This window comes from Streptomyces sp. NPDC002104, from assembly GCF_053593795.1.
In genome coordinates this window covers 1-55,391 of record NZ_JBSFDF010000030.1, presented here as the reverse complement: position 1 = coordinate 55,391, position 55,391 = coordinate 1, and the positions used below count along the sequence as shown (strand labels likewise).

Genomic DNA, 55,391 nt, shown 5'->3' with positions numbered 1-55,391 from the left:
GCCGGCCGGTGAGCTGGCCGACGAACTGCCAGGAGCGCGGCAGGATGCAGCCGATCAGCGAGATGAACAGCAGCAGGTAGATCGCGGAGAACCACACCGAGCTGTAGACGTCGAAGAGCTGGAGCTTCTCGGCGACCGTCACCCAGGAGGGGTGGTCCTTCTTCCAGGCGGCGACCTTCATCAGGTCGACCTGGTTCTGCGGGATCAGCGAGCCCGGGATGGACGCCAGCGACAGCATGAAGAGCAGGATCAGCGCGACCCGCATCGAGGTGAGCTGCCGCCAGAACCAGCGGGCCCAGCCGAGCACCCCGATGCCCACGGGGCCGCCGGGGGCGTCCTCCAGGGGTGCGGTGGACAGCTGCGCGCCGGCGGCGGCCTCGGTGGAGGCCTCGGCTTCGGCCGCGGTGGCGGAGGCGGTGGTGGAGTCGTGCGGCGCCTCGGGGGACGCCTTGTCGGTCGTACTCATGTCCGTGTAGTCCTCAGATCCCCACCGTGAAGCCATTGGTCCAGCTCTGCATGTCACTGACGATGCTGCTCCACATTCCTGTGACGAGCAGCAGACCGGTCAGGATCAGCATGCCGCCGCCGATCCGCATCACCCACGCGTAGTGCTTCTTCACCCAGCCGAACGCGCCGAGCGCCTTGCGGAAGGCGAGTGCGGTGGCGATGAACGGCAGCCCCAGTCCCAGGCAGAACACCACGGTCAGCAGGGCGCCGCGGCCGGCCGTCGCCTGGTCGATGGACAGGGTGCCGACGGCGGCGAGGGTCGGTCCCATGCAGGGGGTCCAGCCGAGGCCGAAGAGGACGCCGAGCACGGGCGCGCCGATCAGGCCGACGGCCGGCTTCTTGTGGAAGCGGAACTCGCGCATCGTCAGACCGGGGATGGCGCCCATGAAGAACAGGCCGAGCAGGATCACCAGGCCGCCGAGGACCCGGGAGATGACGTCCTTGTTCGCGTCGAGGGTCTGCCCGAAGTAGCCGAACAGCGCGCCGGTCGAGACGAACACGGAGGTGAAGCCGAGGACGAACAGGCTCGCGCCGCCCAGCATCCGGCCGCGCCGGGCCTCGGCCAGGTCGGCTCCGCCGACGCCGGTCACGTAGGACAGGTAGCCGGGGACCAGGGGCAGGACGCAGGGCGAGAAGAAGGAGACCAGCCCGGCGAACAGGGCGATCGGCAGGGCGAGCAGCAGGGCGCCGTTGAGCACGGTCGTGTTCACGCCGGTCGATTCGGCGGCGAGCACGACGTCGGCGAAGCCGGCGGGAGCGGCGGGACCGCCGGGACCCGTGAGTGCGGAGAGTGCGGTGACCACGAGGTCACTTCTCCGCGAGGATCGGGTCGATCATCGAACGCAGCTTCTGCTCGTTGACCGCGGCCAGGGTGCGGGCGGCGATCTTCCCGTCCTTGTCGAGGATGAGCGTGGAGGGGATCGCGTTCGGGTTGAGCGTGCCCTTGGGGAACCGGAGCATCAGCTTGCCGTCCGGGTCGAAGAGGCTCGGGTAGGTGATCTTGAAGTTCTCCTCGAAGGAGACCGCGCTCTGCTTGGTGTTGTCGCGGGTGTTGATGCCGACGAAGGCCACGGGCTGCCCGGCCGCCTCCAGCTCCTTGGAGACCTTCGCGAAGTACTGGGCTTCGGCCCGGCACGGCGGGCACCAGGAGCCCCAGACGTTGAGGACGACGACCTTGCCCTTGAGGGTGGTGGTGTCCAGCGTCTTGCCGTCCACCGTCTCCCCGTCGAGCTTGGGGGCTTCGGTGCGGTCGGCCTTGGCGACGGTGGCGATGCCGCTGGAGCCCACGACGTAGTTGCCTCCGGCGGAACCGGAGGATTTGCTGCCGCCGTCCGCATCGCTGCACGCCGTGAGGGTGAGGGCGCCGGCGAGGGTCACCGCGGTCAGCAGGATGGCGCGGCCGCTGGTCGAGCGGCTGCGGCGGGGGGCGCGGCTAAGGCTCATGTGAAAAGTTTCGCATGTGCGGTTTGCGGATCTTCCGCGCCCCCCGGGGGGTCTGCTAAGCCGCTGGTCAGCTGCGGACCCGGAGCGGGTCAGACCGCCGAGACATACGTGCCCCAGCCACCGGTCGGCGCCTGGCCGGGACCCAGCGTGCGCAGCTTGGCCAGAACCTTCGGGTCCTGGACGTCCAGCCAGTCGGTGAACTGCCGGAAGGATACGAGGCGTACGTCCTTTTTGTCCGCCATGCCCTTGAGGGCCTCCTCGACGGCGTCCATGTAGATGCCGCCGTTCCACTCCTCGAAGTGATTGCCGATGAAGAGGGGCGCGCGGTTGGTCTCGTAGGCCCGCTTGAAGCCGCCCAGGTAGGCGGCGGTGGCCTGGGTGCGCCAGGCCGGGTAGCGGGAGGGGACGCCCTTGGTGGTGTTCTTGGACTGGTTCGCGAGGATGTTGTAGTCCATCGACAGCACCTCGAAGGAGTGCCCGGGGAAGGGCAGCGACTGCAGCGGCAGGTCCCACAGGCCGCCGCGCTTGACCGGCCACTGCTGCAGGCCGCCGGGCGAGCTGGAGTCGTAGCGCCAGCCCAGCTTGCGGGCCGTCGGCAGCAGGCCGTCCTGGCCGAGCAGGCAGGGGGTGCGGGCGCCGACCAGCTCCTTGCGGTAGTCGAAGGGCAGCGGTTCGAGGTCGGTCCAGCCGGTGTTGGTGCGCCAGTTGGTGACGAAGGACACGGCCTGGTCGATCTCGCTCTGCCAGTCCTCCGGGCTCCACCGGCCGACCGAGCCGGAGCCGCCGCAGAAGTGCCCGTTGAAGTGGGTCCCTATTTCGTGGCCGTCGAGCCAGGCCTCGCGCACGTACTTCAGGGTGTTGCGGACGTTCTCGTCCTTGAGGTACCCGATGTCGGAGGCGCCGACGGGGTTGTTCGGCGGCCGGTAGAGGTCCTTCTTCGACTCGGGCAGGAGGTAGAGCCCGGAGAGGAAGAAGGTCATGGCCGCGCCGTGGTCCTTGGCGAGCTTGAGGAAGCGGGGGAAGAGGCCGTTGCCGATCTCACCCGCGCCGTCCCAGCTGAAGACCACGAACTGGGGCGGGGTCTCGCCCGGCTGGAGGGGTACGGGGGCGGCCGGCTGGTGCGGCTGCGGCCCGGTGTCCGCGGTGGATCCGTCGCCGATGGGCCTGACCACCGGTCCGGACGGGCCGGTGGGACGCGGTGGGCCCGACGGGCCCTCAGGTCCGGCGTTGCCCGTGTCCGACGGGCCGCCGACGCTGCACCCGGCGATGCCGGCCGCGGCCGCGGCTCCAAGTCCGAGTCCGAGCACTCCCCTTCGACTGACGCCGCGCATGTTGCTCATGGAAAGTCATACAAACGGACTTTCCAGCGAAGTCCAGAGCCGACACGGCAACTTCGAGCCACTTGTATGAAATTAGGGTGAAACTTGAAGAAAGGGACACCCGGCTCACCGTGTGAGGCGGTCACGTCCGGGCAAACGGGACGCCTTCGGGGGCGCCCCCGAAGGGCCGCCCCCGAGAACCGGGCCGTACCGCGCGCGGTACGGCCCGCCGCGCGCTACGCCCCGAACGCCTTGGACTTGCCCTTCACCGGCTTCGCGCCCGCGAGCAGGTGCGCCGGGACCAGGTCCCGGGCCGGCTCGCTGTAGCCCACCGACACCAGCGCGTCGCCCTGGTAGGTGAACGAGGTCAGCGAGGCCAGCGTGCACTGGCGGCGGCGCGGGTCGTGCCACAGCCGCCGCTTCTCCGCGAAGCTCCGTACGATCCAGATCGGGAGCTGGTGGCTGACCGCCACCGCCTCGTGGCCGCGGGCCGCGTCACGGGCCGTCTCGATCGCGCTCATCATCCGCACGACCTGCTCGACGTACGGCTCGCCCCAGGACGGCTTGAACGGGTTGGTCAGGTGCTTCCAGTTCTCGGGCCTGCGCAGCGCGCCGTCGCCCACCCCGAAGGTCTTGCCCTCGAAGACGTTCCCGGCTTCCAGGAGGCGGGCGTCGGTCGCCAGGTCCAGGCCGTGCGCCTTCGCGATCGGCGCCGCCGTCTCCTGGGCCCGCTCCAGCGGGGAGGCCACGACGTAGGTCACGTCCCGGTTCTCCAGGTGCTCCGCGACCCGGTCCGCCATCTTGCGGCCCAGCTCGGAGAGGTGGTAGCCGGCGCGGCGCCCGTAGAGGACCCCGTCCGGGTTGTGCACCTCGCCGTGGCGCACCACGTGGACGACGGTGATCTCGCTGCCACCCGCTACGGCGCTCATGCGGTGGCCTCCGCGGCAGCCCGGGCGGCGGCCGGCAGGGCGGCCGCGATGCGCTCGATCGCCTTGTCGTCGTGGGAGGTGGACACGAACCACGACTCGAAGGCGGAGGGCGGCAGGTAGACGCCCTGCGACAGCATCGAGTGGAAGAAGCCGTTGAAGCGGAAGGCCTCCTGCTTCTTCGCGTCGTCGTAATTGCGGACCTCGTCCTCGGTGAAGAACACCGAGAACATGTTCGAGGCGGTCTGCAGCCGGTGCGCGACGCCCTCCTTGCTGAGCGCCTCGGTCACCAGCCCCTGGATCTGGAGCGACACCGCGTCGACCTTCTCGTACGCCGCCTCGTCCAGCAGCCGCAGCTGCGCCAGACCGGCGGCCGTCGCGATCGGGTTACCGGACAGCGTGCCCGCCTGGTAGACGGGACCGGCGGGCGCCAGGTGGCCCATGACGTCCGCCCGGCCGCCGAACGCCGCGGCCGGGAAGCCGCCGCCCATGACCTTGCCGAAGGTCATCAGGTCGGGCGTGACCCCGTCCACGCCGTACCAGCCGGCGCGCGAGGTACGGAAACCCGTCATGACCTCGTCGGAGATGTACAGGGCGCCGTTCGCCCGGCACAGGTCGGCGAGCCCCTGGTTGAAGCCCTCCCCCGGGGTCACGACGCCCATGTTGCCGGGCGCGGCCTCGGTGATCACACAGGCGATCTCGCCCGGGTGCGCGGCGAAGGCCGCCCGCACCGCTTCGAGGTCGTTGTAGGGGAGCACGATCGTGTCCCCGGCCTGCGCGCCCGTCACCCCGGGGGTGTCCGGCAGCGCGAAGGTCGCGAGACCGGAGCCGGCGGCGGCCAGCAGCGAGTCCACGTGCCCGTGGTAGCAGCCGGCGAACTTCACGATCTTGGCGCGGCCGGTGAACCCGCGGGCGAGGCGGATCGCGGACATCGTCGCCTCGGTGCCCGAGGACACCAGGCGGACCTGCTCCACGGGCGCGATGCGCGCGACGATCTCCTCGGCGAGCGCGACCTCGCCCTCACCGGGGGTACCGAAGGAGGTGCCGCGGACGACGGCGGCCTGGATGGCCTCCACCACGGCCGGGTGGGCGTGGCCGAGGATCATCGGCCCCCACGAGCAGACGAGGTCGACGTACTCGCGCCCGTCGGCATCGGTCAGGTACGGACCGGTACCGGACACCATGAACCTGGGCGTTCCGCCCACGGCGCGGAAGGCACGCACCGGAGAGTTCACGCCGCCAGGCGTCACGAGGGACGCGCGGTCAAAGAGAGTCTGCGAGACTTTGGCTTCATACGGGTACGGGTAGCTCACACCAGCCATGGTCTCATCAGGCCGCGACTGACTTGCGGACGGGCGTTTCACCGCGCCGCCCCGGGGGAGGTCACTGCCATGATGATCAGGCTGCGTGGCGGGGGTCACGGGGCCGGGGCAGGCAAGACACGTCGGGTGGAGATATGCAACGCGGTGGTGGACCGGGCGAGGGCACGGACGGCCTGGACCCGCAGCGCGCCCGGGAACGTCGCCGCGGCAAGCACCGCCGTCGTGCCACGGACGCGGCAGAACCCGTACCGGGGCCCACGCAGGATCCCGACGGCCTCCCCAGGGGCCGCGGCATGGGTGTGACGTACAAGTACTTCGGCGCCCCCGACGGGGCCACGGCCGCGCGCGTCCCGGTGACGATGCGGCCGGAGGAGCTCGGCGGCGACGAGCTCGGCATGGGCGGCATGTTCACCAAGATCAAGCCGGAGACCGTCGCCGCGATGGTCCTGACCGGCATCGAGGGCATACCCCTGCACAAGGTGCCCCCGCTGGAGCTGGTCGTCCTCCACCCCGACTACGCCGTCGTGAAACTCCCCATGACCGTCGTCGACCCGCTGCGCGGCATCGGCGAGGAATCGGTCGGCGCGGCCGCCTTCATCTGGTCCACGGTCCCCGACCGCGGCGGCCCCCGCGACGCCTTCAACGTCTACCAGCTGCTCCACGAATGGCAGGATTTCAGCCACCGGCTGCACGAGGCGGGGCACCAGCCGTACTGCCTGGTCTGGCCCTGACCCGGGCCGGGTCCGGCCCGGCACGGCCTTCCCCCAAGGAGGGGTCCCTGCCGTACAAGTCGGGTTCCCTGCCTTACGAATCGGGTTCCCTGCCGTACAAGTCGGTTTCCCTGCCGTGCAAGTAGGGGTCCCTGCCGTACAACCCGGCGGGGCGCTCGGATGTCTCCCTTGCGAGTAACAGCCTTTCGCCCCAGGGGGATCCATGCACCTGCCCATGTCCGCCCGTCCCGCGCGCGGCCCGCGCCGCCGCGGCCTGTCCGCGCTGGTCGTCGCCGCCGTCATCACCGGCACCGCCCCGGCGCTGGCCGGTACCGCCCACGCGGCGGACCAGCCGCCGTGGACCAGCTGGTCGACCGTCTCCAAGGTGCGGGTCGAGCCGTACACGCAGGGGCTCGTCCAGCGGGACGACGGCTCCGCGGTGGTGGTCTTCTACCAGGACGCCCTCATCTCCGGATCGTGGCGGCCCGTGCTCCAGGCCGCCGTGCGCCCGGCCGGCAAAGACACCTGGGAGACCCCGAAGCAGCTGTCCTCGTCGGCCGCGTGGAAGGGACAGGGCACCCTCACCCTCGTGGGCGGTGACGTGGTCGCCGCGTGGACCGAGTACCCGGACGACCCGGATCCCGCCCAGTGGGGCAAGGTGCCGCTCCGGCTCGTCACCTCCACCCTGAAGAACGGCACGTGGTCGGCGCCCACCACCCTCTTCGACCTGGACCAGAGGCTCGTCCCGACGGAACCCGACCTGGCCGCCGGCGCCGACGGCACCGTCGCCCTCACCTGGCAGCAGCGCAAGACGTACGGCACCGAGTCTTCCGTCTGGGCGGCCACCCGCACCCCCGACGGCACGTGGTCCGCCGCGGCCCAGGTGAGCAACGCCGCCGCGGACGACGACCCCGGGGCCGAACAGCCCGAGGCCACCGTCGACTCCGACGGCACACCTGTGGTCGCCTTCCGCCAGCTCAAGGAGAACGGCGGCTCCAGCATCCGTACGTCCGCCCGCCCGGCCGGCTCGGCCGGCTGGACGGCGCCCGCTCCGGTCGCGGACTCCGCCACCGTGCTCGGCGAGCCCCGGCTGGCCGGCGGCGCCGGCCGCGCTGTGGCCCTGACGTGGTCCGAGCAGCTCAAGGGCGAGAACGACCGGCTGCTCCACACTGCCGTCGTGCCCGACGCGAAGGCCGACTGGCGACGTGCGCCGGACCTCAGGGTCGGCACGAGCGGGTGGACGTCGACCTCCGAGCCGCTGATCGAGCCCGACGGCGACGTGACCCTGATCTGGACCGAGGGGGGCGACAGCGATCACCACGTGGCATCCGCCACGCTGAACCACACGGACGGCAAGTGGTCCCGCGTCACTCCCCTCTCGCCCTCGGTGGACCGTTCGGTCTTCCAGGACGCCGTCGTGGGCAAGGACGGCACCATCAGGGCCCTGTGGCTGGCCGAGAACGAGCTGTACCAGGCACGCCTCAAGGACGGCGCATGGTCGGGCGGCACCCTGCTGTGGGGCTCGCAGGGCGCCGACTACGTGGACGGCCGGATCGCAGCGGGGCCGGACGGCCAGGCGACCGCCACCTGGGACATGGGCGGCGAGAGCGAGATCTACGGCGTCCGCAGCGCCCACACCACGAACGCACCCCTGACGGTCCGTAGCAGCGCCGACGTCCCGTCGCAGAACGACCGCCGCTACGGCGACTGGCGCCCGTCGTGGCAGCTCAGCAGGCCCGTCTACTCCTACACCGTGACCCTCACCGACGCCACCGGGACCTTCCGGCGCACCCTCAAGGGCGGCACGACGCCGAACCCCTCGGTGGTCTGGGACGGCTACGGGGACGACGGGACCACCCTCACCCCCAGCGGCCCCCTGAAGTGGACCCTCAAGGCCACATCGATGGCCGGGGACACCAGCGAGCAGACCCTGGCCACGGGCACGGTCACCGTCTACAACGGCGCCTCCGCCCTCCGCGACATGGGCAGCGCCTCCGGCAAGCCCGACGGCATCGGCGACGCGCTCGTCATGACCACCAACGGCGGCATCCGCTCGATCTACGGGGACCGCGCCACCGGCGCCTTCAAGGGCACCGGCACCGGCTACGGCTGGCCCGCCGGCACCCTGCCCATCCCGGTCAAGGGACCGGCCCTCGACCTCACCAACGACCTGCTGGTCCGCAATTCCAAGGGCGAGCTCCGCCGTTACACCGTCAACCCGGGCAGTACCTTCACGCCCAAGACCCCCAAGACGCTCATCGGCGGCGGCTGGAACCAGTACGACGTACTGACCTCCCCCGGCGACGTCGCCGGCGGCGGCCCGGCCGAACTCGTCGCCCGCAACGCCTCGACCGGCGCCCTGTACCGGTACGCCCGCGCCAAGGGCGGCCTCTTGGCGCCGCGCGTGCAGATCCCCGGCTCGTACAAGGGCTACAAGAAGATCCTCGGCGCCGGCGACCTGAACGGCGACCGGTTCGGCGACCTGGTCCTCCAGGACAAGTCCAACCGGCTGTGGCGCATGAACGGCACCGCCACGGGCGCCTTCGCCGCGCCGGTGAAGATCGCCGACAGCTGGGGCTCGACGTACGACTCCGTGGTCGCCGCCGGCGACCTGAACGGCGACGGCCGGGCCGACCTGCTGGCCCGCGACACCTCCGGCACCGTCTGGCGCATCCCCGGCACCGGCAAGGGCACCTTCGGCAGCCGCGCGAAGATCGCCACGGGCTGGCAGGTCTACAAGGGCCTGTTCTAGTACGGCGCCCCCGGCCCGGCGCTGCGCGTGCTCCGCGAGCGCCGGGAGCACCGGTCCCGTATTCGTTCCCACATCTGGAGAGCCGTGAGCTTTGACATCTTCGTGATGCGGTTCGACGAGGGCGGGACGGCTCCGCTGGACATGGCCATCGCCCACGAGGTCCTCGACCCCTTCACGGTGGCGCGGGACCCACGGGCTGACGTCCTGTGGGTGAGGACGGCGGAGGGCGATGAGGCGGACGTCCACCTCCAGCCCCCCGACGGCATCACCTTCAACCGCTTCGGCGGCGGCGGGATCATGGACCTCCTCGCCGACCTGCTGCGACGCCTCGACGCCGTCCTCATCGTTCCGGGCGGGCCGGTCGTGCTGACGCGCGACGAGGCCCGCCACCACCTGCCGGAGGCCGTGGTGAACGACTGCCCGGTGGTCGTCGCCCGCACCGGCGCGGAGATCGACCGTGCGATCAGGACCGCCTGAACGGGCCGTCCGTCACGGCCGCGCGGCCGTCCCGCGCCCTCCCCCCTCCCCCTCCCGCACCGGATTCGGGCGCCTCAGGCCGTCAGGACGATGCGGCCGCGCGTGCCCGGGTCCGCGAGGTGGGCGTGGGCCTTGGGGGCCTCCGCCAGGGGGAAGGTGCGCGCCACCCTGAGCGTCAGCTCGCCCGCGTCGACCAGCGTCACCAGGCGGGCCAGGTGCGCGCCGTCCGCCGCGACCTCCTGTTCCACCACGCGCACGCCCCGCTCCGCCGCCGGGGCCCCGTGGGGGATCAGGCCGATGTAGGTGCCGCCGTCACGGACGAAGGCCAGGGCCTGCCCGCCGAGGACCGCCGTGTCCACGACACCGTCCACGGCCTCGGCCGGAGCCGAGCCGCGCGGGACGAAGTGGGCCGCGCCCAGGGACCGTACGAGTTCCTCGTCACCGGCTCCGGCCAGGGCCGTCACCACGTAACCGGCCCGCGCCGCGAGCTGGACGGCGAGCCCGCCGACCGCGCCCGCCGCGCCGGTGACCAGGACCGAGGATCCGGCCGGAAGCTCCAGCTGGCCCACCGCCCGGGCGGCCGTCAGACCGCTCAGCGGCAGCGCGGCCGCCGTCACCCGGTCGACCGCGACCGGGGCCGTGGCGAGCGCCGACGCGTCGAGCACCACGTACTCCGCGTGCGTACCGAGCGGCTTGACCGTCCCGTAGTGCAGGCCGACCACCCGGTCGCCGACCGCCCAGCCGCTCACGCCGGCGCCGAGCTCGTCGATGTCGCCCGCCACGTCCCAGCCGAAGCCCACCCGCTGCCCCTCGCCGCCGAAGACCCCGGCCCGTACCCCGCCGTCGACCGGGTTCAGGCCGGCCGCCCGGACCCGTACCCGGACCTGCCCGGCGGCCGGCCGCGGGATCGCCACCCGTACGACCTCCACCCGCTCGGGACCGCCGAAGCCCTCGGTCACTGCCGCCGCCATCGTCCCGCTGACCTCGCTCATCGCCATCGCCTCTTCCGTGGGCTCGTTCGTTCGCTCGTGCATTCGTTCGCCCGGTTTCGGTGTTCCCGGTGAGAACTAACCTAGGGAGAGTTACGCTCGAATCGTAAGTACGTACCTCGGAGTGCGTACCCGACCCGGAAGTGGGGCACCCATGGCCACCCGTACCGCCGAGGCCCGCCGCGAAGAGGCCCGCGAGGCCTACGACGCCTTCCTCAAGGAGTGCCCCACCGGCCAGCTCCTGGCCCGCATCAGCGACAAGTGGGTCGGCCTCATCGTCAGCGCGCTCGCCCAGGCCGAGGACCGGACCATGCGCTACAGCGAGCTCGGCCGCAAGATCCCCGGCGTCAGCCAGAAGATGCTCACCCAGACCCTGCGCTCCCTGGAGCGCGACGGCCTCGTCGCCCGCACCGTCACCCCCACCGTCCCCGTCCGCGTCGACTACCGGCTCACCGAACTCGGCGCCAGCCTCGGCTGCCTGCTCGGCTCCGTGAAGGCCTGGGCCGAGAACCACTTCGACCAGGTCAACGCCCATCGCGAGCTGCACGACGCGGCCACCGCGGACGCGTAGGACCGACGCACAGGGCGGACGCACAGGACAGCCGCGCCCCGGCCACCCCAACGCGTGTAAATCCCCCGCCGCGCCCCGCCCCGCGATGGCATGCTGACCCCGTGAACGGACCCGGAATTCAGCTCACCCTCGCCCCCGAACTGCACGTGTTCGCCGCCCCCGCGCGCCGCGGCACCCGCGTACCGACCACCACCGACGGCGTCTCCAGCCTCGGCCACGTCGTCGAATCGGCCGGCGTCCCGCTCACCGAAGTCGGCCGGATCCTCGTCGACGGCGCCGAGACCCCCCTCGCCCACGTGCCCCGGGCCGGCGAATCCGTGGAGGTCTTCGGCGTCGACCGCCCCCAGCACCTCCCCCGCGTGCCCGGAACCACCCCGCTGCGCTTCCTCCTCGACGTCCACCTCGGCACCCTCGCCCGCCGCCTGCGGCTGCTCGGCGTGGACGCCGCGTACGAGAACGAGGACATCGGCGACCCGGCCCTGGCCACCCGCTCCGCCGCCGAGCGGCGCGTCCTGCTCTCCCGCGACCGCGGACTGCTGCGCCGCCGCGAGCTGTTCGCCGGCGCGTACGTCTACAGCGACAACCCCGACGAGCAACTCCGCGACATCCTGGGCCGGTTCGCCCCGGCCCTCGCGCCGTGGACCCGCTGCACCGCATGCAACGGGACCCTGCGCGAGGCCGACAAGGACAGCGTCGGCGACCGGCTGGAGAGCGGCACGCAGCGCTCGTACGAGGTCTTCGCCCAGTGCGCCGACTGCGAGCGCGTCTACTGGCGCGGCGCGCACCACGCCCGGCTGGAACGGATCGTCGACGAGGCCATGGCCGAGTTCGGCGGCGTGGGCACGCCGTAGCGCACCCCTGCGGGCTCGCACGCGGGGCACGCACGCAGGACACGTACGTGCCGGAACACGTACGTGCCGGGACGCGTACGTGCCGGAGCGCCCACGCGCCGGAGCCCGCGGGGCCCACCCGTCAGAACGCGTACGTGTCCCCCGTGTCCAGCGCCAGGACCACGTGCTCGTTGTTGGCGTGGTTCCGGTCGGCCGCCCCGCCGTTCCACCAGGTGTCGACCCGCACCACCACCTCCGGCGCCGCCGCCTTCAGCCGCAGCACCAGCCCGATGTGCCGCCCGCGCCCGTGCAGCGGCAGCTCCCCGGTCTCGCACACCACCTCGCGCAGCCCGGCCCGCGCACAGCCCTGCGCCAGCTCCTGCCGGTCCGCGAGATCCTCCGACAGCCGCAGCCGTACGGTCGCGTTCGCCAGGGCGGACGGACCCTCGTTCTCCGGGACCAGCAGGATCCGCAGCCGAGCCCCGTCCAGGGCGACCCGCCCGTGATAGGCCACATCGGCCTCGGGCCCGGCCCCGGCGCGGGCGTTCCCGACACCGCTCCCCAGCCCTCCGAGCAGCACCAGCAGCCCGGCCATCACCACACTCCGTACGGCACCTCGGCGCACCGCGACCACCTCCACGCGCGGACGCTAGCCCTCCCGCCCGCCCGATGGTCGGACCATCACACGAACGAGGGCGAGCCCTCCTCCGCCACCCGGACCTTCGCTCCCCATAGGGTTTCGGCCATGCTCATCGCCCGCTCCGCCGCCCTCTTCGCCCTCGCCGCCCTCCTGGAGATCGGCGGTGCCTGGCTCGTCTGGCAAGGCGTACGCGAGCACAAGGGCTGGGCCTGGATCGGCGCCGGCGTCATCGCCCTCGGCCTCTACGGGTTCGTCGCCACCCTCCAGCCCGCCGGCGACTTCGCCCGCGTCCTCGCCGCCTACGGCGGGGTCTTCGTCGCCGGATCCCTCCTGTGGGGCGTCGTCGCCGACGGCTACCGGCCCGACCGGTGGGACGTCGCCGGCGCCCTCGTCTGCCTCGCCGGCATGGCCCTGATCATGTACGCCCCGCGCGGCCGGTGACCTGCGCGGCGACCGGCCTATGCTGGCCAGTACCCACCCGTACGAACACACGAGCACACGAACACGCGAACCCACGAGGAGCCCGCATGAGCACGGCCACCCGAACCGCCGTAGTCACCGGCGCGAGCAGCGGCATCGGCGCGGCCACCGCCCGGCAGCTCGCCGCGGCCGGCTACCACGTCGTCCTCACCGCCCGCCGCAAGGACCGCATCGAGGCCCTCGCCGCCGAGATCACGGCCGCCGGCCACGAGGCGACCGCCCACACCCTCGACGTCACCGACCGCGCCGCCGTCGACGCCCTCGCCGCCTCGCTCGAACGCTGCGACGTGCTCGTCAACAACGCCGGCGGCGCCATCGGAGCCGACCCCGTCGCCACCGGCGACCCCGCCGACTGGCGCACGATGTACGAGGTCAACGTCATCGGCACGCTCCACGTCACCCAGGCCCTGCTCCCGGCCCTGACCGCCTCCGGCGACGGCACGGTCGTCGTGCTCTCCTCCACCGCCGGCCACGCCACCTACGAGGGCGGCGCCGGCTACGTGGCCGCCAAGAACGGCGCCCGCGTCCTCGCCGAGACCCTCCGCCTGGAGATCGTCGGCCAGCCCGTGCGCGTCATCGAGATCGCCCCGGGCCTGGTCAAGACCGAGGAGTTCGCCAAGACCCGCTTCCGCGGCGACGCGGAGCGCGCCGAGAAGGTCTACGCCGGCGTGGCCGAGCCCCTCTCCGCCGACGACGTGGCCGACACCATCACCTGGGCGGTGACCCGTCCCAGCCACGTCAACATCGACCTCCTGGTGGTCCGCCCCCGCGCCCAGGCCTCGAACACGAAGCTCCACCGCGAGCTGTAACCGGTACCGCTCCCCTACGGGACCAGCCCGGCACTCCTCAGGTGCGGCATCAGGGCCGCCGGCTTCAGCCCGGCGGCCTTCGCCGCGTCCAGGGCCCGCTTCAGGTCCGCGGCGAGCGTCGGCGTGAAGTGCAGCAGCACGATGTCACCGGCGTTCAGCTTCGGCGTGGGCGGAGTCTCGCTCCACGTCGTGAAATCGTGCGTCCACGTGATCAGCGCCTTCACCCCGCACGCCTTGGCGGCCAGCCGCACCTCGTCATTGACGGCCCCGTAGGGCGGCCGCAGCAGCTTCGGCTCCCGCCCGAAGGCCGCCGCGAGCTGCTCCCCGGCCCCGCACACCTCGGCGTCCTTGCCGGCGGCGTCCAAGGTCGTCAGGTCAGGGTGGTTGACGGTGTGGTTCTCGACGCTCACCGACCGCCCCTGCGCGACGAGCCCGGTGAAGTACTGGGCGTCGTACGAGAACGCCCCCGGCAGCAGGAACAGGGACGCGGGCACCCGCTGGTCCACGAGCGTCTGCGCGACGGCGGGATCGTGCGCCCACCCGTCGTCAATGGTGATGAACACGACCTTCTCACCGGTCGGCACATGGGACACGACGGGCGGCAGCCCGACCGCCCGCGAGCCCGCGGCGGCGGCGGCCGGAGCGGCGGCCGAGGCTGCGGCCGGGCCGGCATCGGCCGCCTGAGCGGCACCAGCGGTGAGCGACAACGACGCGAGCGCGGCAAGAACCGCACGGGATCTCCACATGCGGCACACCTTGGTCTAGACCAACTCCCGCCGTCAATCCCCCAGTACCGAGTTCCTCAACCCGAAATCAGCCCCACCCCAAGGGAGTTGACGACGAGCACCCCGCCCGAACCGCTCGCCGAAACCTCGAACACCACGACCACCGCGAACCACACCGCCCCATCGACCCAGCGCCGCTCCCCACCCGAAAGGGAATGTGACACCCCACCACGCGTTCGAGTGAAGCCGCCCCAAAACCCCGATAGCGGCCCGACCCCCTACCTACGTTCGGTGACAACACAAACGGCCCCCGCCCGGGATGGCAGTCCCGGCCGAGGGCCTCACCGACAAGGAAGGAACTCACTTCCCCATGGCTGACCAGGACCCTAGCGCCCCCGTGCGCTTCATGGACCTCGAAGACCCCCGCTACGCGTACATGTTCGGCTTCCTCCAGGCCGATGGATACCTCACGCAAGGCAGAGGGCAAAAGGGGCAGCTCGCCACTGAGATCAACGTTCGCGACATCCATATCCTCCGCGAGTTCCAGCAGCTCACGCCCTACTACAGCTCCATAATCGAGCGCGTCCGAAGCACGAACTTCGCCGAACGGCATCACTCAGTGACCTGGTCCGTCAGCTCACTCGAAGCCCGGACCATCGTCAACGAACTCGGCATCCCCTACGGCAAGAAGTCGCTGACCATCAAGCCGCCGAGCACGAACTTCTCGCATCCCGACTATCTCCGCGGAATCATCGATGCGGACGGGTCCCTCGGCTGGACTGCCCAAGGATGGCCCTTCCTCTCCCTGGTTTCGGCCAGCACCGCGATCACCGAATACCTGTGCCACTACGGCAAGAACCTCACAGGGACAGAGCGCACGAGCTCACGCAACACGCGAGACGGTGTCTACAACGTCTGCTACTACAAGGAATCGGCGCAGCGGCTTGCCGCGCACCTCTACTACGACGGCTGCCTCGCCCTCGCCCACAAGAAGGCCAAAGCGAACGCAATCCAAGGCTGGGTCCGTCCCGCGGACATGAGGATCGCCCCGCCGCGCCGCCGCTGGACCGTGAAGGACGACGAGGAACTGGTCCGCCTCAACGACCCGGCCGCAGCGGCCTCGGCCCTGCACCGGACCGAACAGAGCTGTGCGATGCGCCTCTGGCGGATCCGCAGCGGACACGTCGTCGCACCACCGCAGTAACCGCACCTGCCGCACTAGCCGCACTAGCCGCATAACGAAGGGGGCACCGGACATCCCGTGCCCCCTTCTCGCGTTCAGCCCTTGACGCAGACGACCTGCCGGAGCTTGGCCACGACCTCCACGAGGTCGCGCTGCTGCTCCATGACCTGCTCGATCGGCTTGTACGCCGCCGGGATCTCATCCACGACGCCCGAGTCCTTACGGCACTCCACGCCCTTGGTCTGATCCGCCAGGTCCTGCGCCGTGTACCGCTTCTTCGCCGCCGTCCGGCTCATCCGCCGGCCCGCTCCGTGCGACGCCGAGTTGAATGCGGCCTTGTTGCCGAGGCCCTTCACGATGTACGTACCGGTGGCCATCGAGCCCGGGATGATCCCGTACTCGCCGCTGCCGGCGCGGATCGCGCCCTTACGGGTGACCAGCAGGTCGACACCGTCGTACCGCTCCTCCGCCACGTAATTGTGGTGGCAGCTGATCTCCTGCTCGAAGGAGACCTTCGCCTTGCGGAACTGCCGGCGAACGACCTCCTTCATGAGGCTCATCATCACCGCACGGTTGTACTTGGCGTACTCCTGGGCCCAGTAGAGATCGTGCCGGTACTCGGCCATCTCCGGTGTCGCCGACAGGAAGACCGCAAGGTCCCGGTCGATCAGCCCCTGGTTGTGGGACAGCTCTCGCGCGATGCCGATGTGGTGGTTGGCGAGTTCATTGCCGATCCCTCGGGATCCGGAGTGCAGAGTCAGCCACACTGACCCGTTTTGATCGATATTGACTTCTGAATAGTGATTTCCGGCGCCAAGTGTCCCCATTTGCCGCAGCGCCCGCTCCCGCCGGAACTTCACCGCGTCCGCGACGTGGTCGAACCGCTCCCACAGGTCCCCGAACCCCCGCTCCGAGAACCCGTACAGCCGCCCCGGATCCACCGCCTCGCGGTGCATCCCCGCGCCCACCGGGATGGCCTTCTCGATCTGCGAGCGCAGGCCCGACAGGTCCCCCGGGAGGTCGTTCGCGGTCAGGGAGGTCTTCACCGCCGACATGCCGCAGCCGATGTCCACGCCCACCGCCGCCGGGCACACCGCGTCCTTCATGGCGATGACCGAGCCGACCGTGGCGCCCTTGCCGTAGTGGACGTCCGGCATGACGGCGAGGCCCTTGATCCAGGGGAGGCCGGCGGTGTTCTGGAGCTGGCGCATCGCGCTGTCCTCGACCGACGCCGGATCGGTCCACATCCTGATGGGGACCTGCGCCCCGGGAACTTCTACGTACGACATTTCACCCTCAACACCCCGTCAACACCACAAAAGTCACGAAACGCAAAAAGCCTCGCTCATGACCCCAAATGCGACAGGGGACCGGCGCCGGCACCAGCGTGTGCGATAGACATTGTGTCCATCCGCGCCCGAGCCGCGGCAACGCATTTTCCCGAAGGGAGCCGGTGGAACGTGCAGCGCAAGACGGTACGAGTACGTGGAGTCCTGCCAGCCATCGCGATGCTCACCGCCCTCACGGCCGGCCTCACCGCCTGCACCGACGGCGGCGGCGACGGCGGGATCACCAGCGACTCGAAGGCCGGCGGCAGTGCCGGTGCGGTTCCGCAGCCCGGCAAGTACCGCAGCCTGCCCATGCCCTGCAAGGCCGTCGACGCCAAGAAGGTCAAGGCGATGCTCCCGGCCGCCGAGGGCCTCGCCCCCGAGGCGCTCGCGGCCCTCTACGCCGGGGTCGCCAACCCCTCCTACGACGCCGACCGGCGCGTCGGCTGCCGCTGGACCGCGCAGACGCCGACCGAGACCCGGCTGCTGTCGGTGGGCTTCGAGCGCGTGGTCTCGTACGACCGGGCCACCACGAGCGACGACGACAAGGCGCGCCAGGTCTACGGCCGCCAGCTCACCGCCGCCAACCTGCCCGCCCCGGGGCCGTCGGCGAGCCCGACGCCGTCCGGGGCTCCGGCCCCGTCCGGGGCTCCGTCCGGGGCTCCGTCCGGGGCTCCCTCCGGGTCCGGGGCGCCCGCACCCGCGGCCTCCGGCGCGACGCCGGGCACGGGCACAGGCACGGGCACGAGTGCCTCCCCCGGCACCAGCCCGAGCACCTCCCCCTCACCCTCCGCCCCGCCCGAGCTCGGCTCGCGCGTGCTCGCCGGGCTCGGCGACGAGGCCTTCGTCGACGACAAGCTCGCCGCGGCCGGCGCCACCGCGGCCCAGGCGCGCACCGTCCGCATTGTGTTCCGTACCTCGAATGTCATCGTCACCGTCGAGTACAGCGTTCAGCCCGCGGTCCCCGGCACGGTCCCGCCCAGCGGTGAAACCCAGGACAGGGCACGGCAGTTGGCGCAGGCGCTGGTGGAGCGCATCGACAACTAGCCGGTCCGGGCCGAGGGGGGCGTGCGGGGCCTTCGTGACGGCGCGCACAGCAGCCGGGCGCCGGGTCGGGCTACCGTTGCACGGGTCCCGCGCCCGCCGGAGGGCCCGAACGAGCCCGCACGAAGACCCACAAACGTCTGAAGGAATCATGCACCGATCAGCCTCGCGCCTCACCCGCGTCCTCGCCTGCGCAGCCGTCCCGGTGATCCTCACGGTCGCCGGCTGCTCGTCCGACTCGGGCAAGAAGTCGGGCACCGACAGCGGCAAGAAGTCCGAAAGCTCCTCCTCGGCCCAGCCGAGCTCCGCGCCCTCCAAGCAGGCGCTGGAGAAGGCCGTGTACGCCACGCTGCCGGAGCCGTGCAAGGCGGTCTCCGCGAAGACCATCGGGGCGATCGTCCCCAAGGCGAAGGACGCCAACGGCACCGCCGCCAAGTCCAACGACCTCACCAGCCGCGCCACCTGCACCTGGAACGGTCTGGACGAGGCCGGGCTGAAGGGCTCGCAGTACCGCTGGCTCTCGATCTCCCTGGTCCGCTACGACTCCCTCGCCTCGGTCGGCACCGGCAACAAGCGCGCCGAGGACGAGTACGCCAAGCAGGTCGAGAAGGCGAAGGCCGTCGAGGGCGCGGAGAACGTGAAGCCGGAGGCGGCGGGCGGCATCGGTGACCAGGCCACCTCGGTCACCTTCACCACCAAGAAGGACGGCGACTTCTTCAACACGTCGATCATCGCCCGCACGCAGAACGTCGTCGTCACCCTCGACTACAACGGCACGGCCTACGAGGGCGCGACCGCTCCGGACCAGGCCAAGCTGCTCCAGGACGCCATCGCGGCGGCGAAGGAGACCGTGGCCTCGGTGCAGGCCGCCAACGGGGCGCAGCAGCCCGAGCAGTCGGCCCAGCCGGAACAGTCCGCGCAGCCTTCGCAGTCCGCGCAGCCTTCCCCGTCGAGCGTCTAGACCGATGGACCGGTAGGCCGGTAGGCCGGCAGACCGGTAGGCCGGTAGACCGGCTCCCGGGTCCGAACTCCCGGACGCAGCACGCCGTCGGCGGCCCGGAAGGCCCGGGTCCGGACCGCCGACGTCCCCTTCCCCGTACGCGCGTACGCTGTGCCCTGCCGTAGCTCGACAAGGGGAGGGGATCGCGGGTGGCCGCGATGCAGCTGACTCGTACGCACCGGATACTGATCGGTGTCGTGGTCGCCGGAGCCGTCGTGATCGCGGGGATCGGTTTCGCCGGTTCGTACTCCGCCGTGCGCGCCCTGGCCTTGAAGAAGGGCTTCGGTTCCTTCTCGCTGGTCTTCCCGATCGGCATCGACATGGGCATCTGCGTGCTGCTCGCGCTGGACCTGCTCCTGACGTGGATCCGGATCCCGTTCCCGCTGCTGCGCCAGACGGCGTGGCTGCTGACGGCGGCGACGATCGCCTTCAACGGCGCGGCCGCCTGGCCCGACCCCCTCGGGGTGGGCATGCACGCCGTGATCCCGATCCTGTTCGTGGTCACGGTGGAGGCAGCCCGGCACGCGGTGGGCCGGATCGCGGACATCACCGCCGACCGGCACATGGAGGGCGTCCGCCTCACGCGCTGGCTCCTTTCCCCGGTGCCCACCTTCAAGCTGTGGCGCCGGATGAAGCTGTGGGAGCTGCGTTCCTACGAGCAGGCCGTCGGCATGGAGCAGGACCGTCTGATCTACCAGGCCCGTCTGCAGGCCCGTTACGGCCGTGCCTGGCGCCGCAAGGCTCCCGTCGGGGCGCTGATGCCGCTGCGGCTGGCCCGCATAGGCGTCCCGCTGGCCCAGACCGCTCCCGAGGGCCTGGCCGCGGCGGGCATCGAGCCGCTGCTCATCCCGCCGCCCCCGGCCGCCGACCCGACGGCCGCCCCGGCGCTCCCGAAGGGCGCGGAGGGTGCCGAGGGCGTGCAGCACCCGGCCGCGGCGGCGGCCCTGGCCGCCAACGCCCCGGCCCCCGCACCGGCCCACGCCGCCGCGGGTGCCTCCGGCCCCGAGGCCGGGCAGCAGCACCAGCTCGCCGCCCCCGGCTCCCCGTACGCGGAGGGCCCGGCCGGGCCCATGGGTCCGCAGGGGCACCCCGACGCGGCGCCCTTCGTGGTGGACCCGACCGCCATGCCGGCCGCGCACAACAGTGCGTGGTTCGCGGCGCCGCGTGCGCCGCAGGCCGCGTACGAGGGCGGTTACAACCCGCAGTACGTCGAGGGTCTGGAGCCGATCCCGGTCATGCCCCCGACGGGCCCGGAGCAGGAGCAGGCCCCGGAGCAGGGCCCGGGACAGGCGCAGGGGCAGCCGCAGGGGCAGCCGCAGGAAGAGCAGGGGCCGGCGATACCGGCTCCCCGCCAGGAGGAGGCCTTCCCGGAGGGCGAGCCGCCGAGCGACGACGACGTGAAGTTCGCGGAGGCGGCGTACGAGGTCTTCCGCTCGCACCTGGAGGAGAACGGCGAGGTCCTGACCGCCGAGCAGCTCGACATACTGCTGTCCGACCGGCACGGCGTGGTGCATCCGCGCAGCGCCTCGCTGATCCGCAAGATCTTCCCGCAGCTCAAGCAGCGCTACCAGACCGAGCTGGAGAACGAGCACATCGCGTGACTCCGTGCAGGGCGAGGGGCCCGCACCCCGAAGGGCCCGCACCCCGAGGGGTGCGGGCCCTTCGCCCTGTCGTGCGTCCTCAGGCGGCGAGCAGCTTGCGCACCCGCTCCGCCCCGACCGCGAGCAGCAGCGTGGGCAGGCGCGGGCCGGTCTCCCGGGTCACGAGGAGGCGGTACAGCAGGGCGAAGAACGTCCGCTGCGCGATCTTGAGCTCGGGCGTCGGCTTGGCGTCGGGCTCCAGGCCGGCCATCACCTTCGGCACGCCGTAGACGAGGGTGGTGAGGCCATCGAGGGACCAGTGCGAGTCGAGCCCGTCGACGAGGCGGCGCAGGGATTCGCGGCCCTCGTCGTCCAGGGAGGACAGGAGCTCGGTGTCGGGCTCCTCCCGGACCAGGGTCCGCTGGTCGGCCGGGACCTGGGTGGTGATCCAGTTCTCGGCGCGGTCCAGGCGGGGGCGCACCTCGTCGAGCGAGGTCAGGGGCCGGTCGGGCTCCAGGTCGCTGAGGATGCGCAGGGTCTGCTCGTCGTGTCCGGCGGTGATGTCGGCGACGGAGGCGAGGGTCCGGTACGCCATGGGGCGCGGGGTGCGCGGCAGCTCGTGGGAGGCGACGCGTACGGCGCGGGCGTGGGCGGCGGCGTCGGCGGGCAGGACGGAGCCGTCGGCGACCTTGGTCTCCAGCTTGTCCCACTCGTCGTAGAGCCGCTGGATCTCCTGGTCGAAGGCGATCTTGAAGGACTGGTTGGGCTTGCGGCGGGCGTAGAGCCAGCGCAGCAGCTGCGGCTCCATGATCTTCAGCGCGTCGGAGGGGGTGGGGACCCCGCCCTTGCTGGAGGACATCTTGGCCATGCCGCTGATGCCGACGAAGGCGTACATCGGTCCGATCGGCTGCTCGCCGCCGAAGATCCCGACGATCTGGCCGCCGACCTGGAAGGAGGAGCCGGGCGAGGAGTGGTCGACGCCGGAGGGCTCGAAGATCACGCCCTCGTAGGCCCAGCGCATGGGCCAGTCGACCTTCCAGACGAGCTTGCCGCGGTTGAACTCGCTGAGCTTGACCGTCTCGGTGAACTGGTCCTCGGTGCAGACGTAGGTCAGTTCGGTGGTCTCGTCGTCGTAGGACGTGACCTGCGTGAAGTCCTTGCCGCACTGGCCGCAGTAGGGCTTGTACGGGAAGTACTCGGTGCCCTCGGCGCTGCCGTCGTCCTCGGCGGCCGCGCCGGAGCCCTCGGCGGCCTCCAGCTCGGCCTCGTCGACCTGCTTCTGCTGGGGCTTCTTGCCGCCCGGCTTCTGCTTGGTGCGGTACTGGTCGAGGATCGCGTCGATGTCGCCGCGGTGCTTCATCGCGAACAGGACCTGCTCGCGGTAGGTGCCGGCGGTGTACTGCTCGGTCTGGCTGATCGGGTCGTACTCGACGCCGAGCTCGGCGAGCGCCTCGACCATGGCGGCCTTGAAGTGCTCGGACCAGTTCGGGTACGCGGAGCCCTCGGGGGCGGGCACGGCGGTCAGCGGGCGGCCGATGTGCTGGGCGTGGGACTCCTCGGTGACGCCGGGGATGCCCTTGGGCACCTTGCGGTACCGGTCGTAGTCGTCCCAGGAGATGAGGTGGCGGACCTCGTGGCCGCGGCGGCGGATCTCGTCCGCGACCAGGTGCGGGGTCATGACCTCGCGGAGGTTGCCCAGGTGGATCGGGCCGGAGGGGGAGAGTCCGGAGGCGACGACGATCGTTTTGCCCGGGGCTCGGCGCTCCGCCTCGGCGATGACCTCGTCCGCGAAACGGGAGACCCAGTCGGTCTCGGTGCTGCTCTGCGCGCTCTGAGCCACGACACGTCCTTCTATCTCGAATGCTGGCTGTGGGCCATTCTCCCAGACGGAAGGCAACGCTCCGGGGTTGCTTCCACCCACCGATATACCGGGAAGTGGCGGGCCCCCTCGTGGGATACTCGGTCCTTGTCGCAAACCCCCGTCGAAACCCCAGTGCGCGCATCGGCACGACCTCACAGGAACGGCAGCTCATGGCCTCGGTCCCTTCCCTCGCTTCCTCCGTCAACCAGCGCGTCGCCGACGCACTCGTCTCCGCCCTGCCGGAGGCCGGTGCGAGCGACCCGCTGCTGCGACGAAGCGACCGGGCCGACTTCCAGGCCAACGGGATCCTGGCGCTCGCGAAGAAGGCCAAGGCCAATCCGCGTGAGCTGGCGACCACGGTGGTCGAGGCCGTCGAGAGCGGCGACACCGCCGGCCTGATCCGGGAGATCGAGGTCTCGGGTCCCGGGTTCCTCAACATCACGATCACCGACAGGGCGATCGTGGAGACCCTGGCGGCCCGTGCCGCGGACGACCGTCTCGGCGTGCCGCTCGCCGCGAAGCCGGGTACGACGGTGATCGACTACGCGCAGCCGAACGTGGCCAAGGAAATGCACGTGGGCCACCTGCGTTCCGCGGTGATCGGCGCGGCGATGGTGGAGATCCTGGAGTTCACCGGCGAGAAGGTGGTCCGGCGTCACCACATCGGCGACTGGGGCACCCAGTTCGGCATGCTCATCCAGTACCTGATGGAGCACCCGCACGAGCTGGACCACACGGCGGGAGAGGGCGCGGAGGTCTCCGGCGAGGAGGCCATGTCCAATCTGAACCGCCTCTACAAGGCCTCGCGCACGCTCTTCGACTCCGACGAGGAGTTCAAGACGCGGGCCAGGGCCCGGGTGGTGGACCTGCAGGCCGGGGAGCCGGAGACGCTGGCGATGTGGCAGCGGTTCGTGGACGAGTCGAAGATCTACTTCTACTCCGTCTTCAACAAGCTGGACATGGACATCCAGGACCCGGACGTCATCGGCGAGTCCGGCTACAACGACATGCTCGTCGAGACCTGCAAGCTGCTGGAGGAGTCGGGCGTCGCCGTCCGTTCCAACGGCGCGCTCTGCGTGTTCTTCGAGGACGTCAAGGGCCCGGACGGCAACCCGACGCCGCTGATCGTCCAGAAGTCCGACGGCGGTTTCGGCTACGCCGCGACCGACCTCTCGGCGATCCGCAACCGGGTGGCCGACCTCGGCGCGACCACGCTCCTCTACGTGGTGGACGCGCGGCAGTCCCTGCACTTCAAGATGGTCTTCGAGACGGCCCGGCGGGCCGGCTGGCTGAACGAGGACACCAAGGCCGCGCAGCTGGCCTTCGGCACCGTGCTGGGCAAGGACGGCAAGCCGTTCAAGACCCGTGAGGGCGAGACGGTGCGGCTGGTGGACCTCCTCGACGAGGCCGTCGACCGGGCGACCGCGGTGGTCCGGGAGAAGGCGGAGAAGATCGGCCTGAGCGAGGCGGAGATCGTCGAGAACGGCCAGTACGTGGGCATCGGCGCCGTGAAGTACGCGGACCTGTCCACCTCGGCCGCGCGCGACTACAAGTTCGACCTGGACCAGATGGTGTCGCTGACCGGTGACACGTCCGTGTACCTGCAGTACGCGTACGCCCGGATCAAGTCGATCCTGCGCAAGGCGGGCGAGGCGGGCGACCGCAAGCCGGCCGCGCACCCGGAGCTGGAGCTGGCGCCGGCCGAGCGCGCGCTGGGCCTGCACCTGGACCACTTCGGCGATCTCATCGCCGAGGCGGCCGCGGAGTACGCCCCGCACAAGGTGGCGGCGTACCTCTACCAGCTGTCCTCGCTGTTCGCGACGTTCTACGAGCAGTGCCCGGTCGTGAAGCCCGAGCCCGAGCTCGTCGTCGGCGAGAACCGTCTGTTCCTGTGCGACCTGACCGCCCGCACCCTCAGCAAGGGCATGTCCCTCCTGGGCATCCGCACCCCCGAGAAGCTCTGACCCGGGGCGCCCGGATCACCGGCGGCCCCCGTCTCCCCCACCGGGAGACGGGGGCCGCGGCATGTGCGAGGTCCACGGGAAGGCGCGCCGCCCGGGACCTCGTTCACCCGTACGGTCCGATTTCGGCCATGCGGGCCGGGTAGGGGACGGGCCGTCCATCCCCTACCCACCCCTACGGAGGGCCCCGTGCCCGACATGAACGGTCCCTACAAGTCCGGTACCCCCTGCTGGATCGACCTGATGGTTCCCGACCAGCAGGCCGCCATCGACTTCTACGCCGACCTCTTCGGCTGGCAGGGCGAGGTCGGCCCGCCCGAGACCGGCGGGTACGCCGTCTGCACCCTCAAGGGCAAGGCGGTCGCCGGAATCATGAAGGCGATGAACCCGGACGGCAGCACCCCCGACCCGATGCCCCCGACCGTGTGGACCACCTACCTGGCCACGGACTCCCTCGACTCCACCCTCAAGGCCGTCACCGACGGGGGCGGCACGGTCATGATGGGCGCGATGGACGTCATGGACCTCGGCCGGATGGCCGTCATCGCCGACCCGACCGGCGCGGTCGTCGGCCTGTGGCAGGCGGGCACCTTCGACGGGGCCGGCATCGTCAATGAGCACGGCGCGCTCATCTGGAACGAGCTGAGCACCGGCGACGTGCCCGCCGCGAGAGCGTTCTACGGCTCCGTCCTGCCCGTCACCACGGCCGCCTCCCAGATGCCGGGGGCCGAGGGGTACACGGAGTTCCAGGTCGACGGCCGCTCGGTGGCCGGAATGATGGACCTGAGCACCCTCCCGCCGGGCACCCCGCCGAACTGGATCCCGTACTTCAGCGCCGACGACGTCGACGAGATCCAGGCCGCCGCCACCCGCGCCGGAGGCTCCGTCATCGCCCCCGCCTTCGACATGGCGGCCGGCCGCATGGCCGTCCTGGCCGACCCCCAGGGCGCCGTCTTCTCGGTGATCAAGGCCCGCCCGGAGACCACCGGCTGACGGACGCGCACACCCGGGCACCCAGGTGCGTGCGTGACGGGGCTCACAGGGAACGTATCCCCTGTGGGCCCCCTCCTCTGTGTGCCGGAAGGTTTCATCACCGAGGGGGCACCGCATGAAGGGCATGACGCACACGACACGCAGGCGCACCGGGCAGGCGCTCGCCGCGCTGCTCGCCGCCGACGGACTGGTCCACCTGTACTGGGCCACGGGCCTGACCTGGCCCGCCCCCGACGAGCGGACCCTGTCCCTGGCCGTGCTCGGCTCCGAGGTGTCCTTCGGCCGGCCCGTGGTCCTGCCGCTCGCCGCCCTCACCCTGACCGGGGCCGCCGCCGTGCTCGCGCACGCGCACGGCCGGGGCAGCGGCCCCGTCCGCCGGGCCGCCCGCCTGGGGACGGCCGCGGTCGCCGCCGGCCTGGCGGTACGGGGCCTCGCGGGCCTGGGCTGGGCCGCCGGCCTCCTCCCCGCCCCGCAGGACGGCCCCTTCCGCACCCTGAACCTCGCCCTGTACACCCCGGCCTGCCTCGGCTTCGGCTGGGCCGCGGTCCGCCTGGCACGGGCCCGGTGACCCCGCCCGATCGCCCCGCCGCGGGGCCCCTCACCCCCGACGCCCGCGCCCGCGGAGTCGCCCTCGCGCGCGCGGCCCGCGCCGGGGACACCCTCGCGCTGCACGAGCTCCTCGACCACCTGACCCCGTACCTCGCCCGGATCTGCCACCCGATCGCCCTCGCGGACGGCCCCGACGCCACGCAGGAGGCCCTGCTCGCGGTCTTCCGGTCCCTGCGCACGCTCCGCGACCCGGAGAGCCTGTACGGCTGGGTCCGTTCCATCGCGGTCCGCGAGGCCGTCCGCACCGCCCGGCGCGCCTCCCGCGACCGGCCGGCCGAACTGGCCGACGTACCCGCCCGGGACGATCCGCAGCTGGCCGCCGACATCGAGGACGTCCTGGCCCGCCTCACGCCCGGCCACCGGGCGGTCCTGGTCCTGCGCGACGTCGAAGGCCTCGACGAGGAATCCGCCGCCGCCCTGCTCGGCGTCCCGCCGGGCACCGCCAAGTCCCGGCTGCACCGGGCCCGTACGAGTTTCCGGAAGGCGTGGTCCGCATGACGTACGAACTGGATCAGGTCGCCCGCCTGCGCATCATGGCGGCCGCCGTCCCCGGAGCCCGGGTCGTCGAAGCGACCCTCCCCGCCCCCCTGCCGGACGTCTGGGCGGTGATGTCGGACCTGGAGGGCGACTTCGGCCGCTTCCAGCCGGACATGCGCACCGTCCGCGTGCTCCGCGTCACGGGCGACCGTGTGGAGGCCCTGGCCCGCAGCAAGTACGGCCTGCGGGCCCACTTCCGCGGCGTCCTGCGCCCCGGCTGGTGCTGGCTCCAGAGCCGCTTCCTGATCATCGGCATGGCCGCCGCCCAGCATCCCGACGGCGGCACCCGCGTGGCCCTGACGGGCGGGGTACGGGTGCCCGGCCGCGCGGCGATCGTCCCCGTGGGCGCGGAGCGGGAGCTACGGGTGGCGATGGCCCGACTGGCGGCCCGGGTCAGCGCCTGAGGCGGTCCCGGGGCACGGAAGCCAGCGGCCGAGCCCCCGGAACTCGCACCAGACGACCTTCCCGGGAGCCCGGGGCAGCACCCCCCACGCATCGGCCAGCGCCTCGACCAGGAGCAGCCCCCGACCGCCCGTCCGCCCGCGGATCCGCGAGAGCCCGGGCCCGCTGTCGTGCACCTCGACGCGGACGGTTCCGTCGTACGTGAGCAGCCGCAGCAGGTAGCCCCGGCCGCGCGGGACGCCGTACCGCAGCGCGTTGGTCGCGAGTTCGCTCACGCAGAGCAACACGTCGTCCTGCCGGGAGGTCCTGCCCCACGCGTCCAACGTGTCACGTGTGAAGTGTCGTGCGGCGCTGATGGTTTGGGGTGAGCGCAGGTAGAGGCGCTCCTGAACCAGGGCGGGTTGAGTATGCAGATTCACCCTTCGATCGTCGCGTTACGTCACTAGCGTGTGGCTGAGCGCCAACCCGTACTCAGTGATGAGTACGGGTTGGCACGGGGTAGTTCAGCCGCAAGGGTGGGGAGTCCATCGTCATGCCACCGAGGAAACGCGCACGGCCCAACGCGACGACCATGAAGATGGTCGGCAAGCAGGTGGCCGCGGCCCGGATCGCCAAGAATCTGACGCAGAAGCAGCTCGCCGTGTTGCTGCAGCTGGACGAAGAAACCGTCGCGTCCATCGAGCAAGGGCGGCGGGCGCTGATGCTGAACATCGCGGAGCTGATGGATCACCATCTGGGTTTGCCAGGGCTGCTGACCGTTGCTGCCCACGAGATGCCGCTTGTGGACACCACTCCTCCGTGGGCGGAGGAGTACATGGATCTGGAAAGCAGAGCCCTTGCACTCTCCTGGTACGAGTCCATCCGCATCCCGGGACTGCTCCAGACCGAAAACTACGCACGGGCACTGTTCCGCAACCGCGTACCGGCCCACCCCGAGGAAGAGATCGAAGCTCTCACCGTCCGCCGTGTCGCCAGGCAGACCATCCTGCACCGAAAGGCCCCACCGAGCATCAGCTTCGTCCTCTGGGAGGCCGCGTTCCAGGCCCGAATCGGTGGGGAGGACGCCTATCTGGAGCAGCTGCACCATCTGCGCGCCTGCATGGACCTGCCGAACGTCACACTGCAAATCCTGCCCTTTGGACAGACCACTCACCCCGGCCTCAACGGTCCGTTCATTCTTCTGGAGACGCCGGCACACCAGCACTTCGCGTACTCCGAAGTGCAGCGCGGCAGCCTGTTGGTCTCCAATGCGGACGAGGTCAGCATCCTCGCCCGCAGGTATGCAATGCTGCGGACTCAGGCCCTCAACACCGAGCAGACGCGGGGCCTGTTGAGCCGCCTGCTAGGAGAGACATGACTGCCACGACCGCACCGAAGTGGTTCAAGTCCAGCTACAGCGGTGACGACGGCGACGCCTGCCTGGAGGTGGCCATCGCCTGGCAGAAGTCCACGTACAGCGACGGCAGCGCCGCCGCCTGCGTAGAGGTCGCCACCTGCGCGACCCAGGTCCACGTCCGGGACTCGAAGGTCCCGCACGGACCCGTGCTGGACCTCACCCCCACCGCCTGGGCCGCCCTCACGGAGTGGACCGCTCGCTGATCAGCGCGGCCAGGCCGTCCAGGATGCGGTCCAGGCCGAAGCGGAACTGGAAGTCCGGCTCGTCCGCGCCCGAGAACGCGTCGGATTCCAGCAGGCGGGTCACCGCCGGGTGGGTGTCCGGGGCGGTCATCAGCCGCAGGGTGCGTACGTACTGACCCAGGACCTGGTCCGGTGAGACGCCGGCCTTCACGATGGCGTCCATCATGTCCGCGACCATCGTCGCCTCGTTGCGCACCAGGCCGCCGATCAGGATGATCGCCGAGACCTTCTCGCCCTCCCTCAGCGCCGTCCCGGCCATCGCCGCGAGTCCGCGTTCCATCCAGGCGAGCTGGTTCGGGCTGACCGGGGCGCCGGTGAGCGGGATGCGCACGATCCAGGAGTTGGCCATCAGGACGGCCCGCTGCGCGTACGCCCAGTCGGTCAGCAGCTCCCGCCAGTCCGCGCCCGATGCGGGGTCGGGCAGCGCCGGCGGGGCACCGACGCCCGCGTCGGCCATCAGGATGTAGAGCTCTTCCTTCGCCGTGACGTACCGGTAGAGGGACATCGTCGAGACGCCCAGCTCCTTGGCCACCCGGCCCATGGAGACGGCGTCCATCCCCTCCGCCGCGGCCAGTGCCACCGCCGCGTCCACGATCCGCTGGAGGGTGAGGGTGGGGCGCGGGCCCTTGCCGGGGCGTTCGCGCAGGCCCCAGGCCATGGCCAGGCTCGCCGGGAGCCCCGTGCCGTCGTCTTCCGCTTCGTTCGTCATCGCCGTGCCGCCCCCTTCCCTCCGTCATGAGTCGTTGACGCACATCCTAGTTCTGTGTATTACTTACGCAATGGCGCGTAACCCATACGCAGAACGCAGATCGGAGTCCTCCGTGGACGACCTCGGCATCCACGCCACTGCCCTGACCAAGTCCTTCGGCGCCCTGCGCGTCCTCGACGGCATCGACCTCGCCGTCCCGCGCGGCAGCGTCCTCGCCCTGCTCGGCCCCAACGGCGCCGGGAAGACCACCACCGTCCGGATCCTCGCCACCCTCACCGAGCCCGACTCCGGCACCGCCCGGATCGCGGGCCACGACACGGCGTCCGCGCGGGCCCTCGTACGCCGCTCCATCAGCCTCACCGGGCAGTTCGCGGCCGTCGACGACCTCCAGACCGGCGCCGAGACCCTGCGCATGGTGGGCCGGCTGCGCGGACTGCGCCCGCGCGCGGCCCGGGCGCGGGCCGAGGAGCTGCTGGAACGCTTCGGCCTCACGGAGGCCGCACGCCGCACGGCGAAGAGCTACTCGGGCGGCATGCGCCGGCGCCTCGACCTCGCCGCGAGCCTGGTCGCCCGGCCCGAGGTGATCTTCCTGGACGAGCCGACCGCCGGGCTCGATCCGCGCAGCCGCCAGGACCTGTGGGAACTCGTACGGGAACTGCGCACCGACGGCACGAGCGTGCTGCTCACCACCCAGTACCTGGAGGAGGCCGACCGGCTCGCCGACCGCGTGGCCGTCCTGGCCGGCGGCCGGATCGCCGCCGAAGGCACCCCGGCGGAGCTCAAGTCCCGCGTCGCGGGCCACCGGCTCGACCTGACCCTCGCCGGCAGGGCCGCCTACGACGCGCTGGCCCCGCGCGCGGCCCGCCTCACGGCGGGGGCGGGCGCCACCGGCACGGAGAGCCTCACCCTCGCGCCGGAGGAGCTCGGCCTCAGTCTGCCCACCGACGGCAGCGCCGCCCACGTCCGGTCCCTGCTCGACGCGCTCGACCCGGACCGCACGGCCGTGGACCGCTTCGCGGTCCGCGGCGCCACCCTCGACGACGTGTTCCTCACCCTGACGGGAGCCGCTCCGTGACCACTTCCACGCCGCCCCCCACGACCGCCCCCACGCTCCCCCGCCCCGGCGCCGCCACCGCGGCCCTCGCCCTCGCCGGGCGCGGCCTGCGCATCAGCCGCCGCCAACCCGACGTCCTGATCACGGCGTTGATGCTGCCGGTCATGCTGATGCTGATCTTCGTCTACTTCTTCGGCGGAGCCATCGACACCGGCACGGCCTACGTCACCTACGTGGTCCCGGGAGCGATGCTGCTCTGCGCGGGCTTCGGCGCGGCGAGCACCGCCGTCGGCGTCGCCACCGACATGAAGGAAGGCGTCATCGACCGCCTGCGGTCCCTGGACGTGGGCGGCGTACCGTTCCTGGCCGGGCACGTCGCGGCCTCGGTCCTGCGCAACCTGGTGTCCACCGTCCTGGTCCTGGCCGTCGCCCTCGCCATCGGCTTCCGCCCGCAGGCCTCGCCGTCCGGCTACCTGGCCGCGGCCGCGCTGCTGGTCGCGTACATCGCCGCGATCTCGTGGCTGGCCGCGACGCTCGGACTGCTCGCGGGCAATCCGGAGGCGGCGGGCGGGTTCACCTTCCTGATGATGTTCCTGCCGTACCCCTCCAGCGCGTTCGTCCCCATCGACACCATGCCCGGCTGGCTCCACGGCTTCGCCGACCACCAGCCGCTGACCCCGGTGATCGAGTCCCTCCGGGCCCTGCTCCTGGCCCGGCCCGCGGGCGACGCCCCCTGGATCGCCCTGGCCTGGTGCGCGGGCATCGGGCTGGTGTCCGTAGCCCTGTCGGCCGTCGTCTTCGAACGGCGGACGCGGTAGGCACCACCACGGCGGACACCACCGCGGCCCGTCCCCCGTGAGCGGACGGGCCCCGGCGTGCGGATCCCGGTGTCTCGGTGCGTCAGTGCAGCGGGTACGAGTGCCGGCCCGTCGCCGCGTCGATCTCCGAGTGCGCCTTCTGAAGCATCTGCGACGCGATGTCCATGAGCGCGCGAGCGCCCGCGATCTCCTCCCCGACCCTCAGCTGCTCCGGGTCGGAGGGGTGACGCATGGCGTAGCCGCGCGCCCGTATCTCGGAGCCGTCCCCGAGTCTGACCAGGGCCGCCGCGCTGGTGCGGTGGCCCTCCTCGGTGAATTCGAGCTCCACATGCCACCCGACGAGCGTGGTCATGGCGGATCACCTCCAGGGGTCAGTGCACCCTGTTTCCAGGGTGCACCTGAGCGGGAGGCGATGCGAATCGGCTCAGCCGGCGGCCTTCGTACGGGGGCGCGAGCGGCCGAGGCGGCGGACGAGCGGGGTCTCCACCCAGGCGAAGAGGCCCCAGGACATCAGGAGCGTGGCCGCTCCGACGCCCGCGAGCAGGCCCAGGGTGACGGGGAGCGAGTACATCTGCTCCTCGCCGAGCGCCCAGCGCAGCGAACACATCGTGATGTAGTGCAGCAGGTAGAAGGCGAAGGAGATCTCGCCCAGCCACACCATCGCGCGGTGGCGGAAGACACTGGGCCGCCCCTCCACGTCCGCGCTCGCGGCGGCCGCGATCAGCAGCACGATCGGCACGATCATCACGGCGCGCTGGCCGTAGAGGTAGGGCACGTGGAAGGTCAGCCAGTAGCCGGCCGCCAGCAGCAGGCCCGACCACACCATGCCGATGTTGCGCCAGCGCCCGTGCTTCACGGCGAGCGCCACCAGGATGCCGAGGGCGAAGTCGGCCATGCGGACCGGGGGCAACACGTAGCTGAACCAGTACTGGGAGACCGAGCTGTCGTGACCGCTGGGGATGCGGTCGCCGCTGGGGAACAGGGCGTAGGCGAGCGCGGGCGTGGCCACGACCAGGGCGACCACAGCGCCGATCCAGTACTTCAGACGGGCGGGGTCGATCCGCTTGAAGGCCGCCAGCAGGGCCGGGAAGCAAAGATAAAAGACCGCTTCCACGGCGAGCGACCAACTCGGCGCGTTGACACTGAAGTTGGTCATGTACTCCGGCCACCACACCTGCACCATGAACAGGTTGGCCACCGCGACGCCCGCGGAGGTGTAGTACAGCGCGAACAGCGACAGGGCGAGCGCCCAGGTGACCACGTAGTTCGGGTAGATCTTGACGAAGCGGCGCCGCCAGAACGAGGTGGTCGTGTCCCGGTCCCGGGCCGACCAGGTCAGGACGAACCCGCTGAGGACGAAGAAGAAGGTCACCCCGAGCCCGCCGGCCTGGGTGAACCAGCCGGCCAGCCGGTACTCGGTGGCGTCGTCCGCCAGCAGCCGCAGCGGGGGTATCGGCAGGAAGGCGTGATGGGCGAAGACCAGCAGCGCGGCGGGGAAGCGCAGACCGGTGAGCGAATCGAGCCGGGGCGTACGGGACGGCGGTGCGGCGGTGCGGGGCGGCGCCGTTCTGGAGCGGGTCGGCGCAGAACCGGTCGAGATCTGGTCAGTGGCCATGGGGCTTCCTTCGGGGATGTGGTCCTGCGGCGCGGCCCTGATTCGGCAGGTGAGCGCCTTTGTACCGGCGCCCACTCGCGGCCCGCTCAACACGCCCACCCCGACCGATTCCGGCCGCGCCCCGCCCCGGCGCACGACAAGGGGCCCGGGCATCCCCGCCCGGGCCCCTCCGCATACCGCTCAGCCGTGCCGCTCAGCCGTGCCGCTCAGCCGTGCCGCTGCGCGGCTACCGCTCGGCGCGCAGCCACTGGGCGACCTCCGTGGCCCAGTACGTCAGGATCGTGTCCGCGCCCGCCCGCTTGATGCCGAGCAGGGTCTCCAGGATCGCCCGGTCGCGCTCGATCCAGCCCTTCTCCGCCGCCGCCTCGATCATCGCGAACTCGCCGCTGATCTGGTACGCCGCCACCGGGACGTCCACCGACTGCGCGACCCGGTAGAGGATGTCCAGGTAGGGCCCGGCCGGCTTGACCATCACCATGTCGGCGCCCTCCTCCAGGTCGAGGGCGAGCTCGCGCAGCGACTCCCGCGCGTTCGCGGGGTCCTGCTGGTACGTCTTGCGGTCGCCCTGGAGCGAGGAGGCGACGGCCTCGCGGAAGGGACCGTAGAAGGCCGAGGTGTACTTGGCCGTGTACGCGAGGATCGACACGTCCTCGTGGCCCGTCTCGTCCAGCGCGTCGCGGATGACACCGACCTGGCCGTCCATCATCCCGCTCGGGCCCACCACGTGGACGCCCGCGTCGGCCTGCACCTGCGCCATCTCGGCGTAGCGCTCCAGCGTCGCGTCGTTGTCGACACGGCCGTGCTCGTCCAGGACCCCGCAGTGGCCGTGGTCGGTGTACTCGTCCAGGCACAGGTCGGACATGATGACGAGATCGTCGCCGACCTCCGCCTTCACGTCGCGGATCGCGACCTGGAGGATCCCGTCCGGCTCGGTGCCCGCCGTGCCCCGCGCGTCCTTGTTCTCGTCCGCCGGAACCCCGAAGAGCATGATCCCCGAGACCCCGGCCTCGACCGCCTCCACGGCCGCCTTCCGCAGCGTGTCCCGGGTGTGCTGGACCACGCCCGGCATCGCCGCGATGGCGAGCGGCTCGCTGATGCCCTCCCGGACGAACGCCGGGAGGATCAGGTCCGAGGGGTGCAGCCGGTTCTCCGCGACCATCCGCCGCATCGCCGGGGTGGTGCGCAGCCGGCGGGGCCGCGAGCCGGGGAAGGATCCGTACGTGCTCATCTTCTAGTCGCCTCTTCGAGCTTCGACAGCAGTCGGGACCAGCCTAGGCCCCGGCCCCGGCCCGCCCGGCCCCGTTGCGTTCCTTCCAGGCCCAGAGCGCGTTCAGCCGGTGGTCCGGCGAGAAGAACGGGCCCAGTTCCAGGACCCGCTCGTACGCCCGCGGGGTCTCCGGGTGGTCCCGCAGGGCCAGTCCGTAGGCGCCGATGATCCGCGTCAGCGCGTCGTCCGCGTCCAGGAGGGACAGCAGCAGCTCCGTGGCATCGTCCGTGCGGTCGGGGGACTCCGCCATGCTGTCCGCGGCCGCCCGCCGCATCGGGCTGCGCGGATCCCGGGCCAGGTCGCGGACCGCAGCGCGCAGGGCGTCCACGTCCTCGCCCCCTTCCGCCCTCAGCAGGCTCAGGACCGCTCCGAACCGCACCGCGTCATCGGGGTCGCCCGCCAGGACGCGCAGGGCCTCGCGCTCCGCGGCCGTCCCGGTCCACAGGCACTCCACCGCCTGTACGCGCACCCGCGGATCGGGATGCCCGGCGTACCGCAGGGCGATGGCCCCCAGTCGCGGGTGTTCCGCGTCGCCCGCGCGCAGACCCATCAGCACGGCCTCCAGCACCGCCGGGTCCGTCTCCAGGTCGGCCCAGCCGGCGAGGGTCTCCAGATCCTCCTCGTGGTGCGGGTACGCGTCCACGTGCTGCATGCTCCACAGCCAGTCGGCGCCGAAGAGCCGGTGACCGGCGGACGGATGGCGGCGCAGGGCCGTCACCGTCTCCCGGGCGCCCTCGGCGGAGCGCTCCCCCAGCAGGTGCCGGGACTCGGCCCAGGCCGCGTGGCGGGTGTCCGGGTGCCGCACGGCACGCTCCACCAGTTCCTCCGGCGTGGCCACGATGCCGAACACCCGCTCCAGGGTGGTCAGTACGGCTCCGTGCCCCGTTCGCACCGTCAGCCCGCCGAGCGCGATCTCCTCGACCCGGCACCACTCTTCCTCGACCGACGAGACGTCCGCCGGTCCCGTCGCCCCCGTCAGCCGTCGCAGCTCCGCCTCCGCACCCGCCCCGTACCAGCGCCGGGCCGCGTCCAGCAGCCGTGTCCGCTCCGTCTGCGGCAGGCGCTCCTCCGGCTTCGCCAGGTCCTGGGACCACAGCAGCGCGCCGACGACCGCCCGGGAGCCGCTCTCGACGGCCCGCAGCAGCGGGGTCGTACCGTCGGGCAGCACCCGGTCCGGGTCGGCGCCGGCCTCCACCAGCACCCGGGCGAGCGCGTACGCGTACGAGGCCACCGCCGCGCACAGCGGTGTCAGCCCCTCCGCGCCGTCCGGCCCGTCGGGATCGGCGCCCTGCTCCAGCAGCACCCGTACCGCTTCCACGTCCCCCGACCGGACCGCGTCCCCCAGTGCCGTCATGTCTGGTCTCCGGCCGCCTAGTCGCCGGTCGTGCCGTCGAGCAGCTCGCGCAGGATGTCCAGGTGGCCGTTGTGGCGGGCCGTCTCCTCGGTGAGGTGCAGGAGGATCCAGCGCAGGTCGACGTGGGAGCCGTTGCCGCGGGGCCGCTGGGCCTTCTCGTCCAGGCTGTTCCCGGCGACCAGTTCGCGGTACCGGGCGCTCTGTTCGGCGTACTCGTCGAGCAGCTGCGCGAGCGGGAAGTCGACGGCGATGCGCATCTCGCGGTCGGGGTCCTCATCGGTCCAGGGGCCCTGGTCCTCCTCGCCGAGGAAGACCACCTGGAACCAGTAGTACTCGACCCAGCGGAGGTGGTTGATCAATCCGCTCAGGGTCATCAGCGGTGAGCCCGGCAGGATCGCCTTGCGGGCGTTCTCCGCCGAGACGCCTTCGCACTTGGTGCGGGCGGTGTCACGTGCGTAGTCGAGGAACGTGGTGAGCTGGGTGCGCTCGTCCCACGCGGACGGCGTGTCTTCGATTCTTGTCATCGCGCGAAGCGTCCCCGATCACCGCACCCGGTGTCGAAGCATTTAACGGCTCTCCCCACCCGGACCGTTCCGGTGCCTCCACCGCCACAGCCCCTCCGCCCGGATGTCGTCCGCGTACGGTCCCAGCGGCCCGATCCTCGCGTACGCCTCCGGGGTGCGCGGATCGTCCCGCAGCGCCAGGCCGTAGGCGGCGCTCAGCCGGACGTGGGTGTCCCCGGAGCCGAGCCGCTCCACCAGCAGCTCGGCGGTCTCCGGGGAACGGTCGGCGCCCCGCCCGAGGGCGTAGGCGGTCCAGCGCGCCACCACCGGGTCCGCGTCCCGCAGCAGCGCCGCCACGCGCTCCCGGTCCGCCTCCGCCAGTTCCTCCCCGGCCAGCACCTCGGCGGCCGCCGTCCGCACCGCGGCGTCGGTGTGCCGGCACAACGCCCGCACCGCGTGCAGCCCCCGCGGGGACAGCGGGCGCGCGAGGAGCCCCGGCACCTCGCGCAGCACCCCCGGGTCCGGATGCCCGGCGCGCCGCACCCCTACGGCCTCGTTCTCGGCGAGTTCCTCCTGCCTCAAGACCCCGAGGATCCGGGCCAGCACGTCCGCATCGGCCTCCACGGGCTCCCACTCCAGGAGGATCCGATGACACTCGTTCTCGTACCAGACCGGGTGCGCGGTGTCGTACCAGGCCCAGGCCGACAGCCGGTCCCGGACCACGTCGACCGCGAAGGCCCGCCGCCGCGGATCCGGGTCGCGGCGGAAGGCCGCCGCCTCGGCCCAGGTCTGCGCGCTGCGCCGCGCGGACAGCACGTGCAGCGAGGCGGCCCGGTCCACGTGCTCCTCGTCCGCCCGCCCCGGGACCGGGAACCGGACCGCGCGCTCGACCAGCTCCGCCACCGGGGCCAGGATCCGGAACTCCCACTCCAGCCGGGTCAGGACCCCGCCGTGCCCGGCCCGTACCCGCCGCCCGCCGAGGCCGATCTCCGGGACGCCCTCGTACTCCGAGTCCGTCACCCATACGGTGTCCGCCGGGCCCGCCGCCCCCGTCAGCCGCCGCAGCTCCGCCTCGGCGCCGGCCCCGTACCACCGCCGGGCCGCGTCCAGCAGCCTGCCGCGCTCCGCTTGCGACAGCGGCGGGCGGGCGGCGCCACCGAGCAGCGCACGCACCAGGGCCGGGGAGCCGCCCTCGACGGCCCGCAGCAGCGGGGTCGTCCCGTCCGGCAGCGCCCGGCCCGGATCCGCGCCCGCGGCCACCAGCTCCCCGGCGGCCTCGTGGTCGTACGCGTCCACCGCCGCGCACAGCGCGGCAACGCCGCCGTCGTCCTCATCGGGATCCGTGATCACGGCCCGAACATGCCACAGGGCCCGGATGCGCATCGCACCCGGGCCCTGCCACGTAACACCCCTGACGCCACTGACGCCGCCGATGGCGCCGACGCCACCGACTCCACTAAGCCGGCCGCCATCAGGTCGTACGACGCCTGCGCGCCCCCGGCCGCCGCTCACTCGGCCGGTACACGCTCTCCCCGGCCTCCTTCGCGGCCTCGCGGCGCGCGGCCCCGTACTCCGCCAGGGCCTCCGCCAGCTTGCCCACGCTCGGCTCCGGCGACAGCACGTCGACCCGGAGCCCGTGCTCCTCGGCCGTCTTGGCCGTGGCCGGGCCGATGCACGCGATGACGGTGACGTTGTGCGGCTTGCCGGCGATGCCGACGAGGTTGCGCACGGTGGAGGACGAGGTGAAGAGCACGGCGTCGAAACCGCCGCCCTTGATCGCCTCGCGGGTGTCCTGCGGCGGCGGCGAGGCACGCACGGTCCGGTAGGCGGTGACGTCGTCGACCTCCCACCCGAGCTCGATCAGCCCGGCCACCAGGGTCTCGGTGGCGATGTCGGCGCGCGGCAGGAAGACGCGGTCGATCGGGTCGAAGACCGGGTCGTACGGCGGCCAGTCCTCCAGCAGACCGGCCGCGGACTGCTCGCCGCTGGGCACGAGGTCGGGCTTGACGCCGAACTCCACCAGCGCGGCGGCGGTCTGCTCGCCGACGGCGGCGACCTTGATGCCGGCGAAGGCACGGGCGTCGAGCCCGTACTCCTCGAACTTCTCGCGCACGGCCTTGACCGCGTTGACGGAGGTGAAGGCGATCCACTCGTAGCGGCCCGTCACCAGGCCCTTGACCGCCCGCTCCATCTGCTGCGGGGTGCGCGGCGGCTCCACGGCGATGGTCGGCACCTCGTGGGGCACCGCGCCGTACGAACGGAGCTGGTCGGAGAGCGAGGCTGCCTGCTCCTTGGTGCGCGGCACGAGCACCCGCCAGCCGAACAGCGGCTTCGACTCGAACCAGGACAGTTCCTCGCGGCGCGCGACGGCGCCGTGCTCACCGACCACGGCTATGACGGAGCGCGCGCCCTCGGGCGAGGGGAGGATCTTGCCCTGCTTGAACACCTGGGCGATGGTGCCCAGGGTCGCGCTCCAGGTGCGCTGGCGGGTCGTCGTACCGGCCACGGTCACGGTGAGCGGGGTGTCGGGCTTGCGCCCGGCGCCGATCAGCTCGGCCGCCGCCGCCGAGACGGTCTCCAGCGTCGCGGAGACGACGAGGATGCCGTCGCTGGCGCCCACCTCGCTCCAGCAGCGCGGGGAGGCGGTCCGCGCGTTCACGAAGCGCACGTCCGCACCCTGCTTGCCGGTCAGCGGGACACCCGCGTACGCGGGCACGCCGACGGCGGTCGCGACGCCGGGGACGACCTCGAAGGGGATGCCGCCGGTGGCGCAGGCGAGCATCTCCTCGGCCGCGTTCCCGTCGAGCCCGGGGTCGCCGGTGACGGCACGGACGACCCGCCTGCCGGAGCGCGCGGCCTCCATGACAAGATTGGCGGCATCTCGGATGACCGGGACTCCGGCGGCTGCTGACTTCTCGTCAGCAATCGTCAGCTGTGGCGTGTCCACCCCCGCGCGCGCATGCGTACGTACGACCTCGAGCACCTCGGGCTCCGCGATCAGTACGTCCGCGGCGGCCAGGGCCTCCACGGCGCGAAGCGTCAGCAGTCCCGGGTCGCCCGGGCCGGCACCGAGGAAGGTGACGTGCCCCTGGACGGCGACGGAAGCGAACGCGGAGGTGGTTGGGCTTGTGGGGTTCAAAGCGACCGCTCCCCCATCAGACCGGCCGCGCCCTTGGCCAGCATCTCGTCCGCGAGTTCGCGGCCGAGCGCCATGGCCTCGTCGTACGACTGGGGCACGGGACCGGTGGTGGACAGCTGCACCAGCGTGGAACCGTCGAGGGTTCCCACGACTCCCCGCAGGCGCATCTCATTGACAATCTGCCCGTCGGCCAGCAGGTCGGCGAGCGCGCCCACGGGGGCGCTGCAGCCGGCCTCCAGGGCGCCGAGCAGGGCGCGTTCGGCGGTCACGGCGGCCCGGGTGTACGGGTCGTCGAGCTCGGCGAGCGCGGAGATCAGGTCCGTTTCGGACGCCAGGCACTCCACGGCCAGGGCACCCTGGCCGGGCGCGGGCAGCATGTTGTCCACGGAGATCAGGTCGGTGGCCTCGTCGCCGCGGCCGATCCGGTTGAGCCCGGCGGCGGCGAGCACGACGGCATCGAGCTCGCCGTTCCTCACGAAGCCGATCCGGGTGTCCACGTTGCCGCGGATGGCGACGGTCTCGATGACCTTGCCCAGCGACCTGGCGTAGGCGTGCAGCTGCGACCTGCGCCGCGGCGAGCCGGTGCCGATGCGCGCACCGTCGGGCAGCTGCTCGAAGGTCAGGCCGTCGCGGGCGACGAGCGCGTCGCGCGGGTCCTCGCGCTGCGGCATGGCCGCGATGACGAGGTCGTCGGGCTGCGTGGTGGGCAGGTCCTTCAGCGAGTGCACGGCGAAGTCGACCTCCCCGCGTACGAGGGCCTCGCGCAGGGCGGTGACGAAGACGCCGGTGCCGCCGATCTGGGAGAGGCTCTCGCGGGACACGTCACCGTAGGTCGTGATCTCCACGAGCTCGACGGGCCGGCCGGTGATCGCCCGTACCGCCTCGGCTACATGCCCGGACTGGGACATGGCCAGCTTGCTGCGCCGCGTGCCGAGCCTCAGCGGCTGGTCGAGACGTGGATTCATGATGCCCGTCCTGAGTCGTGGTTCTTGTCAGCCTCGTCGGCCCGGCTGACGGAGGCCACCGTCTGCGGGTCGAGATCGAAGAGTTCGCGCAGCGCCTCGGCGTACCCGGCGCCGCCGGGCTCGCTGGCGAGCTGCTTGACGCGCACGGTCGGCGCGTGGAGGAGCTTGTCGACGACGCGCCGCACGGTCTGGGTCACTTCAGCCCGCTGCCGCTCGTCGAGATCGGGTACGCGCCCGTCGAGCCGCGCCACTTCCATGGCGACGACCTCCGCGGCCATGGCGCGCAGGGCGACCACGGTCGGCGTGATGTGCGCGGCCCGCTGGGCGGCGCCGAAGGCGGCCACTTCCGCGGTCACTATCGCGCGTACGGCGTCGACGTCGGCCGCCATCGGCGCATCGGCGGAGGTCTCGGCGAGCGACTCGATGTCGACGAGCCTGACGCCCGGGATCCGGTGCACGGCGGCGTCGATGTCCCGCGGCATGGCCAGGTCGAGCAGCGCGAGCCGTACGGGCTGCGCGTCCGCCTGACTCCGTACTTCCTTGCGCGGCTGCTGCCGCTGCGCGGCGGCCTCGCCCTGGTCGGCCCAGGTCCCGTGCAGCTCCAGCGACCCGGCGTCCACCCCGGCGAGCGCGGCCCGCCCGTCGGCGGTGCGCCCCGGATCGGAAGCCAGCGCGTCGAGCCCGACGGGACACCCGTCCCGCTCCTCGACGACGACCTTGCTCCGCACGGCCCCGGCATCGGCGATCCGCTGCCCGCCGGCAGAAGCGGCGGCAAGCCGCGCGACGAGCTCGGCGTCGACAGCGATGCCGGCCGAATCCAGCCCCGCGGGCACACTCAGCCCCGCCGGCGTGTGAGGCGCGGGGGTCCGGGGGCCGGCCCCCGGCAACGGCGCCGCACCCGGCAACGGGTCCGGGGCGAAGCCCCGGCTGGGGGCCCTCCCGGCCGGAGGCTGGGGGATGGTGGAAGGGCGGGTGGGGGTCAGCCCCGCAGGGCCCGCCTCCACGGCCGCGGCCACGTCATCCCCGGTCAGCACCAGCCCAGTGGCACCCGTACAGGAAACGACGACATCAACCCGCCCGAGCTCATCCGCAACCGCGGACATCGGCACGGCGGAAGCCGCGACCCCGGTGCCCGAGGCAACCAGAATCTCTGCCAACCGCTCCGCCCGCTCGGCGGTCCGGTTGGCGACCACGATCTCGGCGACACCCACCCGCGCCAGCGTCGCCGCGGCCAGCGAGGACATCGACCCGGCCCCGATGACGAGCGCCCGCTTGCCCGCGGCCCACTCCTCCACCGGCACCCGCACGGCGAGCTGCTCCAGCCCGAAGGTCACCAGCGACTGCCCCGCCCGGTCGATCCCGGTCTCGGAGTGCGCCCGCTTCCCGACGCGCAGCGCCTGCTGGAAGAGGTCGTTGACCAGCCGCCCAGCCGTGTGGAGCTCCTGCCCCAGCGCCAGCGCGTCCTTGATCTGCCCGAGGATCTGCCCCTCGCCGACGACCATCGAGTCCAGCCCGCACGCCACCGAGAAGAGATGGTGGACGGCCCGGTCCTCGTAGTGCACGTACAGATAAGGAGTGAGCTCCTCCAGCGCGACACCGCTGTGCTGCGCGAGCAGCGTCGACAGCTCGGCGACACCGGCGTGGAACTTGTCCACGTCCGCGTACAGCTCGATCCGGTTGCAGGTGGCGAGCACCGCCGCCTCCGCCGCCGGCTCCGCGGCGAGCGTGTCGTGCAGCAGTTTGACCTTGGCATCGGCGGCCAGCGAGGCGCGCTCCAGCACGCTCACGGGCGCACTGCGATGGCTCAGCCCTACGACGAGCAGACTCATGCCGGCATCACCGCCGGAACGTCCCCGTCGGGTCCGCCCTTGCGCGCGACGGCGGCGGCCCGCCCGGCGGGCGGCACGACGGCGGCGGCCGGAGCCGCCCCGGTGCCGGTGCCCGCGGCGGAACCGCCGGCGGCGGCCTGGGCCGCCGCTTCCTCGCCGGCCTTGCGCTGCTCGTGGAAGGCCAGGATCTGCAGCTCGATCGACAGGTCGACCTTGCGCACGTCGACGCCCTCGGGCACGGACAGCACGGTCGGCGCGAAGTTCAGGATGGAGGTGACTCCCGCGGCGATGAGCCGCTCGCTCACCTGCTGCGCGGCCCCCGCCGGGGTCGCGATGACCCCGATCGAGACGCCGTTCTCCTCGATGATCTTCTCCAGGTCATCGGTGTGCTGCACGGGCATCCCGGCGACGGGCTTGCCGGCCATGGCCGGGTCGGCGTCGATGAGCGCGGCCACGCGGAAACCGCGGGACGCGAAACCGCCGTAGTTGGCCAGTGCGGCGCCGAGGTTACCGATGCCGACGATGACGACCGGCCAGTCCTGGGTCAGCCCGAGCTCGCGGGAGATCTGGTAGACCAGGTATTCCACGTCGTAGCCGACGCCGCGGGTCCCGTAGGAGCCGAGGTAGGAGAAGTCCTTGCGGAGCTTCGCGGAGTTGACTCCGGCGGCCGCGGCCAGCTCTTCGGAGGACACCGTGGGCACCGATCGCTCGGAGAGCGCGGTGAGGGCGCGCAAGTACAGCGGAAGCCGGGCGACAGTGGCCTCGGGAATACCTCGGCTGCGGGTCGCCGGTCGGTGAGTTCGGCCAGTTGCCACGATGCTCCTGCGGGATGAGCGGGGCTGCAGGTGGCCACTTGTCCCAGGACCACCCCGTCGAATGCAGGCTATGTCTTTGTGAACGCGTGCACAAAGATTGTGTCCGCTTTGTCCGAGCAAAGTGACCGGGGTCACGCGCCTTGGGCGTATGGACCGGGAACCGGCGACACGCCGAACCCGTTCAATTCCCGAAGGGGGCAAAACGGTACACACTCCTCACCAATACGCCCCCGAGACCCCATAAATCGCCCATGATGGTAACCGCCCGAAGGCTCAAGCCTGCAATGCCCGTCGGAGCCGGTCAGGGTTCACCCTCCAGAAGGTGTGCTGTTCACCGTCCACCAGCACGACCGGAATCTGCTCCCAGTGCAGCCGGTACAACTCCTCGTCCTGCGAGATGTCCTTCTTCTCCCACTGTGCGCCCGTCTCGGCGCAGACCTTCTCGACCACTTCCTGGGCGTCATCACAGAGATGGCACCCCGGCTTCCCGATGAGCGTGACCAACCGCTCCTGCGGCTTCTTCTTCTGGGCACGGCGCAGCAAAGGACTCATGCGCCCATTCTCCCGCGCCCGCACCCCGCCCGGCCCGGGTCAGCGGCGACGAAGAGTTCACACCCCCGACTCCCATCGGTTCGGGAAGTCCCGAACACAGTGGCTATGCTCGCGTCATGGCCGCTCTGGGATGGCTCACCCCCCGTAGGCGCTCCGCCACCGCGCGGAGCGTGCTGGCAGGCGAGGCCTCGGCCGAGGCCGCCCGCAAGACCGCTCTGGCCGACGAGGACTTCGACGGCTTCGACGGCGCGGACTCCCTCCAGGACGTTGAAGCGGAACCGGAGGCACAGGCCCCGCAGGAGCCTGCCGAGCCCGCCGAGCCGGAGTTCCCCGTCGCCGGCGACGACCTCGCCGCCGCCTTCTTCGACCTCGACAACACCGTCATGCAGGGCGCCGCGATCTTCCACTTCGGCCGCGGCCTCTACAAGCGGGAGTTCTTCCGCCGCCGCGAGCTCGCCCGCTTCGCCTGGCAGCAGGCCTGGTTCCGGCTGGCCGGGGTCGAGGACCCCGAGCACATGCAGGACGCCCGCGACAGCGCACTGTCCATCGTCAAGGGACACAAGGTCTCCGAGCTGATGTCCATCGGCGAGGAGATCTACGACGAGTACATGGCGGAGCGGATCTGGCCGGGCACCCGCGCCCTGGCCCAGGCCCACCTCGACGCCGGCCAGAAGGTCTGGCTCGTCACGGCCGCCCCCGTCGAGACCGCCACGATCATCGCCCGCCGGCTCGGCCTGACCGGGGCGCTCGGCACCGTCGCCGAATCCGTGGACGGGGTCTACACCGGCCGGCTCGTCGGAGAGCCGCTGCACGGCCCCGCCAAGGCGGAGGCGGTCCGCGCCCTGGCGGCCGCCGAGGGCCTCGATCTCGCGCGCTGCGCGGCGTACAGCGATTCGCACAACGACATTCCGATGCTGTCCCTGGTCGGACATCCGTACGCGATCAATCCCGACACAAAACTGCGCAAGCATGCCCGCACCAACGACTGGCGCCTGCGCGACTATCGGACCGGCCGCAAGGCCGTGAAGATCGGCGTCCCGGCCGCCGCGGGCGTCGGCGCGATCGCGGGCGGTACGGCCGCCGCCATCGCCCTGCACCGCCGCCGCAAGTAGCGGCTACGGGGCCCCGCCCGGCCTCCCGCCCCACCACGCCCGGCGCACTCCCCCGCCCGGCACATTCGCTCACCTCTACCCGCGCCCCCCGCGCGGCACTCCGCGCTGCCCCACTCGGTCGCTAGCCACCGTGGAAGCAGGCATTCCGCGCACCCAACCGATCAAGAATCGATCACCATCCGTGCCTGAATATGCCCTCGACACGCAACAGAAGTGTCGTAACCGGTGATTTGAGCAACTGGGTGTAGCGCTGCCTGTACGAAGCGTTATTCTCCTCAAACGCATGCCACCGCCACCTGTCGCTACGACGGGTGAACGGTCCCGCACTGCACGTGATGGAAGCTCTGCCTCTGGGAGTCCCGTGTACCCACCTGTCGGGGTTGACGCCTCGGGCCTGGCTACGCTGCGCGCAACGGTCCTCGACCAGCTGCGCGGCTTCGTCCCCACCGCGTACACCGCCCCCGCATTCGCCACCGCTGTCCCCGCCGGACTCGGCCCGGCCGGTCCTTGCTATGCCCTGACCGACGGCGGGGCAACGGTGGGCAGACGCGGTCGCGCCGGCGGCTCGTCCGCCGGGGGCACAGCCTCCGGGACCACCGCACCGGCCGCCCGCCGCCCCACCGCGGACAGCGACCAGGCCCGCATGATGGACCTGGTCGAACGCGCCCAGGCCGGCGAAGCCGATGCCTTCGGCCGCCTGTACGACCAGTACAGCGACACCGTCTACCGCTACATCTACTACCGCGTCGGCGGCAAGGCGACCGCGGAGGATCTCACCAGCGAGACCTTCCTGCGCGCGCTGCGCCGCATCTCCACCTTCACCTGGCAGGGCCGCGACTTCGGCGCCTGGCTCGTGACGATCGCCCGCAACCTGGTCGCCGACCACTTCAAGTCGAGCCGCTTCCGCCTGGAGGTCACCACAGGCGAAATGCTCGACGCCAACGAGGTGGAACGGTCCCCCGAGGACTCCGTCCTGGAGTCCCTCTCCAACGCGGCCCTGCTGGAAGCCGTACGGAAACTCAATCCGCAGCAGCAGGAGTGCGTGACCCTACGCTTCCTGCAGGGCCTCTCGGTCGCCGAGACGGCCAGGGTGATGGGGAAGAACGAGGGCGCCATCAAGACCCTCCAGTACCGGGCGGTCCGCACGCTGGCCCGCCTCCTCCCCGACGACGCCCGCTGACGCCACCTCCTCTCACATTCCGGTATCCCGCCCTGATGACCTTGATGACACCGACTGCCCTTCCGACCGGGACGCCCTGGACGACAGGGACCGCAGTGACGAATCCAACGTCGCTGTGGTCCGATCATCCTTCGTCCGTAACCCAAGTGCCGCGCCGCTCGTTGTGGGGAATGCAGGCTCCCTATGGACAAGCCCTGACTGAAGCCGCTCACTCGAAAGTGTGGATGTGCTCAAGGAAGGCAACCTTCCGGACACCTTGGGGAGTCGATCGTCATGACGAGAGGAGGTGCCGCCAGTGATCGCGAACGTGACTCCGCACCGGCGGGCGAACGCCTTCGCCCAGGCCCTGGAGGAGCGGACCCCGTCCGACCTTTCGGAACCGGACCCGGCGGCCGAGCAGTCCGAGGCACCTGCCGAACCTGCCGACCACGACCGGTTGTTGGCCCTGGCGAGCGTGCTCGGCGAAAGAATGCCGCGCCCGGTGCTGGACCCCGAGGTCAAAGTGGTGCAACGAGCCCAGCTCATTGCCGCCATGGAAGCCAAGGTGATGGAAGAGAGGGCCGGGGGCGGCGTGGCCGCCGACCCTCAAGTGCCCGAACAGCGGACCGGCCGCGGCGCCCACCGGGCGACCTCGCTCCGGAAATTGCGGCCCCGCTCCCGCTGGTCCAAGGGCATCGCGGCGGGCGGTCTCACCGTAGGTGTGGCCGCGGGGGCCTTCAGCGGAGTGGCCGCTGCCAGCACGGACGCCCTGCCGGGTGACCACCTCTACCCCGTGAAGCGGGGCATGGAGGACATCCGGCTCGGGATGGCCGACGGCGATTCGGACCGGGGCGAGCTCTATCTCGACCAGGCCTCCAGCCGTCTGTCGGAAGCCCGCCGGCTCATGGAGCGCGGCCGTCTCGGCGCGCTCGACCACGAGTCCCTCGGCGCGATCCGCCGTGCTCTCGCGGGCATGAAGCACGACGCCTCGGAGGGCCACCGGCTGCTCCAGGCCGCCTACGAACGGGACGGCTCGCTCGGCCCCATCCAGGCGCTGTCGTCCTTCTCCCGTTCGCACCGCGACGCGTGGGCCAAGCTCCGGGGCAACCTCCCGGCGCAGCTCACCGACGTGGGCGGTGAGGTGGAGTCGGTCTTCCAGGCCATAGACCAAGAGGTGGCGCCGCTCCAGAGCCTGCTCCCGAAGCCTCCGGAGCAGACCCGCGGCTCGGGCCCCTCCACGAAGCCGAGCACCCCGGCGGGCAAGCAGCAGACGGCGCCCTCCCCGGGCACCCCGTCCGCGGCCCCCGCGCCGTCGGCCTCGGGTGCCCCGAAGACCCAGCCCCCGGGCGGCGGTCTCCTCGGCGGCACGGGCAACCTCCTGGACCCGCCCGCGGGCCAGGGCCAGGGCCAGGATCAGGGCCCGAACCAGTCGACCCCGTCCGAGCCCGGCGGTACGCCCACGCCCGTCCACCCGGACATCACCCTCCCGCCCCTCCTCCCCGGCCTCCTTCCCGGCCTGGGCATCAAGGCGGAGGACGCGGACTAGCGCGGAACGCGAAAACGCCGGTGGGACCGGATCCGGTCCCACCGGCGCTTCGTCACGCCCAGCGCTCGACGCGCCCGAAGAAGCCCGTCAGAAGAAGCAGCCCGTCAGAAGAACACGGACCTCCGCTGCACCAGCAGCTTGTACAGCGTGTGCTGGATCTGCTCCCGCACCTGATCCGTCAGGTTGAACATCAGCATCGGGTCCTCGGCCGCCTCCGCCGCGTACCCGTCCGTCGGGATCGGCTCCCCGAACTGGATCGTCCACTTCGTCGGCAGCGGCACCGCGCCCAGCGGCCCCAGCAGCGGGAACGTCGGCGTGATCGGGAAGTACGGGATCCCCAGCAGCCGCGCGAGCGTCTTGGAGTTCCCGATCATCGGGTAGATCTCCTCCGCCCCCACGATCGAGCAGGGCACGATCGGCGTCCCCGCACGCAGCGCGGTCGACACGAACCCGCCCCGCCCGAACCGCTGGAGCTTGTACCGGTCCCCGAACGGCTTCCCTATCCCCTTGAAGCCCTCGGGCATCACGCCCACCAGCTCCCCGGCCTCCAGCAGCCGCTGCGCGTCCTCCGCGCAGGCCAGCGTGTGCCCGGCCTTGCGCGCGAGCTCGTTCACCACGGGCAGCATGAACACCAGGTCCGCCGCCAGCAGCCGAAGGTGCCGCTGCGCCGGGTGCTGGTCGTGCACGGCGACCTGGAGCATCAGGCCGTCCAGGGGCAGGGTCCCGGAGTGGTTCGCCACGATCAGCGCGCCGCCCTCCTTCGGGATGTTCTCGATGCCCTTGACCTCGACCCGGAAGTACTTGTCGTACAGCGGCCGCATCAGGGACATCAGGACCTGGTCCGTCAGCTCCTTGTCGTAGCCGAAGTCGTCGACCTCGTACTCCCCGGTGATCCGGCGCCGCAGGAACGCCAGCCCGCCGGCGATCCGCCGGTCCCAGCCCTCACCCGGCGCGGCGGGCTCCGGTACGGCCTCCACCACCGGCTCCGGCGCCGGTTCCACCGCAGGCGCGAGCGGCGCCTCCGGCGCGACCCGTACCCGCCGGGCGGGCGAGGACCTCCGTCGCGGCCGGTCCTCGTCGAACGGAATGACCTTGGCGTCCGCCACTATCGCTGCGCTCCATCCCTGTCCACGTCCAGCATGTCCACGTCCAGCATCCCGGCCACCCGGTCCACGGCCCGCGCGACCCGCTCCGGCGGGAGCAGCCCGCCGGAGCGGCTCCGCGTGAAGTCGGCGAAGGTCTCGGCGGTCGTGTACATCGGCTCGAATCCCAGCACCTCCCGCATCCGCGCGGTCTCCACGACCCGCCCGTGCGTGAGGAGCCTTATCTGTTCGGGCGAGAACTCCGTCGCCCCGACCGCCCGCAGCGCCGCACCCACCCAGGTCACCGCGGGCAGCAGCAGCGGCACCGTCGGCCGTCCCAGCCGCCGCGCGCACTGCGACAGCAGCAGCACCCCGTCGCCGGCGATGTTGAAGGTCCCGCTGAGCCCGCCGGGCCCGCTGGTCTGCGAGGCGAGGCGCAGCACGTCCAGTACGTCGTCCTCGTGCACGAACTGCAGCCGCGGGTCGTAGCCGAGCACGGTCGGGATCAGCGGCATCGAGAAGTACTCGGCGAGCGCCGAGTCGGCGAAGGGCCCGAGGATGTTCGCGAACCGCAGCACGCACACGGCGACGTCGGGCCGCCGGCGCGCGAAGCCCCGTACGTATCCCTCGACCTCGGTGGCGTCCTTGGCGAAGCCGGCCGCGGGCAGCGACTTGGGCTGCGTGGTCTCGGTGAAGACGGCCGGATCCCGCGAGGTGCCCCCGTACACGCTGGTACTGGACTTCACCACGAGCCGCCGTACCGTCGGGGACTTCTGGCAGGCTCCCAGGAGCTGCATCGTCCCGATGACGTTGGTTTCCTTGACGGTGCCGTACGAGACGGAGCCGGCGCCCGTCGCCGCTCCCCCGGTGACCGCGAGATGGACCACCGTGTCGACGGCGTTCTCCGCCAGCACCCGGGCGATGCCCGACTGCCTGATGTCCGCACGGACGAACTCGGCCGTGCCGAGCCGGTGCGGCGGGGTCACCGCGTCGACCGCGATCACCCGCTCGACCTCGGGGTCCCGCTGGATCCGCCGCACGAAGCGGCCCCCCAGCTGCCGGGCAGCCCCGGTAACCAGCACGACCTTCCCCACGAGCTCAGCGCCTCCCTAGATCGGAACAACCGTCTCCGGCTGCACCGCAGCCCCCCCACCAGAATGGTGGGGGGGCTGCGGAGAACACGTACAGCTGCCGTTTACTTCTTGTTACGGCGCTGGACGCGGGTGCGCTTGAGCAGCTTGCGGTGCTTCTTCTTAGCCATCCGCTTGCGCCGCTTCTTGATAACAGAGCCCACGACTACCCTCGCTCACTTCTCTTCATTCGGTGCGGGGCGTCGGGGCCCACACGACCTACGTCGGCCTAGCCTACCCGCCCGAGCTCTGAGCTTGTAATCCGAGTGCCCCCGAGGGGTAATCACGCGCTCCCGGCCCTTGCCCTCAGGCCGATTCCACCCCCACGAAGGACTCGCGGAGGTACTCGTGCACCGCATTTTCGGGGACCCGGAAGGACCGGCCCACCCGGATTGCGGGCAGATGTCCGTTGTGCACCAAGCGGTACACGGTCATCTTCGACACTCGCATCACCGAGGCGACCTCCGCCACGGTCAGGAACTGAACCTCACTGAGAGGCCTCTCGCCAGCAGCCATGACACACCTTGACCTTCCGCGCATGACGGGCACCGGCTTCCCCTCCGGTTACGCCCCGTCGTCGCACGCTCACTCACCAGAGTAGGGGCGTGTGATACGAGTGGGGAAGAGGAGCTACGTCCACTCCTGCCGACCCGACAGACTCGCCCGATTGAGTACATAGCGAGTGAGCGGTCGGTAGTAGTCCGCGCGCACCGCGTCATCAAGCGGAACCGCCACCGACACCTGCCCCTCGGCCTCCCCCACGAACAGCGCGGGATCATCGGTGTCGGCGAGCCCGATCGCCTCCACACCGAGCTGACCTGCGCCGCAGACCCACCCGTGGTCCCCCACCACCAGCCCCGGCAACGGCCCGCCGGCCTCCGCCAGCGCCCCGAGCGCGATCCGAACCGGCAGCGGCGAATGGGAGTGCGCGCCGGTGTCACTCCCGTCCGGCCGCGCGCCGTCTTCCCGCACCAGTGCGACCCCTCGTACGTAATCGATGCGGTGCGTGCGTACGCCGAACCGGGTCTGCACGTCGACGGGCACCCCCCGCGCCGGAGTGAGGACTTCACATCCCGCCGCCGACAGCGCACCCGCCAAGGTGGCGTAGAACCCCAGGAGCCGGTGCGGGTGACCGGTCCCGAACAACACCGGGGCCCGCGCGTCCGCGGCCGCCCGCAGCCTCTCCGCGAAGGCCTCCAGCCCCGCCACCGTCAGCTCCGGATCGATCACGTCCGGCCCGCTGACGTGCGCGGGATCCGCCGAGACCCCGCACTTCTGCGCCATCAGCCGCAGCAGATCACCCTCGCCCCACCCCCATACGGGATCGAGCCCCAGCAGCACCCGCGGATCCCGCGCCGCGAACAGCCGGTAACTGCGCAGGCTTTCCTCCCGCGAGGTGGCCACGGGCCCGGCAAGCCGGGCGGCCAGCAGATGCGCACGCAACGCGCCGGTACTCAACACCCTCCCGATGCTCCCGCACCCACCCTGACACCTCGCCAGTTCCGGCCAATCCCGCACCTGTTGGCCCAACAGGTGCGGGACCCTTTCAGCCGTCCGGCGTGTGAGGACCGGGGTCTGGGGCGGAGCCGCAGGGCTCAGGCCAGCAGCCCCCGCAAAGGGAACACCGCCCGCCGGGTGGCCAGTACGGCCTGGTCGATCCGGTCGGCAGGGTCGTAGCCCCCCTCCCAGTCCCGCCACTCGGGCACCCGCCCGTCCGTCATCCGCCCGGGCGCCACCTCCCGCGTCCGCGCGTACACCGCATCCCGCCAGGACCCCGGCACGGCCGTCTCAGCCGGAATCGGCCGGTGCCCGGCAATGGCGACCAGGTGCGTCCAGGACCGCGGCACCACGTCCACGACGGCGTACCCACCCCCACCGAGGGCGAGCCACCGCCCGCCCTCCACCCACGCGTGCGCCAGCTCGTGGCACGCTTCCTGCACCGCCCGCTGCGCGTCCAGCGACACCGCCAGATGCGCCAGCGGGTCCTCGACGTGCGTATCGGCCCCGTGCTGCGTCACCAGCACCTGAGGCCGGAAGTCCTCCAGCAGCTCCGGCACCACCGCGTGGAAGGCCCGCAGCCACCCCTCGTCCCCGGTCCCGGCGGGCAGCGCGATGTTCACCGCCGAACCCTCCGCCGCCGGCCCGCCCGTCTCCTCGGGCCAGCCCGTCTGCGGGAACAGCGTCCGCGGATGCTCGTGCATCGAGATGGTCAGCACCCGCGGGTCGTCCCAGAACGCCGCCTGGACCCCGTCCCCGTGATGGACGTCGACATCCACATAGGCGACCCGCTCGGCCCCCAGCTCCAGCAGCCGCGCGATCGCCAGCGCCGCGTCGTTGTACACGCAGAACCCGGCCGCCCCTCCGGGCATCGCGTGGTGCAGCCCGCCGGCGAAGTTCACGGCGTGCCCGGCTTCGCCCCGCCAGAGCGCCTCGGCCGCCGCCACCGACTGCCCGGCGATCAGCGCGGACGCCTCGTGCATCCCGTGGAACGCCGGGTCGTCCGCCGTTCCCAGCCCGTACGAGCCGTCCGCGACACCGGGGTCGGCGGACACCTCGCGCACGGCCGCGACGTAGTCCTCGCGGTGGACCAGCCTCAGCGTGGACTCCCCGGCCGCCCGGCCCGCCCGTACCTCCAGCTCCCGGTCGAGCCCGAAGGCCCGTACCAGGCCCATGGTCAGCTCCAGGCGCACCGGGTCCATCGGATGGCCCGGCCCGAAGTCATACTTCGTTACCGCCTCGTCCCACATCAACAGCCCGGTCACCGGTTCGCCGCTCATGCCGCACACCGTATCGGGCGGGCTCCGTACCGAACGAGCGGGCGTAGAAAAGAGTGACGAGGACCAGCAGCATCGGCACGAGCATCGCCCCGCGGTAGCTCCAGGCGTCCCCGATCCCGCCCACGAGCGGCGCCCCGATCAGGAATCCGACGTAATTGAAGATGTTGAGCCGCGCGATCGCGGTGTCGGAGGAGTCCGGGAACAGCCGGCCCGCCGCGGCGAAGGTCTGCGGCACGATCACGCACAGCCCGAACCCCAGCAGCGTGAAGCCGAGCATCCCCACCCCCGGGCCGGGCGCCACCGCGACCACGGCGAACCCGCCCGCCGCGACGAGCGTCCCGATCCGTACGACGGCCACGGCACCGAAGCGCCGCACCCCGAGGTCCCCGACGGCCCGCCCGAGCAGGGTGGTCACCATGTAGACGTTGTACGGAACGGTGGCGGCCTGCTCGGAGCTGCCGAGCACGTCCTGGAGGTACTTGGCGCTCCAGTTCGAGACCGTCGAGTCCCCGATGTACGCGCACGCCATCACCAGGCACAGCGGCAGCAGCAGCTTGAAGCCACCCGGCCCGAGCCCCTTCGCGGCGCCGTCCCCGGCGGCCTTGGCGTCCTGGTCCACGTAGAACCGGCTGGCGAAGAGCGCGAGCGGCAGCAGGACCACCACGGCGGGCAGGTACGAGCTGAACAGCGAGAGGTGCCAGTGCGCCCCCGCCCACGCGGCGGAAGCGCCCAGGATCCCGCCCAGGCTGTACGAGGCGTGGAAGCCGAGCATGATGCTGCGCCCGTACGCGCCCTGCAGGCTCACCCCGAGCATGTTCATGGAGGCGTCGAGCGCCCCCACGAACAGCCCGAACGCCCCGAGGGCGAGAGCCACGTGCCACATCTCGCCGCCGGCGCCGACCCCCAGCAGGGCGAGCAGCACGAGCGGCTGCGCCCACCGCAGTACGGTGCTGGGCGCGACCCGCTTCACGAGGTGCTCGGTGACCACGCTGGACACACCGGCGAGGATCGGCACGGCGGCCAGGAAGACGGGCAGCAGTGCGTCGGATATCCCGTACCGGTCCTGAATGGCGGGGATCCGCGTCACGAGGAGCGCGAAGGCCACGCCCTGCACGAAGAAACTGAACCCCAACGCCCCGCGCCCGCGGCGCAGCCGCACGTCTGCTGTCATGGCGGCTCAGCGTAGGCGCCGGACCTACCGGTGGGTAGAGCGATCACGTATCGATTGGGTCAGTGCGAGAACCCGCCGCCGTATCCGGTGTATCCGGACCCGGCGGGGTCGACGTCCAGGCCGAGCAGCCCGGCCAGCTGGTTCATGTCGCCGAAGTACGCGGTGGCACCGGGCAGCCGGTCCGCGGGCACCATCGCGGTGTACCCGAGCACGTCCATCCCCGCGGCCAGCGCGGCCTGGACACCCAGCGGGCTGTCCTCGATGACCACGCACCGTGCCGGGGCGACGCCCATCTGGTCGGCGGCGTGCAGGAAGAGATCGGGTGCGGGCTTGCCCTTGCCGACGTCCTCCGAGCTGAAGATCCACTCCTCCTCGAACCACTCGTCGAGCCCGGCCGCCCGGTGCCCCACACGGATCCGCTCGTGGCTCCCGGAGGACGCGAGGCAGTACGCGGTCCCGCTCTCGACCAGGGCCGCCAGCACCCCCTCGACCCCGGGCACGGGCTTGAGCTCCCGTTCGAAGGCCGCGAAGGTGCGGGCGTGCAGGGTGCTGTCGAAGTCGGCCGGCAGCGCCTGCCCGGTCCGCTCCCGCACCAGGTCGTGGACCCGGTGGACCGCGGCGCCCATGTAGTCGCGGAGCGACTCCTCGTACGAGGTCGGGTGCCCCAGCTCGGTCAGGTACCCGGCGAGGATGCTGTTGGCGAGCGGCTCACTGTCCACCAGCACGCCGTCGTTGTCGAAGATGACGAGGTCGTAGCCCATGCGACAACCCTACGAGCCGTCAGGGCCAATCCATCCGGACCCCATGCCGGGCATCCGCAGGACATCGAAAGATCCTCGCGCCGGATTCGCGCGCAGGATCCTCACTGCCCGCCCGCCCGCTCGGACGCGCTCCGCAGCACACAGAACTCGTTGCCCTCGGGATCGGCGAGGACCGCCCAGCCCGAACCGTCGGGATTCCGGTGATCGGCCACGAAGCCGGCGCCCAGGCCCAGCAGCCGGTCCACCTCCCGGTCCCGCGAGCTCCCGGGGCGCAGGCACAGGTGGATCCGGTTCTTCACCGTCTTCGGCTCGGGCACCTGGTTGAAGTAGAGCACCGGCCCCTCCGCCATGGTCACCTGCGTTTCCCGGTCCCCGGGTCCGTACGCGGGATCCAGCGGACGGCCGGTCACCACGCTCCAGAACCGGGCCAGCCCGTAGGCGTCCGCACAGTCGATCGCCACGTTCTGCACCACCGAGACCTCGCCCGCAGGTTCGGCGCTGCCGGGCCAGGTCCGGCGGTAGCCCTCGCGGAGGGGGCCGCCCACCAGGTCGAGGACCCGGTACGCCGCTGCGGCCAGCGCCGTCGGGTCCCCGGCCGTACAGGCCTCCAGGTGCCCGGCGAGCAGGGCGGCGCCCAGCTCCGGATCGGCCTCCAGCAGCCGCCGCGGCAGCCACTTCCCCTCCCCGCCCCGCCAGGCCCGGCGGTGGTCGAAGAGCAGCTCGGCGGCGCCGGCCAGCACCGAGCCGGCGATGACCACCCGTTCCACCGGATCGCCCGCGTCGCCCAGGTCGTCCAGTGCATCGGTGAGCCCGTACCGCCTGGTCTCGACGGCGTCGGCGTCCAGCGCCAGCGGCCCCCGGCGCAGATCCGCTTCGGCCAGGGCCCGGGCCCGCCCGGCCTCCCCGTCCCGGTCGACCAGGACGAGCCCGGCGGCGTACATCGCCTGCAGAACGGGCCGGCGGGCGGCCCGGTCCATCGCGAACAGCTCCGCGAGCCCGGTACGCGTGTGGACGAAGAGCTCCACGACCCGTCCCTCGAAGCGGATCGTCTCCCGGTAGGTCTCACCGCCGTCCTCGACGAGCACGGCGATGTCCAGGTCACTGCTGGCCGTGGCCCGCCCCGCGGCCGTGGATCCGGCCAGGATCACGGCGAGCGCGTCGGGAAAGCGGTCGTGCGCGAGGCGTCGCGCCTGTTCGATCGGGTCCACGTCGTCCATGCGGACCAGGCTTTCACGCCTCCCGATCCCGGGGCCACGGCATTTTGACCCCAAACTCAGAAAAGCCCCGCACCGAACCCTGAACGGGTTGGTGCGGGGCTTTCCCACAATGATTGTTCGGCGGCGTCCTACTCTCCCACAGGGTCCCCCCTGCAGTACCATCGGCGCTGAAAGGCTTAG

General features: G+C 71.7%; 56 protein-coding genes, 1 rRNA gene and 1 pseudogene (1 of these 58 running past the window's edge). 23 read left to right on the top strand and 35 right to left on the bottom strand.

The window, feature by feature from the left end:
- The 6 genes from resB to hemL all read right to left on the bottom strand — a co-directional run.
- Positions 1-466: the beginning of a cytochrome c biogenesis protein ResB gene (gene resB / locus ACWCP2_RS24110; protein WP_450910640.1), read on the bottom strand. 1,304 nt of this gene lie to the left of the window's left edge; 466 of the gene's 1,770 nt are visible here — the first part of the coding sequence; the start codon lies at positions 464-466; its stop codon lies off the left edge, out of view.
- A 13-nt stretch (positions 467-479) separates the two neighbouring features.
- Entirely contained in the window at positions 480-1,241 is a 762-nt protein-coding gene (locus ACWCP2_RS24105) for a cytochrome c biogenesis CcdA family protein (protein WP_450910687.1), read from the bottom strand.
- A 73-nt stretch (positions 1,242-1,314) separates the two neighbouring features.
- Positions 1,315-1,950 carry a TlpA family protein disulfide reductase gene (locus ACWCP2_RS24100; RefSeq protein ID WP_450910639.1) on the bottom strand — a complete coding sequence of 212 codons (636 nt, stop codon included), beginning with the start codon at positions 1,948-1,950 and terminating at the stop codon, positions 1,315-1,317.
- Positions 1,951-2,039: 89 nt separating this feature from the next.
- The gene (locus tag ACWCP2_RS24095; protein WP_450910686.1) at positions 2,040-3,281 is read right to left on the bottom strand and encodes a hypothetical protein; all 1,242 of its coding nucleotides are present in this window, start codon (positions 3,279-3,281) and stop codon (positions 2,040-2,042) included.
- Between the two features lie 224 nt (positions 3,282-3,505).
- Positions 3,506-4,198: a histidine phosphatase family protein gene (locus ACWCP2_RS24090; RefSeq protein WP_450910638.1), complete on the bottom strand. Its 693-nt coding sequence runs from the start codon at positions 4,196-4,198 to the stop codon at positions 3,506-3,508.
- Positions 4,195-5,517: a glutamate-1-semialdehyde 2,1-aminomutase gene (gene hemL, locus ACWCP2_RS24085; RefSeq protein ID WP_450910637.1), complete on the bottom strand. Its 1,323-nt coding sequence runs from the start codon at positions 5,515-5,517 to the stop codon at positions 4,195-4,197. The genes ACWCP2_RS24090 and hemL overlap by 4 nt, the downstream gene beginning before the upstream one ends.
- A gap of 293 nt (positions 5,518-5,810) precedes the next feature.
- On the opposite strand from hemL, the gene ACWCP2_RS24080 reads away from it, so the two are divergent.
- The 3 genes from ACWCP2_RS24080 (at position 5,811) to ACWCP2_RS24070 (ending at position 9,456) form a co-directional block, all read left to right on the top strand.
- On the top strand, positions 5,811-6,248 hold the full coding sequence (locus tag ACWCP2_RS24080; protein ID WP_008738524.1) for a hypothetical protein: 438 nt from the start codon (positions 5,811-5,813) through the stop codon (positions 6,246-6,248).
- A 202-nt stretch (positions 6,249-6,450) separates the two neighbouring features.
- On the top strand, positions 6,451-8,979 hold the full coding sequence (locus tag ACWCP2_RS24075; RefSeq protein ID WP_450910636.1) for an FG-GAP-like repeat-containing protein: 2,529 nt from the start codon (positions 6,451-6,453) through the stop codon (positions 8,977-8,979).
- Positions 8,980-9,063: 84 nt separating this feature from the next.
- Entirely contained in the window at positions 9,064-9,456 is a 393-nt protein-coding gene (locus ACWCP2_RS24070) for a hypothetical protein (protein WP_450910635.1), read from the top strand.
- A 74-nt stretch (positions 9,457-9,530) separates the two neighbouring features.
- Here the strand turns inward: ACWCP2_RS24070 and ACWCP2_RS24065 are convergent, their stop codons facing one another.
- Positions 9,531-10,427, bottom strand: a complete 897-nt coding sequence (locus ACWCP2_RS24065) for an NADP-dependent oxidoreductase (protein WP_450910685.1) — start codon at positions 10,425-10,427, stop codon at positions 9,531-9,533.
- A 172-nt stretch (positions 10,428-10,599) separates the two neighbouring features.
- Here ACWCP2_RS24065 and ACWCP2_RS24060 point away from each other — a divergent pair, with 172 nt between their 5' ends.
- Both ACWCP2_RS24060 and ACWCP2_RS24055 read left to right on the top strand, forming a co-directional pair.
- Positions 10,600-11,016, top strand: a complete 417-nt coding sequence (locus ACWCP2_RS24060) for a winged helix-turn-helix transcriptional regulator (protein ID WP_450910634.1) — start codon at positions 10,600-10,602, stop codon at positions 11,014-11,016.
- A 101-nt stretch (positions 11,017-11,117) separates the two neighbouring features.
- Positions 11,118-11,867 carry a Mut7-C RNAse domain-containing protein gene (locus ACWCP2_RS24055; RefSeq protein WP_450910633.1) on the top strand — a complete coding sequence of 250 codons (750 nt, stop codon included), beginning with the start codon at positions 11,118-11,120 and terminating at the stop codon, positions 11,865-11,867.
- A gap of 121 nt (positions 11,868-11,988) precedes the next feature.
- Here the strand turns inward: ACWCP2_RS24055 and ACWCP2_RS24050 are convergent, their stop codons facing one another.
- Entirely contained in the window at positions 11,989-12,486 is a 498-nt protein-coding gene (locus ACWCP2_RS24050) for a hypothetical protein (protein ID WP_450910632.1), read from the bottom strand.
- Positions 12,487-12,591: 105 nt separating this feature from the next.
- Between ACWCP2_RS24050 and ACWCP2_RS24045 the strand changes: the two genes are divergently transcribed.
- Entirely contained in the window at positions 12,592-12,927 is a 336-nt protein-coding gene (locus ACWCP2_RS24045; protein WP_450910631.1) for a YnfA family protein, read from the top strand.
- Positions 12,928-13,013: 86 nt separating this feature from the next.
- Entirely contained in the window at positions 13,014-13,775 is a 762-nt protein-coding gene (locus ACWCP2_RS24040) for an SDR family NAD(P)-dependent oxidoreductase (RefSeq protein WP_450910630.1), read from the top strand.
- A gap of 14 nt (positions 13,776-13,789) precedes the next feature.
- Here ACWCP2_RS24040 and ACWCP2_RS24035 read toward each other — a convergent pair whose 3' ends face one another.
- Entirely contained in the window at positions 13,790-14,521 is a 732-nt protein-coding gene (locus ACWCP2_RS24035) for a polysaccharide deacetylase family protein (protein ID WP_450910629.1), read from the bottom strand.
- A 349-nt stretch (positions 14,522-14,870) separates the two neighbouring features.
- Here ACWCP2_RS24035 and ACWCP2_RS24030 point away from each other — a divergent pair, with 349 nt between their 5' ends.
- Positions 14,871-15,704, top strand: coding sequence for a hypothetical protein (locus ACWCP2_RS24030; RefSeq protein ID WP_450910628.1), 834 nt, complete (start codon positions 14,871-14,873; stop codon positions 15,702-15,704).
- A gap of 74 nt (positions 15,705-15,778) precedes the next feature.
- Here ACWCP2_RS24030 and ACWCP2_RS24025 read toward each other — a convergent pair whose 3' ends face one another.
- Positions 15,779-16,972 (bottom strand): RtcB family protein, encoded by a 1,194-nt coding sequence (locus tag ACWCP2_RS24025; RefSeq protein ID WP_450910627.1) that lies wholly within the window; start codon positions 16,970-16,972, stop codon positions 15,779-15,781.
- Between the two features lie 171 nt (positions 16,973-17,143).
- Between ACWCP2_RS24025 and ACWCP2_RS24020 the strand changes: the two genes are divergently transcribed.
- The 3 genes from ACWCP2_RS24020 to ACWCP2_RS24010 all read left to right on the top strand — a co-directional run bounded on the left by ACWCP2_RS24020 (position 17,144) and on the right by ACWCP2_RS24010 (position 20,656).
- Complete coding sequence (locus tag ACWCP2_RS24020) at positions 17,144-18,058, top strand: DUF3558 domain-containing protein (RefSeq protein WP_450910626.1); 915 nt, start codon at positions 17,144-17,146, stop codon at positions 18,056-18,058.
- Positions 18,059-18,206: 148 nt separating this feature from the next.
- Positions 18,207-19,016, top strand: a complete 810-nt coding sequence (locus ACWCP2_RS24015) for a DUF3558 family protein (protein WP_450910625.1) — start codon at positions 18,207-18,209, stop codon at positions 19,014-19,016.
- A gap of 188 nt (positions 19,017-19,204) precedes the next feature.
- Positions 19,205-20,656: a DUF2637 domain-containing protein gene (locus tag ACWCP2_RS24010; protein WP_450910624.1), complete on the top strand. Its 1,452-nt coding sequence runs from the start codon at positions 19,205-19,207 to the stop codon at positions 20,654-20,656.
- Between the two features lie 79 nt (positions 20,657-20,735).
- Here the strand turns inward: ACWCP2_RS24010 and lysS are convergent, their stop codons facing one another.
- Positions 20,736-22,475, bottom strand: a complete 1,740-nt coding sequence (gene lysS, locus ACWCP2_RS24005) for a lysine--tRNA ligase (protein WP_450910623.1) — start codon at positions 22,473-22,475, stop codon at positions 20,736-20,738.
- A gap of 191 nt (positions 22,476-22,666) precedes the next feature.
- Here lysS and argS point away from each other — a divergent pair, with 191 nt between their 5' ends.
- The 5 genes from argS to ACWCP2_RS23980 all read left to right on the top strand — a co-directional run bounded on the left by argS (position 22,667) and on the right by ACWCP2_RS23980 (position 27,000).
- The gene (gene argS / locus ACWCP2_RS24000) at positions 22,667-24,460 is read left to right on the top strand and encodes an arginine--tRNA ligase (protein ID WP_450910622.1); all 1,794 of its coding nucleotides are present in this window, start codon (positions 22,667-22,669) and stop codon (positions 24,458-24,460) included.
- 195 nt (positions 24,461-24,655) lie between these two features.
- Positions 24,656-25,450: a VOC family protein gene (locus tag ACWCP2_RS23995; RefSeq protein WP_450910684.1), complete on the top strand. Its 795-nt coding sequence runs from the start codon at positions 24,656-24,658 to the stop codon at positions 25,448-25,450.
- Positions 25,451-25,574: 124 nt separating this feature from the next.
- Positions 25,575-26,018, top strand: coding sequence for a DUF3995 domain-containing protein (locus ACWCP2_RS23990; RefSeq protein WP_450910621.1), 444 nt, complete (start codon positions 25,575-25,577; stop codon positions 26,016-26,018).
- On the top strand, positions 26,015-26,557 hold the full coding sequence (locus tag ACWCP2_RS23985; protein ID WP_450910620.1) for an RNA polymerase sigma factor: 543 nt from the start codon (positions 26,015-26,017) through the stop codon (positions 26,555-26,557). Before ACWCP2_RS23990 ends, ACWCP2_RS23985 begins: the two co-directional genes overlap by 4 nt.
- Positions 26,554-27,000 carry a hypothetical protein gene (locus tag ACWCP2_RS23980; protein ID WP_450910619.1) on the top strand — a complete coding sequence of 149 codons (447 nt, stop codon included), beginning with the start codon at positions 26,554-26,556 and terminating at the stop codon, positions 26,998-27,000. Before ACWCP2_RS23985 ends, ACWCP2_RS23980 begins: the two co-directional genes overlap by 4 nt.
- Here ACWCP2_RS23980 and ACWCP2_RS23975 read toward each other — a convergent pair.
- Positions 26,956-27,417: an ATP-binding protein gene (locus ACWCP2_RS23975; protein WP_450910618.1), complete on the bottom strand. Its 462-nt coding sequence runs from the start codon at positions 27,415-27,417 to the stop codon at positions 26,956-26,958. The genes ACWCP2_RS23980 and ACWCP2_RS23975 overlap by 45 nt on opposite strands.
- Positions 27,418-27,569: 152 nt before the next feature.
- On the opposite strand from ACWCP2_RS23975, the gene ACWCP2_RS23970 reads away from it, so the two are divergent.
- Together ACWCP2_RS23970 and ACWCP2_RS23965 are read left to right on the top strand one after the other, a co-directional pair.
- Positions 27,570-28,355: a helix-turn-helix domain-containing protein gene (locus tag ACWCP2_RS23970; RefSeq protein ID WP_450910617.1), complete on the top strand. Its 786-nt coding sequence runs from the start codon at positions 27,570-27,572 to the stop codon at positions 28,353-28,355.
- Positions 28,352-28,597: a DUF397 domain-containing protein gene (locus ACWCP2_RS23965; protein WP_450910616.1), complete on the top strand. Its 246-nt coding sequence runs from the start codon at positions 28,352-28,354 to the stop codon at positions 28,595-28,597. The genes ACWCP2_RS23970 and ACWCP2_RS23965 overlap by 4 nt, the downstream gene beginning before the upstream one ends.
- Here the strand turns inward: ACWCP2_RS23965 and ACWCP2_RS23960 are convergent.
- On the bottom strand, positions 28,575-29,345 hold the full coding sequence (locus ACWCP2_RS23960) for a TetR/AcrR family transcriptional regulator (RefSeq protein WP_450910615.1): 771 nt from the start codon (positions 29,343-29,345) through the stop codon (positions 28,575-28,577). The genes ACWCP2_RS23965 and ACWCP2_RS23960 overlap by 23 nt on opposite strands.
- Before the next feature lie 70 nt (positions 29,346-29,415).
- Between ACWCP2_RS23960 and ACWCP2_RS23955 the strand changes: the two genes are divergently transcribed.
- Together ACWCP2_RS23955 and ACWCP2_RS23950 are read left to right on the top strand one after the other, a co-directional pair.
- Positions 29,416-30,420: an ATP-binding cassette domain-containing protein gene (locus ACWCP2_RS23955; protein ID WP_450910614.1), complete on the top strand. Its 1,005-nt coding sequence runs from the start codon at positions 29,416-29,418 to the stop codon at positions 30,418-30,420.
- Positions 30,421-30,506: 86 nt separating this feature from the next.
- Entirely contained in the window at positions 30,507-31,217 is a 711-nt protein-coding gene (locus ACWCP2_RS23950; protein WP_450910683.1) for an ABC transporter permease, read from the top strand.
- Between the two features lie 82 nt (positions 31,218-31,299).
- Here ACWCP2_RS23950 and ACWCP2_RS23945 read toward each other — a convergent pair whose 3' ends face one another.
- The 11 genes from ACWCP2_RS23945 to ACWCP2_RS23895 form a co-directional block, all read right to left on the bottom strand.
- On the bottom strand, positions 31,300-31,569 hold the full coding sequence (locus tag ACWCP2_RS23945; protein WP_403718260.1) for a DUF1876 domain-containing protein: 270 nt from the start codon (positions 31,567-31,569) through the stop codon (positions 31,300-31,302).
- Between the two features lie 72 nt (positions 31,570-31,641).
- Complete coding sequence (locus ACWCP2_RS23940) at positions 31,642-32,832, bottom strand: acyltransferase family protein (protein ID WP_450910613.1); 1,191 nt, start codon at positions 32,830-32,832, stop codon at positions 31,642-31,644.
- Positions 32,833-33,058: 226 nt separating this feature from the next.
- Complete coding sequence (hemB, locus tag ACWCP2_RS23935) at positions 33,059-34,060, bottom strand: porphobilinogen synthase (RefSeq protein WP_450910612.1); 1,002 nt, start codon at positions 34,058-34,060, stop codon at positions 33,059-33,061.
- Between the two features lie 43 nt (positions 34,061-34,103).
- Positions 34,104-35,453 carry an ankyrin repeat domain-containing protein gene (locus ACWCP2_RS23930; protein ID WP_450910611.1) on the bottom strand — a complete coding sequence of 450 codons (1,350 nt, stop codon included), beginning with the start codon at positions 35,451-35,453 and terminating at the stop codon, positions 34,104-34,106.
- A gap of 17 nt (positions 35,454-35,470) precedes the next feature.
- On the bottom strand, positions 35,471-35,977 hold the full coding sequence (locus ACWCP2_RS23925; RefSeq protein ID WP_450910610.1) for a DinB family protein: 507 nt from the start codon (positions 35,975-35,977) through the stop codon (positions 35,471-35,473).
- 42 nt (positions 35,978-36,019) lie between these two features.
- Complete coding sequence (locus ACWCP2_RS23920) at positions 36,020-37,306, bottom strand: HEAT repeat domain-containing protein (protein ID WP_450910609.1); 1,287 nt, start codon at positions 37,304-37,306, stop codon at positions 36,020-36,022.
- Between the two features lie 121 nt (positions 37,307-37,427).
- Positions 37,428-39,095 (bottom strand): uroporphyrinogen-III synthase, encoded by a 1,668-nt coding sequence (locus ACWCP2_RS23915; RefSeq protein ID WP_450910608.1) that lies wholly within the window; start codon positions 39,093-39,095, stop codon positions 37,428-37,430.
- On the bottom strand, positions 39,092-40,060 hold the full coding sequence (gene hemC / locus ACWCP2_RS23910; protein ID WP_450910607.1) for a hydroxymethylbilane synthase: 969 nt from the start codon (positions 40,058-40,060) through the stop codon (positions 39,092-39,094). The genes ACWCP2_RS23915 and hemC overlap by 4 nt, the downstream gene beginning before the upstream one ends.
- Entirely contained in the window at positions 40,057-41,889 is a 1,833-nt protein-coding gene (locus tag ACWCP2_RS23905) for a glutamyl-tRNA reductase (protein WP_450910606.1), read from the bottom strand. The genes hemC and ACWCP2_RS23905 overlap by 4 nt, the downstream gene beginning before the upstream one ends.
- Positions 41,886-42,704, bottom strand: coding sequence for a redox-sensing transcriptional repressor Rex (locus ACWCP2_RS23900; protein WP_450910605.1), 819 nt, complete (start codon positions 42,702-42,704; stop codon positions 41,886-41,888). The genes ACWCP2_RS23905 and ACWCP2_RS23900 overlap by 4 nt, the downstream gene beginning before the upstream one ends.
- Positions 42,705-42,977: 273 nt before the next feature.
- Complete coding sequence (locus ACWCP2_RS23895; RefSeq protein ID WP_450910604.1) at positions 42,978-43,256, bottom strand: glutaredoxin family protein; 279 nt, start codon at positions 43,254-43,256, stop codon at positions 42,978-42,980.
- Between the two features lie 116 nt (positions 43,257-43,372).
- Here ACWCP2_RS23895 and ACWCP2_RS23890 point away from each other — a divergent pair, with 116 nt between their 5' ends.
- From ACWCP2_RS23890 to ACWCP2_RS23880, 3 genes are all read left to right on the top strand, one after another.
- A complete protein-coding gene (locus ACWCP2_RS23890; protein ID WP_450910603.1) occupies positions 43,373-44,368 on the top strand; it encodes an HAD family hydrolase in 996 nt (331 codons plus the stop codon).
- A 361-nt stretch (positions 44,369-44,729) separates the two neighbouring features.
- Entirely contained in the window at positions 44,730-45,548 is an 819-nt protein-coding gene (locus ACWCP2_RS23885) for an ECF subfamily RNA polymerase sigma factor, BldN family (RefSeq protein WP_450910602.1), read from the top strand.
- Between the two features lie 295 nt (positions 45,549-45,843).
- Entirely contained in the window at positions 45,844-47,073 is a 1,230-nt protein-coding gene (locus ACWCP2_RS23880; RefSeq protein ID WP_450910601.1) for a DUF5667 domain-containing protein, read from the top strand.
- Positions 47,074-47,177: 104 nt separating this feature from the next.
- On the opposite strand, the gene ACWCP2_RS23875 is transcribed toward ACWCP2_RS23880, so the two are convergent.
- From ACWCP2_RS23875 to rrf, 11 genes and pseudogenes are all read right to left on the bottom strand, one after another.
- Positions 47,178-48,179, bottom strand: a complete 1,002-nt coding sequence (locus tag ACWCP2_RS23875) for a 1-acyl-sn-glycerol-3-phosphate acyltransferase (protein WP_450910600.1) — start codon at positions 48,177-48,179, stop codon at positions 47,178-47,180.
- Entirely contained in the window at positions 48,179-49,249 is a 1,071-nt protein-coding gene (locus tag ACWCP2_RS23870) for an NAD-dependent epimerase/dehydratase family protein (RefSeq protein WP_450910599.1), read from the bottom strand. Before ACWCP2_RS23870 ends, ACWCP2_RS23875 begins: the two co-directional genes overlap by 1 nt.
- Positions 49,250-49,350: 101 nt before the next feature.
- Positions 49,351-49,449: a 30S ribosomal protein bS22 gene (locus tag ACWCP2_RS23865; protein WP_003948845.1), complete on the bottom strand. Its 99-nt coding sequence runs from the start codon at positions 49,447-49,449 to the stop codon at positions 49,351-49,353.
- Between the two features lie 142 nt (positions 49,450-49,591).
- A complete protein-coding gene (locus ACWCP2_RS23860) occupies positions 49,592-49,801 on the bottom strand; it encodes a helix-turn-helix domain-containing protein (protein WP_162688852.1) in 210 nt (69 codons plus the stop codon).
- A 114-nt stretch (positions 49,802-49,915) separates the two neighbouring features.
- Positions 49,916-50,746, bottom strand: a complete 831-nt coding sequence (locus ACWCP2_RS23855; protein WP_450910598.1) for a phosphatase — start codon at positions 50,744-50,746, stop codon at positions 49,916-49,918.
- A gap of 134 nt (positions 50,747-50,880) precedes the next feature.
- Positions 50,881-52,032 (bottom strand): acetoin utilization protein AcuC, encoded by a 1,152-nt coding sequence (locus ACWCP2_RS23850; RefSeq protein WP_450910682.1) that lies wholly within the window; start codon positions 52,030-52,032, stop codon positions 50,881-50,883.
- Positions 52,004-53,233 (bottom strand): MFS transporter, encoded by a 1,230-nt coding sequence (locus ACWCP2_RS23845; protein WP_450910597.1) that lies wholly within the window; start codon positions 53,231-53,233, stop codon positions 52,004-52,006. The genes ACWCP2_RS23850 and ACWCP2_RS23845 overlap by 29 nt, the downstream gene beginning before the upstream one ends.
- A gap of 59 nt (positions 53,234-53,292) precedes the next feature.
- Positions 53,293-53,994 carry an HAD family hydrolase gene (locus tag ACWCP2_RS23840; RefSeq protein WP_450910596.1) on the bottom strand — a complete coding sequence of 234 codons (702 nt, stop codon included), beginning with the start codon at positions 53,992-53,994 and terminating at the stop codon, positions 53,293-53,295.
- A gap of 101 nt (positions 53,995-54,095) precedes the next feature.
- Positions 54,096-54,464: a VOC family protein gene (locus ACWCP2_RS23835; protein ID WP_450910681.1), complete on the bottom strand. Its 369-nt coding sequence runs from the start codon at positions 54,462-54,464 to the stop codon at positions 54,096-54,098.
- Between the two features lie 558 nt (positions 54,465-55,022).
- Positions 55,023-55,211: pseudogene (locus ACWCP2_RS23830) on the bottom strand (nucleotidyltransferase domain-containing protein); the annotation flags it as partial.
- Positions 55,212-55,326: 115 nt separating this feature from the next.
- Positions 55,327-55,391: ribosomal RNA gene (gene rrf, locus ACWCP2_RS23825) — 5S ribosomal RNA — on the bottom strand; the annotation flags it as partial.

What these genes read in the sequence shown, in the direction of transcription:
- ACWCP2_RS24100 (WP_450910639.1), bottom strand. Translation starts at nt 1,950, where the DNA reads ATGAGCCTTAGCCGCGCCCCCCGCCGCAGCCGCTCGACCAGCGGCCGC.
- ACWCP2_RS24095 (WP_450910686.1), bottom strand. Translation starts at nt 3,281, where the DNA reads ATGCGCGGCGTCAGTCGAAGGGGAGTGCTCGGACTCGGACTTGGAGCC.
- ACWCP2_RS24090 (WP_450910638.1), bottom strand. Translation starts at nt 4,198, where the DNA reads ATGAGCGCCGTAGCGGGTGGCAGCGAGATCACCGTCGTCCACGTGGTG.
- hemL (WP_450910637.1), bottom strand. Translation starts at nt 5,517, where the DNA reads ATGGCTGGTGTGAGCTACCCGTACCCGTATGAAGCCAAAGTCTCGCAG.
- ACWCP2_RS24080 (WP_008738524.1), top strand. Translation starts at nt 5,811, where the DNA reads ATGGGTGTGACGTACAAGTACTTCGGCGCCCCCGACGGGGCCACGGCC.
- ACWCP2_RS24075 (WP_450910636.1), top strand. Translation starts at nt 6,451, where the DNA reads ATGCACCTGCCCATGTCCGCCCGTCCCGCGCGCGGCCCGCGCCGCCGC.
- ACWCP2_RS24065 (WP_450910685.1), bottom strand. Translation starts at nt 10,427, where the DNA reads ATGGCGGCGGCAGTGACCGAGGGCTTCGGCGGTCCCGAGCGGGTGGAG.
- ACWCP2_RS24060 (WP_450910634.1), top strand. Translation starts at nt 10,600, where the DNA reads ATGGCCACCCGTACCGCCGAGGCCCGCCGCGAAGAGGCCCGCGAGGCC.
- ACWCP2_RS24045 (WP_450910631.1), top strand. Translation starts at nt 12,592, where the DNA reads ATGCTCATCGCCCGCTCCGCCGCCCTCTTCGCCCTCGCCGCCCTCCTG.
- ACWCP2_RS24040 (WP_450910630.1), top strand. Translation starts at nt 13,014, where the DNA reads ATGAGCACGGCCACCCGAACCGCCGTAGTCACCGGCGCGAGCAGCGGC.
- ACWCP2_RS24035 (WP_450910629.1), bottom strand. Translation starts at nt 14,521, where the DNA reads ATGTGGAGATCCCGTGCGGTTCTTGCCGCGCTCGCGTCGTTGTCGCTC.
- ACWCP2_RS24030 (WP_450910628.1), top strand. Translation starts at nt 14,871, where the DNA reads ATGGCTGACCAGGACCCTAGCGCCCCCGTGCGCTTCATGGACCTCGAA.
- ACWCP2_RS24025 (WP_450910627.1), bottom strand. Translation starts at nt 16,972, where the DNA reads ATGTCGTACGTAGAAGTTCCCGGGGCGCAGGTCCCCATCAGGATGTGG.
- ACWCP2_RS24015 (WP_450910625.1), top strand. Translation starts at nt 18,207, where the DNA reads ATGCACCGATCAGCCTCGCGCCTCACCCGCGTCCTCGCCTGCGCAGCC.
- argS (WP_450910622.1), top strand. Translation starts at nt 22,667, where the DNA reads ATGGCCTCGGTCCCTTCCCTCGCTTCCTCCGTCAACCAGCGCGTCGCC.
- ACWCP2_RS23995 (WP_450910684.1), top strand. Translation starts at nt 24,656, where the DNA reads ATGAACGGTCCCTACAAGTCCGGTACCCCCTGCTGGATCGACCTGATG.
- ACWCP2_RS23990 (WP_450910621.1), top strand. Translation starts at nt 25,575, where the DNA reads ATGACGCACACGACACGCAGGCGCACCGGGCAGGCGCTCGCCGCGCTG.
- ACWCP2_RS23980 (WP_450910619.1), top strand. Translation starts at nt 26,554, where the DNA reads ATGACGTACGAACTGGATCAGGTCGCCCGCCTGCGCATCATGGCGGCC.
- ACWCP2_RS23970 (WP_450910617.1), top strand. Translation starts at nt 27,570, where the DNA reads ATGAAGATGGTCGGCAAGCAGGTGGCCGCGGCCCGGATCGCCAAGAAT.
- ACWCP2_RS23965 (WP_450910616.1), top strand. Translation starts at nt 28,352, where the DNA reads ATGACTGCCACGACCGCACCGAAGTGGTTCAAGTCCAGCTACAGCGGT.
- ACWCP2_RS23960 (WP_450910615.1), bottom strand. Translation starts at nt 29,345, where the DNA reads ATGACGAACGAAGCGGAAGACGACGGCACGGGGCTCCCGGCGAGCCTG.
- ACWCP2_RS23955 (WP_450910614.1), top strand. Translation starts at nt 29,416, where the DNA reads ATGGCGCGTAACCCATACGCAGAACGCAGATCGGAGTCCTCCGTGGAC.
- ACWCP2_RS23945 (WP_403718260.1), bottom strand. Translation starts at nt 31,569, where the DNA reads ATGACCACGCTCGTCGGGTGGCATGTGGAGCTCGAATTCACCGAGGAG.
- ACWCP2_RS23940 (WP_450910613.1), bottom strand. Translation starts at nt 32,832, where the DNA reads ATGGCCACTGACCAGATCTCGACCGGTTCTGCGCCGACCCGCTCCAGA.
- hemB (WP_450910612.1), bottom strand. Translation starts at nt 34,060, where the DNA reads ATGAGCACGTACGGATCCTTCCCCGGCTCGCGGCCCCGCCGGCTGCGC.
- ACWCP2_RS23930 (WP_450910611.1), bottom strand. Translation starts at nt 35,453, where the DNA reads ATGACGGCACTGGGGGACGCGGTCCGGTCGGGGGACGTGGAAGCGGTA.
- ACWCP2_RS23925 (WP_450910610.1), bottom strand. Translation starts at nt 35,977, where the DNA reads ATGACAAGAATCGAAGACACGCCGTCCGCGTGGGACGAGCGCACCCAG.
- hemC (WP_450910607.1), bottom strand. Translation starts at nt 40,060, where the DNA reads ATGAATCCACGTCTCGACCAGCCGCTGAGGCTCGGCACGCGGCGCAGC.
- ACWCP2_RS23905 (WP_450910606.1), bottom strand. Translation starts at nt 41,889, where the DNA reads ATGAGTCTGCTCGTCGTAGGGCTGAGCCATCGCAGTGCGCCCGTGAGC.
- ACWCP2_RS23895 (WP_450910604.1), bottom strand. Translation starts at nt 43,256, where the DNA reads ATGAGTCCTTTGCTGCGCCGTGCCCAGAAGAAGAAGCCGCAGGAGCGG.
- ACWCP2_RS23890 (WP_450910603.1), top strand. Translation starts at nt 43,373, where the DNA reads ATGGCCGCTCTGGGATGGCTCACCCCCCGTAGGCGCTCCGCCACCGCG.
- ACWCP2_RS23860 (WP_162688852.1), bottom strand. Translation starts at nt 49,801, where the DNA reads ATGGCTGCTGGCGAGAGGCCTCTCAGTGAGGTTCAGTTCCTGACCGTG.
- ACWCP2_RS23850 (WP_450910682.1), bottom strand. Translation starts at nt 52,032, where the DNA reads ATGTGGGACGAGGCGGTAACGAAGTATGACTTCGGGCCGGGCCATCCG.
- ACWCP2_RS23845 (WP_450910597.1), bottom strand. Translation starts at nt 53,233, where the DNA reads ATGACAGCAGACGTGCGGCTGCGCCGCGGGCGCGGGGCGTTGGGGTTC.
- ACWCP2_RS23840 (WP_450910596.1), bottom strand. Translation starts at nt 53,994, where the DNA reads ATGGGCTACGACCTCGTCATCTTCGACAACGACGGCGTGCTGGTGGAC.